Source organism: Pseudidiomarina fusca (genome assembly GCF_032227045.1).
GTDB classification, from domain to species: domain Bacteria; phylum Pseudomonadota; class Gammaproteobacteria; order Enterobacterales; family Alteromonadaceae; genus Pseudidiomarina; species Pseudidiomarina fusca.
The window spans coordinates 1-57,671 of the sequence record NZ_JANFPJ010000016.1 but is presented as its reverse complement, the minus strand read 5'-3'; the positions used below and the strand labels follow the sequence as shown (position 1 = coordinate 57,671).

Here is a 57,671-nt window from a genome sequence, read left to right as displayed (position 1 = left end):
CGAATTAGCCATGCAAGTAGCTGAAGCAGTAGCTGAGTTCGGCCAACAAATTCGTGGCCTTGAAGTTGCTACTGTTTACGGTGGTTCAGCATTCGGTCCGCAAATTAAAGCCCTTCGTGGTGGTGCCCAAGTCGTTGTGGGTACTCCAGGTCGCTTATTAGACTTGCTGAAAAAAGGCGTCTTAAATTTATCAGCTCTGCGTTTGGCAGTGCTAGATGAAGCCGATGAAATGTTAAACATGGGCTTTATTGAAGATATCGAAACTATTATGGCTGCAGTACCAAACACGTCACAACGTGCCTTGTTCTCTGCAACTATGCCACCTGCGATTCGTAAATTGGCTAAAACCTTCTTAGTTAACGAAGCAGGTGAGCAGCCGCTAAACATTCAAATTGCTGCGCAAGAAAAAGCTAAAGCAACCATTCGCCAACGTGCTTGGCAAGTGCGTGGCTTGAGCAAGATGCAAGCATTAACTCGCCTGTTAGAAACCTTAGAGTATCAACGTGTGCTGATCTTTGTGCGGACTCGTTCAGATACCATGGAAGTAACCGAGCAACTGCAAGCTTCAGGCTTTAAAGCATCACCTTTAAGTGGTGACTTGAACCAAGCTCAACGTGAGCAGACCGTAAGCCAATTACGCAGTGGCCGGATTGAAATCTTAGTAGCAACCGATGTTGTTGCACGTGGTCTTGATGTACCAGAAATCACCCACGTGGTGAACTACGATCTACCGGGTGACACTGAGTCTTATGTGCACCGGATTGGTCGTACTGGCCGAGCGGGTCGTAGTGGTGAGGCGATTTTGTTCTATCGTGCAAAAGAGCGTCACTTGTTACGCCATTACGAGCGTTTAACTAACGGTACAATCGAGTATTTTGAAGTACCAAATGCACAAGAATTAAGCTTGCACCGTCAAACTAAGTTGCAAGAGCAAATCATGCACACAGTAGCCCAAGGTAAGCTCGACGAAATGACAGCTATTGTAGAAAAAATGCAAGCTGACACTGAGTTAACAGCACTGCAGATTGCTACCGCGTTACTGGCACAGCATAACCAGCAACGTCCGCTACTTGTTGCTGAAGACCCAGCACCACGTAAATTTGCGGAACGTGCGGAGCGAGCTGATCGTAACCCGCGTGAGCGTCGTGACCGTAACGAGCGTAGCGAGCGTCCAGAACGCGGTCCACGTGACCGTCGTGATGCAAACATTGAGTTTGATACCTACCGCATTCAAGTAGGTCGAGACCATGGTGCTCGTCCACAAGATATCGTTGGTGCTATCGCTAACGAAGGTGAAATTGACAGCCGCTACATTGGTCAAATTCAATTGTTTGAAGGCCACAGCTTGGTTGAATTACCAAAAGGCTTGCCAACTGCGGTCGTTCGCATTCTGCAACGTGCCCGTGTACGTCAGCAGCAAATGGCCATTGAACTAGCACCAGGTGAGATTATTACTCGTAGTAAGCCACCGCGTGGTGATCGTCCGCGTGGCGAACGCCCACCATTCAAAGGCGCTCCGCGCGCTCGCGGTGCTCGTACAGAGCGTGGTGGTGAGCGTGGCTCAGAACAGCGTCGTAGCCGTCGCCCACAATAAACGTTAGAGATTTATATTAATCAGCCGGGTGGTCTACCAAGATCATCCGGCTTTTTTTATAGCCCCAACTTTCAGCTTGCTCAAGAACCTCGTCTATCAGGTTATCAGGTACTTGGGGTTGGCGCGATAGCAACCAAAAATAGTCATGGCTATCACTGGTGATGACAGCGTGTAAATAATTGCCATCGGCATCGGTATCTAACCTGCTGATGTAATATCCCCCGGCAAAAGGCCAGAAGAATGTGACTTTATACATCGCTGGAGCAACGGGTTCAGCATGGCCAATGGCTGTTTGCCATTCACCATCTGCAGTATGATAGCCGCGATTGGTTACCTCTAAGCTGCCATCAGCGTTTTGTCGGTATTCAGCGCTCACTTGCTCTAAACCTTCCTCGAAACTATGGGGTAAGCGAATAATTTCATACCAAGTACCCAGATATCCTTGCGGGTCAAAATCTTCAATGACTGGAGCCACCGGGGATGGAGTACTACTGCAGCCGGTTAAACCGAAGCCAGTTAAGGCAACGCCTAACAGTAACGTACGAAACCAAATCTTCATCGTGTAACTCCTATAGTGAATTTAGTTGCTCGAGGTAGCGTTGTGCTGTTGCTAAGATGTCATTGCGCTCGCTAGGACTGCGCTGTTGCCATTGTTTGATAACGAGACTCATGCGCGGATTGTTCGCAAAAAGCTCTTGTTTTTGTTCAATGAAATGCCAGTACAAGCTGTTCAGTGGACAAGATTTTTCGCCAGATTTTAACTTAACTTGATAATGACAGTTGCTACAGTAGCTGGACATTTTATTCACGTAATTACCGCTGGCTACATAAGGTTTGCTTGCCACAATGCCACCATCTGCAAATTGGCTCATCCCCCGAGTATTAGGTAGTTCAACCCATTCGATAGCGTCAATATAGACCCCCAAATACCATTGGTCTACGGCATCGGGGTCAAGCTCAGTTAACAACGAAAAATTACCAATCACCATCAACCGTTGAATGTGATGCGCGTAGGCATAGTCTAGGGATTGCGATAGGCTGTGCTGTAAACATCGCATTTTTGTATCGCCGGTCCAAAAGTAGTCGGGTAGTGGGCGGTGATGCTTAAAATAGTTTAACGCTTTGTAGTTCGGCATAAACTGCCAATAAATGGCACGGACAAACTCTCGCCAACCAAGGATTTGCCGCACAAAGCCTTCAATTTGAGCCAGACTAATACGCTCTTGATGCTGTTGCCAATAATCAATGGCGCGCTCAATCACCAATTTAGGTGACAACATTTTGGTATTAAGAGAAAAAGATAAACGGGCGTGATAGACGGCCCAAGAGGATTCCGTCATAGCATCTTGATAGAGCCCAAAGTTAGGTAGTAAATATTCAAGGAAGTAATCAAGTAACTGCAATGATTGCTGTCGGTTTACCGGCCAGAGTAGCTTGTCAGGTTGGGCGCTCCCCATGGTCTTAATCCCCATGCGTTGCAACATATCAGCGAGCTCGCTGGTGTCATTGGCGAACAATAAGGGCGCGGGAACCTTATGTTTAGCTGGTAATTTGTTGCGGTTACTTTTGTCATAATTCCATTGCCCGCCAAAAGGCTGCTGGTGTTCATCTACTAAATAGCCGGTCTGTTTGCGCAAGCGACGATAAAAGGCTTCCATCAGATAACTAGGTTTATCACCAAACCACTGCTGCAGCACGTCTCGAGCACAGATAAAATGCTCGGTATCGCACCATGTAACCGATACGCTGGGCTGAACGGTGGCCCATTGCTGTAATTGTTGGTCTAGACGGTACTCGTCGGGTTGTTGCAGATGAACTGTAGTTATACCTAACTGTGTGATTAATTGGTCTAAGTTGGCGGTAAGATTGCCACTATTAACAGCAGCATCTAGGCTAAGATAAAGGACCTGATGATCCGCTTGGTGCAGGGCCATGGCAAAGCTGCGCATAGCAGCAAAAAAAGCTAAGATTTTTTGCTGGTGGTGGGTCACATAATTAGCTTCTTGAGCCAATTCCATAAAAACGAACAATCGCTGCGACTGCACTTGCTGAAACCAACTATGCTTGGCATTTAACTGGTCACCTAAAATGAGACAAAGGTCAGTTATCTGGCTGTTTTTATAAGGATGCCAGTCGGTGAGTTGCGGCGGTAAATTGAAATTTGAGGTGCTCATAGGTAAAACATAGGTTAAGTTGGCTATCATTGCACTCATTACGATATTTAACGTAGTCAGATCACCCAAAATTTGGCATTATGGTCACCATAGTCATTCTATTGATTGGATAACATTCTTATGCAACCGGTAAACATTATTTGTATTAAATGGGGCACCAAATACGGCTCTGATTATGTCAACACACTTTATTCTATGGTTAGCCGTAATATTAGCCTGCCGTTTCGATTTGTTTGTTTGACCGATGACAACGAAGGTATTCGCGAAGAAGTAGAAGTGAAGCCTATTCCAGCTATAGGCTTTGAGGATTTTGATCAGCGTAAGCCATGGACTTTTGGACACGGTTGGTTAAAGCTGACTTGTTTTGCGCAGCCTCTTTATGATTTAGAAGGTCCTACGTTGTTCTTGGATCTTGATATTGTGATTGTAGGTAGTCTGGATGAGTTCTTTGAACCGGAAGGTGACTTCTTGGTGATTAAAGAATGGGATAAATCCGATGCAACCGGCAACACCTCAGTATTTCGTTTTAATATCGGCGCTCATGTTGATGCTCTAGAGCATTTAAAGAATGACCCAATTGGTTCGCGCAAAGATGTCCGTAATGAGCAAGAGTTTATTACTCAGTTTGTGGCGCGTCAGGGCAAGCTAAAGTATTGGCCAGCAACCTGGTGCCGTAGTTTCAAACGTCATTGTTTGCGTCCATTCCCGTTAAGCTTTTTTCAAGAGCCGCGTATTCCTGAAGGTGCGAAGGTTATTATTTTCCATGGTCGGCCGCATCCAGATGATGCTATCGCAGGACGTAGTGGTAAGTGGTACCGTAAAGTTCTGCCAACCTCATGGATTAAAGAGTACTGGCGTTAATAGCAATGACGCTGTGGTATCGGGTACTGATTTGTATTGCAGTACCGTTCGTGTTTATTTATTTATGGCTACGTGGGCGCAAAGCGCCTGCGTATCGTCAGCATTGGCGCCAACGTTTAGCGTTACAATCTTTCCCCATGCAAGCTCGCGACGGCATCCTAATTCACTGTGTATCAGTCGGTGAAACCATTGCAGCGCGCGGCTTTATCGAACGTATCTTGCAGCAGTATCCACAACTCCCCGTTACCTTAACATCGATGACTCCAACCGCGCGATCGCTGGCGCAGCAACTCTTTGGGGAGCGGGTTTTTCACGCCTATCTACCGCTTGATACGGCTGGTGCGATGCGGCGTTTTTTTAATAAGCTAGTACCACGTCTCGTGATTATTTTAGAAACTGAGTTGTGGCCTAATTTACTCCGAACCGCTGACCATCAGCAAATACCTGTCTTAGTAGTCAATGCTCGCTTATCTGAGCGTTCGGCAAAATCCTATCAAAAGTATGCTTGGCTGATTGGTCCTATTTGGCAGCATATTAGTTGGATAGCAGCGCAAACAGAGCCTTCGCAGCAACGTTTTATCAATCTGGGAATGCCCGCCGATAAGGTGGCTGTTCGTGGAAATTTAAAATTTGATTTCCAAATAAGTGAGGCGCTGCAGCAGCAAGCGCAGCAATGGCGAACACAGTTGCAGCGACCTGTAGTAGTAGCTGCGAGTACCCATGAGGGTGAAGATGAGCAAATTTTAGACGCTTTTGCCCAATTATTAACGCAACAACCCGATTGCTTGCTGATATTGGTGCCACGGCATCCGGAACGGTTTCAAACAGTAACTCAGTTAGCGCAGCGTCAATTCAAGGTGGTTACCCGTAGTAGTCAGCAACAAGTCACCGCTCAACATCAAGTGTTAGTGGGTGATACTATGGGCGAGCTCCTGTTATGGTATCAAGTTGCTGATGTGGCTTTCGTTGGTGGAAGTTTGATAGAACGTGGTGGTCATAATCCGCTGGAGCCCGTGGCCACCTCGACCGCAGTGGTGTCTGGTCCGCATGTATTTAACTTTGCTGAAATTTTTAGCCGGCTAGAAGCCGTAGGCGCAGTCAAGCTGGTGACACATGCCGAGGCTTTAGCGCAAGCTTGGCAACAACTTATAGCTCAACCCCAATTACGAGAGCAGATGGTAGCAGCAGCGAGTGCTGAATTTGCTCGTGATCAAGGCGCGACAGCAGTGATGTTGACTGATGTAGAGGCTCATCTGCCGCCCTCCACAAGCTTAGTAAGGACCCTAACAATGATGCAACGTCTATCTCCCAAACCTGGCCTTGAGTATTGGTACGATGCGCAGGCGCTACCTGATTTTAACTCTGAATTTTTTAGCGCAGATTACTGGGCGCAGCAAAACAAGGTGAAGGGTTCAGCCACTGGTCGAGCTACTGCTTGGTTTATAGAGCATGGTGAGCAGGGGATGCTGCTGCGACATTATTATCGTGGTGGTTTGGTTGGCAAGTTAAATAAAGATCGCTTTAAACGGGAGCCAATCGAAACCAGTCGTGCGATGGCAGAATTCTCGCTGTTACTAAAATTACGCGAACTTGGTTTACCGGTGCCACAACCGCTCGCAGCAAAATTTGAACGGGCGCCTGGATGGGGCTACCGTGCTGATATTCTAGTGGCAATAATTCCTGGCGCCAAAGATGTTTTTCAACGCTTACAGCAAGCGTCATTGACAGCACCAGAATGGTATCGGTTGGGGGCAGCAATCAAGCAGTTGCATCAACAGCAGGTTTATCATTCGGATCTAAATTGCCATAACTTGATGCTCGATAATGCCGGTAAAGCTTGGATTGTTGACTTTGACAAGTGTGAATTTCGTCAACCGGGTGAATGGCAGCAAGCTAATTTAGAACGCTTGTTACGCTCCTTCAACAAGGAGATAAAAAAGGCAGAAGCGGCAGGTTCAGTTTTTCATTGGCAACAAGCTCGTGACTGGCCATTGTTGCTGGCTGGATACCAGCAAGATCAGGAAGATCCAGCGGTGACTGAAACGAGCGCTTAGGCTAAGCAGCCAGCATAAAAAAACCGGCCACCAAGGGCCGGTTTTTTGTTCACACAGCCTAAGCTGGTGCTCATTTATTCGCGAATTTGACCGGTGCCGGTCACGACAAATTTCTCGGTCGTAAGCGATTGCAGGCCCATAGGGCCATAAGCGTGCAATTTACTGGTTGAAATACCAATTTCTGCGCCTAAGCCAAGCTGACCACCATCACTGAAACGAGATGAAGTATTATGCATGGTTACGGCCGAATCGACTGTGCGGATAAACTGTTCAGCAGTGTCTTGGTTCTCTGTCACAATCACTTCAGTGTGACCACTGCCAAATTGCTGAATGTGCTCAATAGCGGCAGCAAAATCAGGCACCGTTCGCACGGCTAGCTCTAGTGCCAAATATTCTTGTCCAAAGGCATCATCAGCAATCACATCGGCATCAGCAAAATAATTTGCAGAGGCTTGATCGCTGTGAATCACCACTTGTTTTTCAGCTAAAGCTGCGGCTGCCATAGGTAAGAACTTAGCGGCTACCGCTTGGTGAACGAGTAAGCCTTCTAAGGCATTACACACGCCGGTGCGTTGTGTTTTGCCGTTAAGTAATAGTGCTAGGGCCTTGTCTAGATCCGCATCTTTATCGACGTAAAGATGACAAACTCCTTTGTAATGCTGAATGACTGGAATCTTGCTGTTGTCACTCACAAAATGAATCAGCCCTTCGCCACCACGTGGAATAACTAAATCGATGTTTTGATCCTGCTGTAACAGTTCTAACAGCAAATCGCGATCGGGGGTTGGCACCACGGTAATCACATCTTCGGGTAAGTTGCTCTCACGCAAGGCCTGATGTAAGGCAGCAGCGATGGCTTTGCTGGTTTCGATAGCTTCGCGACCACAACGCAAGATCACCGCATTGCCTGACTTGAAGCACAAAGCGCCGGCATCTGCGGTCACATTAGGGCGTGCTTCATAAATCATGCAGATTACCCCAAGCGGAATACGCATTTTCTCTACCACCATACCATTGGGCCGGGTGGTAAAGGGCAGGCGCTCACCTACCGGATCTGGCAATGCAATAATTTCTTCGATAGCAGCGGCAATGCCTTCAAGACGTTCGGGGTCCAGCTGTAATCGGTCTAACATAGCGTCAGATAGACCTTTATCGCGGCCCGCACTCATGTCTCGCTCATTTACTTCTAAAATAGTTGCTTGATTGGCTCGAATAGCATCTGCCATGCGTTGTAATACGGTGTTTTTATCGGCTTCGCTCAAAGTAGCGATAGCTCGGGCAGCAACTGCCGCACGTTGTGAAATTTGTTCTGCTAGTGGGGTACTCATGCGTCCTCCAAAATCATTAAATCGTTCGCTTCGATAACTTCAGTGATTGGGCTGTAACCATAGGTTTCAGCGATATCGCTAATCTCTTGCCCTTTTAAATGCAGTAGTTCGTGCGAACTGTACTGACAAATACCTTTAGCAACAGCTTCCGCGTTACCGCCATTACGGATAACTACCGCGTCACCGCGATTAAAATCACCTTGAATATCGATAATGCCCATCGTGGTTAGGGCTGCACCATTGGTTAAAGCGTTGGCCGTTGCTTCATCAACTACCAATTCTCCTTGAGCAATCAGAGTATGGCGTAACCAATGCTTTTTATTGCTCATAGGGTCTTGCTGGCGCTTAAATAGCGTGCCGGGATTGTCACCCCGAAGCATGTGCTCAAAGGTAGCGCCTTTACGGCCATTCACAATATAGGTATCAATGCCATGTGAGGTTGCTTTTTCCGCCGCCTCAATTTTAGTGCGCATGCCGCCGGTGGCAATTTTATTGGTCGTGCCTCCTGCGAGAGCGAAGATCTCTTCAGTGATCTCGTTCACGACATCGATTTTTTTAGCGTCTGGCTTTACCCGTGGATCGGCATCAAATAAGCCGTCAATGTCTGAACAGATAAAGAGGGCATCAGCATCAACGAGAGTTGCAACCATGGCGGCTAGATTATCGTTATCACCCACTTTCATTTCGTCGGTGGCAAGCGCATCGTTCTCATTGACTACAGGTAATACATCGTGTTCTAACAATGTTTTTAAAGTATTTCGTACACTAACGTATCTGGCACGGTCGCGTAGGTCACCATGAGTCATTAAGACTTGTGCACAAGGAAAGTCAAAAAAGCGAGACCAGTTTGCCATCATGTCACTTTGACCAACGGCCGCCATCGCTTTTTTAATAGTTACGGGAATGCTGTCGCCATCGTAACTAATGTGTTTACGACCAGCTGCTGCGCTACCTGAAGAAACTAAAACAATTTCTTGGCCGCGTTCACGGCACTCAATAATAAAGCGCGCAATAGCTAACAAATATTTACTGCTCGTTCCTGTATCGTCTGGGGCTATCAACGCACTGCCTACTTTTAGTACAGCGCGTTGCCAGGAAGGCATCTTCATAGTTACTCCCTCTTTGAAAAATTCGTATGTAGTCTAACAGATTTGATGAGGTTTCTCTAGGTTTAGCTAATAAATGAGCGATATGCCCGGAATTAAGAAGGCTGCGTAAGCTAAAAGAAGCTAAGGTGGGCATCAGAGATTGTAAAAAGCAGGAAAAGAAAAGCCCCTAGTGGAGGGGCTTGTCGTAGGAGTTATTTGCTAGGAGGAGTGTAGCCTTCAATATCAACTTCTTTGCCTTCAAATAAGAAAGCTTGCATTTGTGTCTCGAGAAACTCTCTAGCCTTTGGATCCATCAGATTAAGACGTTTTTCGTTAATAAGCATGGTTTGCTTTTTTTGCCACTCTGCCCACGCTTGCTTTGAAATGCTGTTGAAAATCTTCTCACCAAGCTCGCCCGGATATAGCTGAAAATCGAGGCCCTCAGCTTCTTGCTTTAAATATTCACAGTAAATAGTACGGCTCATACATTACCTCGCTTGATTTTAAGTGGTCTAAATTTTACGTGCCCTGCTACCAATACGCAAACCCTATCCAGGGTTCTGTTGATGTTTGTCTAGATAGCGTTTGATCGGCGTAGGTAGCGCAATATTCTTTAGTTGCTGCCAGCTGATCAGTTCAAGTCCAGTGGATAGGGTTTCAGCCAGTTGATTCGGGTGAGCTAACTGCCAAACCTGGGCTGCTAATTTGTAGTGAGAAAAAGTATGCTTAAAGTGGCCGTGCAGTGCGGCGTTCGGAGGCGGCTCAGTTACTTCTGGGAAACTCCATAAGCGAGGCCAGATGACATCACCACTACGCTGAGTCAGGAAGATACCCTTGGCATTGCTTATCCAAATAAAATGTCCGGGTTTGGTCGGCGTGGTTTTACGTGGCGGTTTAGTTGGCAAATCATCTACGCGTTGCTGTTGATAAGCATAACAGCTCGCTCGCAAAGGGCAGCTGATACAGTTTGGCTTACGCGGTGTACAAATTGTTGCACCAAGATCTAATAGGCCTTGTGCATAACTGCGGTTGTCCTGCTCGGGATAATAGCTTTCTGCTAATTGCCAGATGAGTTTATCAGCTGCAGTTGAGGTAGGTACTTGTTCGATTCCAAAATAGCGACAGAATACCCGCTTAACGTTGCCATCCACCAGCGCCGCAGGTTGGTTAAAAGCAAAGGCAGTAATGGCGCCGGCAGTGTAGGGTCCGATCCCAGGTACTTCTTGAAGCAGCTGTGGCTGAGCCGGTATTTGCCCTTGATAAGTATCCTGTAAATACTGTGCTGCCTTATGTAAGTTACGAGCTCGGCGATAAAAACCTAAGCCTTGCCATTGCGTCAAGACTTCATCCTCACTGGCACTAGCTAATGTAGCGAGCGTTGGGAAATGATGAAGCCATCGACTAAAATAAGGGATCACGGTTGCGACTTGGGTTTGTTGTAGCATGAACTCGCTGACCAGCACATGGTAGGGGTCTTGTTCAAGCTGCCAAGGGAGCTCATTGCGGCCGTGTTCAGATTGCCAGCGAATCACTGTTTGATTGAACTCTGACGGGGGTAATGCCGTAGTGGAAAGGCTTTTACTAGCTTTATTCATTGATTGTGTCTATATATTCGCTAAAAACATCTGCAAATATACCGTAAAGGACTGGCAGTGTAGGAAGTTTTTTCTAATTTAGTGTATACTTAGCGTCATTGGTTAGTTTGACCCTATGAGAAATATATAAGGAGCATCTCATGAAACGGTTAACATTACTATCAGTAGCTGTTGCATCAGCACTATTGTCAGCACCTGTGTTTGCTCAAGCGAGTAATGAGACAGGACGTTTTTATGTTGGTCCACGCATTGGTATGTTTGGGACTGACTCAGACCGTGTTGCGCTAGAACGCAACCAACTACACACCTTCGGTGGTGGTTTTGACTCTGTCTTCGGCGGTTTAGAAGCAGGTTTCCAGTTCACTCCTGAGTGGGGTTATCGAGTTTACTACGATTATTTGCGTGGTGACTTAGAAACAACAGATTCATTCGATTCTAGCGGTAACGTGCTAGGTATTGATGTCGTTTATAACTTTACCGAGAAATTCTACGGTGCCGCTGGTATCAACGCGACCGAGCTTGGCAACGTTAGCAACCAATTCTTACGGTTATCGGCCGGTTATCGTGAATACCTTACGGACGACCTAGCTTTAACCGTTGAAGGTGCCTTGCAGCAAAGCGACGGCGATTTAACCGAATTTATGTTCTTAACTAGCTTGCGTTGGTACTTCGGCGGTAACTCAGGTTACAGCAGCACGTCTTCAACTGCTGCTAGCGAACCAGCTCAAGCAGCACCGGTAGCGCCAGTGGTTGTTGCTGATTCTGACAACGATGGTGTGAATGATAACTTAGATAAGTGTCCTAACACCCAAGCCGGTTATGTGGTAGATGCTGATGGTTGTGTGAAGTATGAGAACGAGGTGGTTAAGCGTGACTTGATCGTGAACTTCGCCATCAACTCAGCAACAATTGCAGCAGATCAGAAAGCTGATATTAAAGCAGCAGCTGATTTCTTGAAACAGTATCCACAGTTGGATATCACCGTTGAAGGCTATACTGATAGTTCTGGTCCTGCTACATTCAACCAGCAGTTATCAGAGCGTCGCGCCAAAGCTGTTGGTGATGCTTTGATTAACGATTATGGTATTGCTGCTGAACGTGTAACCACTGTCGGTTACGGCGAAAGCAAGCCACGCTACCCGAACGACACTCGCGAGAATCGCATCAAAAACCGTCGTATCGAAGCGCACATGAAAGTGACTAAGAAAGTTCCTGTAACTGAATAAGTTAGAGTGATCTTAAAAAAGGCGTCTCAAACCTTGCGTTTGAGGCGCCTTTTTGCATAATTGAGCGCTGCAAAAAAGCAGCTTAATGAGTACCTTTGGTTTTTACGTGTTCGTAGTAACAGATATTTGATAAAGAGGCAGCATGAGCGATAGTAATTTGGAACAAGCCCAAGCAGATGGTAAATACATTCGCACTGTGCGTAGCTTTGTTAAGCGCGAAGGGCGTTTAACCAGAGGGCAAGCTGCTGCGTTAGAGCGAAGCTGGCCAACCATGGGGCTAACTCATCAGCAGGGTCTCTTAGATTTAACCCAAGTGTTTGGCCGCGAAGCACCTACAGTCTTAGAAATCGGCTTTGGTATGGGTAAATCATTAGTGGCTATGGCTGCAGCTGCACCAGAAAAGAACTTTATCGGAATCGAAGTGCATCGTCCTGGCGTGGGCGCTTGCTTGATGGAAGCCGAAACTGCAGGCCTCACTAATTTACGTGTTTACGAACACGATGCGGTTGAAGTTCTACGAGATTGTATTGCCGATGGTGCATTAGACACGGTTCAAGTTTTTTTTCCCGACCCTTGGCATAAAAAGCGTCATCATAAACGGCGTCTTATTCAGCCTGCTTTTGTTGAAGCCTTACGACCTAAATTAGCGCTGGGTGGTGTTTTGCACTTAGCCACGGATTGGGAAAACTACGCCGAGCATATGCTAGAAGTCATGTCTGGCGCTGCTAATTGGCGTAACCTAGCGGAAGACCAAGGATACATTCCGCGTCCTAGCGAACGCCCCCTTACCAAGTTTGAGCAACGAGGCGAGCGACTAGGTCATGGCGTTTGGGATTTGAAGTTTAGCCGGATAGGTTAAACTAACTGATCTAGTAAGGAATTTAAGTAACGCCGACCAAGCGCTGTAGCTTCCCAGCTATCACCTAGGTCAGTTAACAGTGCTTGCTCTGCCGGCTTAGCTAATGCCGGCGCAAGCACGGCTTCAGCTGCAGTCAAAGCTAATCCTGTGCGCTCGCAGAATAATTGTTTAGGGACTGCTTCGAATAAACGCAGATAATTCATGAAAAATTCAAACGGACGGTCTTCGTCCGATACCTGCCATTCTTTATAGCGTAGCGGCTTGGTTAAATCCAAATAGCCCTGCGGATGTTTGATTTTTTCGCATCGAAGCAGCTGATTTTGCTCTGGTAGTGAAATCTTACTATGCGCACCGCAGCCAATACCCAAGTAGTCACCAAAGGTCCAGTAGTTACGATTATGTCGGCTTTGATGACCCGGTTTCGCATAGGCACTCACTTCGTACTGCAGATAGCCAGCTGCTAATAAACGTTGATGCCCTAACTCCTGAATTTCCCAGAGAGTATCGTCATCAGGTAACTGGGGCGGCCTGCTGGCAAAGACCGTATTTGGTTCTATGGTTAATTGGTACCATGAGATGTGCGGTGGTTGCAGTGCAATAACTTGGTCTAAGTCGGCCATGGCTGCGGCGGTTGATTGGCCGGGTAGTCCATGCATTAAATCTAGATTAAAACTGCGTAGCGGCAAACTAGCAGCATGCTTAGCAGCTACTATAGCTTGCTGTGGATTATGAACCCTTCCTAGGGCGGTTAATTGTTCAGCTTGCAAACTTTGAACACCGATAGATAGGCGGTTTACCCCAGCATCCGCAAAACCGGCGAATCGCTCTGTCTCAAAGGTGCCAGGGTTGGCCTCTAGAGTGACTTCACAATCAGGTGCTAGCGGGATAAGCTTAGCAATGCCGTCCAGTAATTGCTTAATAGCTGCAGCCGAGAGCAAGCTTGGTGTTCCGCCACCAATAAAAATGCTTTGCAGTGACCGCTGTTGAACCCAGTCTAAGTCTGCTCGCAAATCATCTAATAAACGTGCAATGTAGGCCTGTTCAGGGATCTCTTGCTTTAAACCATGGGAGTTAAAGTCGCAGTAAGGGCATTTTTGTATACACCAAGGCACATGCACATACAAACTCAGTGGTGGCAGTTGCATCAGGCTCATTGGCTTGCCAAACTTAATTGCTGTAGCAACTGACGTAACGCTTGGCCGCGATGACTACGGGCCTGCTTTTCGGTTTTACTTAATTGTGCTGCTGAGCACTTTAATTCATCAATCCCAAAGATCGGGTCATAGCCGAAGCCTTCGCTACCTGTTGCTGCGGATAAAATATGACCATGCCAAATGCCATGGCAAATGATAGGAGTGGGGTCCTCAGCATGCGTTAGATAGACTAAGACACAGTGAAAGCTCGCCGTGCGCTGGGCCGGAGGAACCTCAGCTAATTGCTGTAATAATTTCTCGATATTCTGTTGGTCGGATGCTTTGCCACCATGGAGGTCAGCTGCGTATCTGGCAGAATAAATACCAGGAGCTCCGTGTAGGGCATCAACAGCTAGGCCAGAGTCATCAGCGAGAGCAGGTAATCCCGTATGTAAAGCTGCGTGACGTGCTTTTATGATGGCGTTTTCGACAAAGGTTAGCCCAGTTTCTTCGGCATCACTAAGTTGCCATTCTGATTGCGGACGAACCTGCCATGCTAACGGCGCTAATAACTCTTGCAGTTCTTTAACTTTGCCAGGGTTACCCGTAGCTAAAACAATTTCTCGCATCATACTTTACCCATATGTTAATTTGCTTGGTATTATAGAGCCATACGAGTCAGCCATAAAGAGGAATGCTAATTGATTGAAATCACCGGATTGATGTTATTAATGGGGTCACTATTGCTGGTCAGTATTTTAGCCGCAGTGGTATCTAATCGGTTGGGCGCTCCATTATTATTAACCTTTCTCGTGGTTGGCATGCTTGCTGGCGAAGAGGGCGTGTTAGGTATCGAGTTTGATAATCCTGCACTAGCATTCTTTATTGGCTCATTGGCATTGGTTATTATTCTTTTTGATGGTGGTATGCGTACCCACAAGGAACGCTTTCGAGTAGCCTTATGGCCGGCTATCAGCTTAGCCACCGTTGGTGTTGCCCTAACCTGTGCTATTACTGCGGCTGGGGTGGTGTGGTTATTTGATTTACCATGGCCAACAGCCTTATTAATAGGCGCCATTCTAAGTTCAACAGATGCCGCTGCCGTATTTGGCATCTTCCAATCGCAAAACCTACGAATTAAGCAACGGGTAGCTTCCACGCTAGAGATAGAGTCGGGTACCAACGACCCGATGGCGATTATTTTAACCATGACCCTCACCACTATGATTGCAACTGCAGCCGAGTTCTCTTGGCTAGCGATGAGCTTTGATGTGGTCAAACAATTAGTGATTGGCTTTGCTGCAGGGTGGTTAGGTGGACGCACCTTTATTTGGATGTCGCGTAAAATCTCCGTTCAGTTCACGTTTTTCCCATTATTTGCCGCAGCCTCAGCGGTGGTAGTGTTTGCGATTACCAGTGGTTTACAAGGCAGTGGTTACTTGGCGGTTTACCTCATGGGTTACCAAATTGGTAATTCACGGTTGCCGCAGTTGGTTCATATTTTGCAAGTGCAAGACGGTTTAGCTTGGCTGAGCCAGATTATGATGTTCTTAATTTTAGGCATGTTAGTGACGCCTTCGCATCTAATCGAATATTGGCCACTATCCCTATCTGTAGCAGCGTTAATGATATTTATTGCGCGCCCCATTGCAGTGGTTATTAGTTTACTACCCTTCGTCTTCCCTTGGCGTGAGCAAGTGTTCATGAGTTGGGTTGGATTGCGCGGTGCCGTACCTATCATCTTGGCATTGTATCCATGGTTGTCTGGAGTGCCAGACCAAGAACTGTTCTTCGATATCGCGTTTATGGTGGTGATGGTGTCATTGATAGTGCAGGGTTGGTCGTTGGCGCCTTTGGCGCGTTGGTTGGGGTTAGAGGTACCGGCTGTTGCTGAGCCTGACCAGCGCATGCCGTTAGACCGCATAGGTAGTAAGGACCCTCTAGAAGTGCTAGCTTACAGTGTAAGTGAACGTTCACCTGCATGTGATCATTACTGGTCTGATTTAACCATTCATGCTCCGGCAGAATTCGTCGGTTTGGTTCGGCAAGGGGAGTGGATTCAGAGTGTTGACCAGCCTCGCTTTGAAGAAGGCGATACGGTGATAGTGATGGCAAAAGTTCAGCACATTGATGAAATTAGTAAAGTGTTAGCTGCCGGCGGTAAACCGAAAGAAATTCAAACCAGTGAATTCTTTGGTGACTTTAGTTTACGTGGCAGTCTTAGTTTGGCTGAGGTAGCTAGCTTTTATCCGTTGGGAGAGCTCTCTGACGATTTGGCTGCGCTCACATTAAATGATTATTTTGACCGGAAATTCCACCGTCGTGTGGTGGTAGGTGACGACCTGAAGATTGGCCAAGTGCAATTAACGGTGCGCGAGTTAAATGAACATGGTGAGATCAGCCAAGTAGGGGTGAAGCTACTTGGCTAACTTGAGTTAATTAGCCCAAAACTCTTTGCTAAAACGTAGCTCTTGCTGTTGGTTACCCTGCTTAATAGTAATATAAAAGCGCAGTGTTTCTAGATGTGTGAACTCAACTTGAGTTAGATAATAGACAGCATCACCCTCTATGACCTCTTGAAATTCAAGAGTTTGCTGCATGCTCAACGGGTTCATCACATAACCACTAATAGCAACTTGTTGAGCCGGCTTACCTGCGATATCAGCAGCTAAAACTGCAATGTTCACGGTACCTAAGTACTTACTGCGTTGTAAATTATACTCTTTAGCCATTTCGGGACGCAGTAAGGTGGAGTTAAAGGCATTATAGTGGACTTCCCACGGTCCCAGTCGTTTACTTTGCTCAGCTTGGGCTGTTGCGCTTAACAGGGCCAGTAGCCCCAACACCGCAATGCTCAGCAAACGCACCCAGGTACAAGAGCTCAAACCACGGCTGGAACGATGGTAATTCATAATGCAAACCTCTCGATGATTTTTGTACAGCTAGTAATAAGCTTAAATCAGCATGTTACCCAGCAAAATGCGAACAAATTGAATACCTACGATGAGCACTAAAACCGATAAATCAAGCCCGCCAATAGGTGGGATGATACGTCGAATCGGCGCTAAAAAAGGCTCAGTTAACTGCGCGAGCATGGCTGTCATTGGATGATAACCTTGGCTAAACCAGCTCATTAAGGCACGGATCAGCGTGACCCAGAGTAAGATCGACAGAAATTGAAACACCACTAAGAACAAACTGTTGATTAATGCTGTGACCACCATAGGTAAAGGCGCATTAATCAGTATTTGTACTAGATAAATCTTAGCTACGGCCACCAGTAACGCCAAGACCACAGCGGCTAAGTCCCACCGACCTAAAGTCGGTAATACTGAGCGCAAGGGTAATACCAGCGGATTACTCACTTTGACCACAAACTGGCTCAGCGGATTGTAAAAATCGGCTCTTACCGCTTGCATCCATACGCGAAGAATCACCACCATCAAAAATAAGTCGAAAACAAAATCAACTAAAAAGGTTACGGCATTCATACTCTCAGTTTACCTTGTATTGGTGAGCCGCAACGTCATCGAGCTGCGGCTTTAGGGTCCGATTAAAACAGTTTAGCCATTTCTTGGTTACGTTGCACTGCTGCTTTGACTGCTTGCGCTGAAATCTTGTCAATCTCAGCGGCTTGATAAACCTCGATACCTTTTGCTGTAGAGCCGCCCTTACTGGTCACTTGCTTGCGTAAATCTTCCAACGAAAGCTCGCTAGCAATGGCCATTTCAGCTGCTCCTAGTGCCGTTTGTTGCACCATCGCTCGTGCTTTGTCAGCATCAAAACCTAATGCTGCTGCTGCTTTCTGTAAGCTTGCCATAAATTCAAAGAAGTATGCAGGACCACTGCCAGCTACAGCACCTAGAATGTCTAGTTGATCTTCATCGGCAACCCATAAAGTTGCACCTACGCCATTAAAGGCTGCAGTGATAAAGTCTTGGTCGGTTTGATCAACGCGGTCGTCAGCGACCAAGCCCGACATGCCTTGCCCTACGAGTGAAGGTGTATTAGGCATGACGCGAATCATACGAATCGAGTCACCTAAATACTGTCGATATTTTTCAATACGAATACCGGCGGCGATAGTAACAATCAGTTTGTCGCTAAGGTTAGGTACTTGCTCACGCAGCTGTTGGCAGACTTGCGCCATCAACTGCGGTTTTACCGCAAGCACAATAACATCGGCTTGCGTAGCAACCTGGATGTTATCTTGACTGGTATGAACCTTGAGTTTGTCTTGTAACAGCTGCAGCTTACCAGCGCTTGGGTTGCTAACGTAAATAAGCTCGTTGGAATACCCACTTCGGACCATCCCGCCAACGATGCTTTGGGTCATATTGCCGGCCCCAATAAAGGCGATTTTGCGTGGCGTGGTTGTCATCTGTGTCTCCTTGATTATTTGATTGAGTTGGTTCTGGCACCAAAAATAGCGGTGCCAACACGCACCATGGTTGAGCCATGAGCGATAGCAGCCGCAAGATCATTACTCATCCCCATGGATAGTGTATCTATCTGATCATATTGGGTCTGTAACTGTAAAAACAACCGCTGCATGGCGGCAAAGCTATGGGCTTGTTGGTCAGTACTAGCATCGGCTTGGGGAATCGTCATCAAACCGCGCAGCTGCAACTGCGGCAAACTAGCAATCAGCTGAGCCATTTGTTCTAGTTGCGCCGGTGCGATACCCGCTTTACTGGATTCGTCGTCAATATTTATCTGAATCAACACTTGTAACGGTGGGAGATGCGCTGGACGCTGTTGGCTTAAACGGCGTGCTATTTTTTCGCGATCAAGGCTATGTACCCAAGCAAAATGTTCAGCAATGTCTTTGGTTTTATTCGATTGAATGGGGCCGATAAAATGCCACGTAAGCGGTAAATGCTGCAACTGCGTAATCTTCTGTACGCCTTCTTGCACATAGTTTTCACCAAAGTCTACTTGGCCGGCGGCATGGGCAGCAGCAACATCAGCGGCTGGCTTAGTTTTGCTAACGGCCAGCAGTTGTACGCTATGCGGCTGGCGCTGGGCAGCTTGAGTTGCTTGCTTTATTTGGTTGCGGACTTCTTTTATCCGTTCAGCTATGTTATTTATCACTTGCTAACACTCACTATAAAGAGGCCGTTCAATGGATATCACTGAGTTACTCAGCTTTGCTGTTAAACATAAATCGTCAGACTTACATTTGTCAGCAGAGTCACCTCCTATGATACGGGTAGATGGTGACGTTCGTAAAATAAATATCCCGGCCTTATCGCACAAGCAAGTGCAAGAGCTGGTGTATGACATTATGAACGACCGCCAGCGTAAAGAGTACGAACAGAATCTAGAATGTGATTTCTCGTTTGAGGTACCGAATCTGGCGCGCTTTCGGGTTAACGCATTTGTACAAAACCGTGGTGCTGGCGCCGTCTTTCGTACTATTCCTAGCGAGGTTCTCACACTGGAACAACTGGGTGCTCCAGAGATCTTTAAAACGATCTCCGATAACCCTCGTGGACTCGTGTTAGTGACTGGGCCCACCGGTTCGGGTAAGTCTACGACCTTGGCGGCTATGGTGGATTACATTAATGAAAATAAATTTCATCACATTTTGACCATCGAAGATCCCATCGAGTTTGTTCATAAGAACAAACGTAGCTTGGTTAACCAACGTGAAGTGCATCGCGACACCCACAGTTTTAACAACGCATTACGCTCGGCCCTGCGTGAAGACCCTGATGTGATTTTAGTGGGTGAGATGCGTGATTTAGAAACCATTCGGTTAGCCATGACAGCAGCTGAAACTGGACACTTAGTGTTTGGTACCTTGCACACAACCTCGGCCCCAAAAACCATTGACCGGATTGTCGATGTGTTTCCGGGCGATGAGAAACCTATGATTCGCTCCATGTTATCTGAATCACTGCGCGCCGTGATTTCGCAAACCTTGCTGAAAAAGGTGGGGGGGGGGCGAGTTGCCGCTCATGAGATCATGATTGCGACATCTGCCATCAAGAACTTAATTCGCGAAGATAAAATTGCACAGATGTATTCGTCCATTCAAACGGGGGCTGCCCATGGCATGCAAACGCTTGACCAGTCGCTGCAAAACTTACTCAACCAAGGCACTGTAACCCGTGCTGACGCTAAAGCTAAAGCGAATCACAAGGATGCCTTCTAATGTCGGTGTTGGATAAGCTCTTAAAACTCATGGTGGAACGACAAAGTTCAGATTTGTTTATTTCGGCGGGGTTAGCTCCTAGTGCCAAAATTAATGGTGAGCTGCAGTCGTTAGCAGAACAGAAGTTGAGTGATAATGCGGCCTTAGCCATCGTCAAAGAAGCTCTTGGGGAGGATCATTTAGAGCAATTTATTACCCATAAAGAAGCCAATTTCGCGATTTTCCGCGAAGGCATTGGCCGGTTTCGGGTGAGTGCATTCTGGCAACGCCAAAAAGCCGGCATGGTAGTACGCCGTATTGTTACCGAGATACCTACAGTAGAGCAGCTTAAACTTCCTAGTATTCTAACCCAACTCATTATGAGTAAGCGCGGTTTGTTGCTAGTGGTAGGGGGCACAGGTACCGGTAAGTCAACCAGTTTGGCGGCTTTGATTGGCTACCGCAACCAGCATTCAAAGGGGCATATTCTGACCATTGAAGACCCCGTCGAATTTGTGCATGACCACGCTCAATGCATGGTCACACAGCGTGAGGTGGGGCAGGATACAGAATCCTTTGAGGCAGCATTAAAAAGCTCGTTACGGCAAGCTCCCGATGTGATTCTAGTCGGGGAGATACGTTCTCAAGAGACTATGGAATACGCTTTAACCTTTGCTGAAACAGGTCATTTGTGTGTGGCTACGTTGCACGCTAACAATGCCAACCAAGCGATTGAGCGGATCATGCAACTGGTGCCGAAAGAGAAGATTCACAAGCTCATGTTTGATTTATCGCTGAACCTACGTGGTATTGTGGCGCAACAGTTAGTTCCCACTACCGATGGGGGGCGTACTGCAGCCATTGAAATTCTACTCAATAGTCCGATCATTGCGGAGAAGATAGCCACCGGTGACATGGGCGAGTTAAAGGAAATCATGGCGCGTTCGCGTGAATTAGGCATGCAAACTTTTGACCAAGCTCTTTATGATCTCTACAAGGCGGGCCGTATTACATACGATAATGCGATGCGTCATGCAGATGCACCAAATGACTTACGCTTGCGGATCAAACTCAGTGGTGAAAATCACGGTGATGATGACAGTTCATTGAAGGGTGTTACCGTTGATCTAGACTGACATCAGTTAGGCTTTAGGCTAAACTAGGCGCCTTTGGTTTGTAGTTAAAAAGGATAAGATTAGATGCGCGTGCTAGGTATTGAAACCTCATGTGACGAAACCGGAATCGCCATATACGACACTGAACAAGGTCTGCTGGCTCATCAACTCTACTCGCAAGTAAAGTTGCATGCTGATTACGGTGGCGTGGTACCAGAACTAGCTTCGCGTGACCATGTAAGAAAAACCCTACCACTTGTTCAAGCCGCATTGGCACAAGCAAATTTAACCGCAGCTGATATCGATGGGGTTGCTTATACCGCCGGACCTGGACTCGTGGGTGCATTATTAGTAGGTTCTTGTATTGGTCGCAGTTTGGCCTATGGTTGGCAGGTACCAGCGGTAGCGGTACATCACATGGAAGGCCATTTACTGGCGCCAATGTTAGAAGATGATGTACCCGAGTTTCCATTTGTTGCTTTATTAGTATCGGGCGGACACACCCAATTAGTTCGGGTTAATGGTATTGGTGACTACCAGCTATTAGGTGAATCCATTGATGATGCGGCGGGTGAAGCTTTTGACAAAACAGCCAAATTGATGGGCTTGGACTATCCCGGCGGGCCACGATTAGCAAAACTGGCAACCCAAGGCCGACCACAGCAGTATCAATTTCCGCGGCCGATGACAGATCGACCTGGGTTAGATTTTTCATTCAGTGGTTTGAAAACCTTCGCTGCCAATACTATCGCGGCGTCCGATGGCTCCGAGCAAGCCTTAGCAGATATTGCTCGAGCCTTTCAAGATGCAGTGGTTGACACTCTATTGATCAAATGTCGGCGGGCGTTAGAACAAACCCAGCTTAAGCGTTTAGTGGTTGCTGGCGGGGTTAGCGCAAACCAACATTTACGTGAGCAACTGCAGCAATTTGCGCAGCGCATTGGTGGCAAAGTCTATTTTCCGCGCGGTGAATTCTGTACTGACAATGGTGCCATGATAGCTTTTGCCGGGGCACAGCGCCTGATGGCTGGTGAGCACGCAGATATTGCCATCAAGACCTTTCCACGCTGGCCATTAGAGCAACTTACGGCCATCACTCGCTAATTAAGATCGGTCGTTGTTGACCTCAGCGTTGTCATCAGGTGGCTGTTGTGGCCGCCTAATGCGACGCTCTTCGCCACTTCTAATACGCATAATATTGGATTGATGCCGCCATAGTATCAACAGCGAAATCATAATGACCGGTACTGTGTATTGTGGCTTGATAAAATAAGCAAAGAACGGCGCTAGGCTCACGGTGACGAGTGCCGCCACAGATGATACCCGGCTAATTCGAAACACCAAAATCCAGGTGGCAATCAGCAAGAGAGCCATTTCCCAAGCAACTGGAAACATCGCACCAAGAGCGGTAGCGACGGCTTTACCGCCGCGAAAGTGAAAGTACAACGGAAAGATATGGCCCAAACAAGCGGCTACTGCAATAAGCCCCAGAAAAAAGGGCTCAATGCCGAGAAAATAAGAACCCCAAACCGGAATCATGCCTTTGAGCACATCAAACCACAGTGTTAATACTGCGGGTAATTTGCCCCCGATTCGATAAACATTAGTGGCACCGGGATTATGCGAGCCGGCAGTGCGAGGGTCTGGTAAGCCGAACACGCGACATACCAAGACGGCACTACTGATAGAGCCGAATAAGTAAGCTGATAATATCGCCAGTACAATTAATGCACCCATGGTGATTTTTTTCCGGTCCGCTTTCCGTTACTATGCAAAGCCCATAGCATAAGCGCTTTACGCTTAAATTTCTATCAGTTACTGGTATGACAAATCATGGATAAAGTATTCGTAGAAGGGTTGGTGGTTGATGCCTACATAGGAGTGTACGATTGGGAGCATGAAAGCACCCAGCCGTTGGTCTTAGATTTAACTATGGCATGGGATAATGCCAAGGCCGCACGCTCTGAAGATTTGGCCGATGCACTTGATTACGACAGCTTGAGTAAAGCTGTTACTGCGCTCATTCAGCAGCGCCCCAGAGCTCTGATTGAAACCGTTGCAGAAGAGGTGGCTGAGCTTATTTTAACGCATTTCAAGGTGCCGCAAGTGACAGTAAAAGTAGGCAAGCCTCAAGCGGTTAAAGCTGCTCGCCAAACTGCCGTAGAGATCACTCGGAAGGCTTCGTGAGTAGAGTTTTATTAGGTATAGGTAGTAACAAGCAACGGCATCAGCATATTCAGGCTGGGGTGCTGGCGCTGTATCAACATTTTGCATCAGCAACGACGCCGATGCGAATCTCACGAGTATTTGAAAGTGCTGCAGTGGGTTTTGTGGGGCAGCCTTTTTTTAACTTAGTTGCAGAAGTTCAGACCCAGTTATCAGTAGCTGAGGTAAATCAAATCTGCAAAGAGATTGAACAGCAGTTTGGCCACAGCGCGGCAGCACCTAAATACAGTCCACGAACCTTAGATATTGATATGCTGTTGTTTGATGACCTGATAAGTCGAGAGCCAGTGCAACTGCCACGCGATGAGATTTTACATAATGCTTTTGTACTCTGGCCTTTAGCTGAATTGGTAGGCTCCTTGCCACATCCATGTACTGGTTTAACTTTTACTCAACATTGGCAACAATACAGTAGCTCTCAACAGTTACAACCTATATCATTTGACTTTGAGCAACTGCCTCATTTGTATCAGGTGACGCCATCAACCCTGATCACCAATAATTAAGCTATTAGCAAGGAACTAATCCCAGTGGATATTATTGAAGCTATTATTCTGGCCCTGGTTCAGGGGCTAACTGAATTTCTTCCGATTTCTAGTTCAGCGCACCTGATTTTGCCTTCGCAAGTTTTCGGTTGGCAAGATCAAGGTTTAGCCTTTGACGTTGCCGTGCATGTGGGAACCTTGCTGGCGGTCATCTTGTATTTTCGTCAAGAAGTAGGTCAGCTCCTGGTGGGCTGGGTAAATAGCATGCGTGGTCAACACAACGAACACAGCAGATTGGCGTGGTTAATGATTTGGGCCACTATTCCAGCTGGGTTGGCTGGCTTACTGGGGGGCGATTTAATTGAGAACTTTGCCCGTTCAGCGCTCGTGATTGCCACCACCACTATCCTGTTTGGTTTACTGTTATGGTACGCCGATGTGAAAGCTAGCGAGCGCCAAGGGTTAGCCGGATTGACCTTGAAACAAGCTGTTTTAGTTGGTTTGGCTCAAGCATTAGCACTTATTCCGGGTACCTCACGCTCAGGCATAACCATGACCGCAGGTATGCTGATTGGCCTAACCAAAACCGATGCTGCGCGTTTTTCGTTTTTGTTATCCATTCCTGTCATTATTATGGCGGGCGGCTACCAAGGCTTGAAATTAGTGCAACAACCCGCAGCGGTTGATTGGTTAGCCGTATTGACCGGGGTCGGGGTATCGTTTGTCGCGGCTTATTTCTGTATCCATTTCTTTTTACAGATCATTAGCCGTATGGGGATGCTGCCCTTTGTGCTCTACCGCCTAGCTTTGGGTATTATTTTGCTGCTATTTTTTATTTAACTGTAGATAACGTTATCCGCTGGCTAGCTGCCATTCGTTGATCACCTTCGCGTGGCGAGCTGATTGTAGCGCTGCTCCAATTTGAGGGCCTTGTAAAGCTTGGCCCTCAGCTTTGGCCGCCTCAATCACAGCAGCTGCGGATAACTTTTGAGCAGCCTCGAAACTGCGCTGAAAAGCTGCCAAGACGGGTTCCTTAATTCCGACACACTGCCACACCTTGAGCAGGTTAGTAAGCTGTTCGGGTTGCCGCCATAAATCAAACTGTCCCATGTAAGCGAAAGCCGCGTCGGCATTCCAAGTCGAGCTAGCACTGAGTTGCGCGCGACACAACTTGAGCGCCAGTTGACGATAGCTATTGGGAACCTTCAAGCGTTCACACAACTGCTGCGCTCGTTCAGGGTTCAGCGGATACAGGCTTAGGCAAAAGGCGATGAGAGGATCTGGGGTATCCAACTGACTCAAATAATGACGAGTTAACTTGATAATTGAAGCTGGTTGCAACTCGCTGAACCAAGGAGTTAAGGCGTGGGCATCGCTTAAGACCTGCCAGAATACCGCGGGGGTTGCACTGCTGAGTGCTTTTTCAGTTTCGCGCCAAACTCGCTCAGCACTTAAAGTTGCAAGTTCACCTTGGTCGGCTATGGTTCGCATTAACGCCATAGTTTCAGGAGCAACGGTAAAGCCATCAGCAGCAAAGCGAGCGGCAAAGCGCGCCACCCGTAATACCCGTAACGGATCTTCGACAAAGGCTGGAGAGACATGACGCAGTACCCGTTGCTGTAAATCTGCACGACCATGATAGGGATCAATCAACTTCCCGGAGTCACTTTGCGCTATGGCATTAATGGTCAGATCGCGGCGCATAAGATCTTGCTCCAAAGTCACCGACGGATCAGCTGCGATAGCGAAGCCTGTGTAGCCTTGGCCAGTTTTGCGTTCGGTTCTTGCAAGGGCATATTCGGCCTGCGTTTGCGGATGCAAAAATACTGGAAAGTCTTTGCCTACTTGGCGATAGCCTAAAGCCAGCATTTGTTGAGGAGTAGCACCAACTACCACATAATCACGTTCATGCACGGGCTTACCGAGTAACCTATCGCGCACGGCACCACCTACCAAATATATGTTCATGCCATACTCCCTTAATATTCTCGGTGCATCATCGCTAATCACTGGCAGTGATGCAAGTGAGTGGTTACACTGTAGCCATGCTCGACGCAAAACCTTACTTACAACCATCTAATTATAACAATAAGCGCAGCCGGTACGCCTTGGCTACCTTGATTTAATATAGTGATACAGACAGCATGTATTTGAATTATTTTGGTTTACACACAGAGCCCTTTTCGATCGCTCCAGATCCACAGTTTCTCTATTTGAGTGAGCGTCACCAAGAGGCGCTAGCGCATTTAAGTTATGGATTATCAGGTAGCGGTGGATTTATCTTACTCACAGGTGAAGTTGGTACCGGCAAGACGACGGTGTCACGTGCCCTGTTAGAACAATTACCAGAGCACACACAAACGGCATTTATTCTGAATCCGATGCTGAATTCACACGAGTTACTAGCTACGTTATGTGATGAGTTTGGGTTGCAATCAGCTGCTCAGCCAAAAAGCCGCAAAGACTCAGCATCCGGCCCATTAACGGACAAACAACTGACAGACTTGTTGAGTAAGTTTCTCCTGAGTGCACATCAAGCGGGTCAGCAATGTGTGGTGCTGATTGATGAAGCCCAACACTTACAACCCCAAGTATTAGAGCAATTGCGTTTATTAACCAATCTTGAAACCAACCAGCAGAAGCTATTGCGAGTTATTTTAATTGGTCAGCCTGAATTGCAAGATCTGCTGCGCCGTCGCGAGTTACGCCAGCTAGCACAGCGGATAACGGCTCGTTATCACTTATTACCATTACAATTGGCTGATACCGAACGCTATATTAATTACCGCTTGCAAGTTGCCGGAGCACAGCGCGGATTGTTTGAGCGCGCAGCGATACAGCGGGTACACCAAGCAAGCGAAGGGATCCCTCGACGGCTGAATCTACTTTGTGATAGGGCGTTACTCGCTGCCTATAACGATCAAACGCAAACGGTGACGGTAAAACATATTAAGCAGGCCGTGCTGGAATTGGATGGGGCGCCTGCAGCCACAACCAATTCTCGTAAGTGGTGGATATTGCCGGCAGCAGCAATTCTTGGTGGCGTTAGTGCTTGGCTGGCGTTGTATTTAATGAACCAAGTGAGCAGCCAAGTGAGCACAGATGGCTTAGCAGCGACTCCCATGGATACCACCATGGAAGTATCAGCGCCAAGTGTGTCGACACCCGCTGATTCTGCCGCTGTTCCAGCGATTGTGGCATTAACTCAGGTCTGGCAATTACCAGCACCACCAACAGAAGCAGCCGTGTGTAACTGGGTGGAGCAGTTCCAACTCATGTGTGTTACTGGTACCGCACGTATGGACCAACTGAAACAATTAAGTTGGCCATTATTGCTGCAGTTAGATGCTGGTCAGCACCAGTTTGTTGGCAGTATGGCAACCCAACCAGAAGCCGGCTGGAATGGTCGTTTTGTTGCCTTTATTCCGCAGCCACCGGGCTATGCTGATGAAGATTCGAGCCTGTACCAGCAATGGTTAGCGCAACAACTAAAAGAGTCTGGTAGTGCTGGTGAACAACCGCTGGTGCACCAGTTACGCCAGGTTCAAATGGCAGCAGGCTTGCCGGTTACGGGCGCGTTGGATGGTATCACTCTGGCTTGGTTAGCGGCGAACAGTCGGCTAGGCGGCCCGCGTTTGCAAGAGGAGCAATAAATGTCTTCAGTATTAAAAGCATTGCAGCGGCAGTCATCGCCACTGGTGCCTCAACCGAATCCCATTTGGTTAGCTAGTGCTACTCAGCCTCGAGGGCCTTATACAGGCCTAGTTGCAGTAGTCTTGGCGCTGCTGCTGTTTGTATTAAGTGCAGCTGCAGTTTGGTGGTGGTTACAGGATAATCAGGCACCTACGCAAGAAACATCAGCGCTGACGCCAATCCCCAGCTTAAACCAAGCAGCAACGCCGCCAGCAACGCCAGCGTATCGATTAGGTGAACCTTCGGCTATACGCGTTCCGGTTTGGCCAGAGCCAGTTGCAGTCACAACAGCCGAGCCAGCAACAGTAGCTGAAACCGCTGAAGCAACTGCGCCGGTAACAGCTAACGAGGCTAACGATAAGGTGATTTCACAAGGGCAAGGGTTGGATTTAAACGCGGTATCTCCCGAATTGCTGGCGGCCTTTGAAGATGCCTTAGCAAGTGGAGAGAATTCGGCGCAACAAAGTGTCGTTCCTACCATTTACGATTTAAACCTGAGTATGCAACGGCAAATTGGCAGTTTTAGTTACGATAGTCATCAATATTCATCTGATGCCACCGCACGCTGGATTGTTCTCGATGGGCGACGGCTCTTTGAAGGAGATAGCTTTGGTGCGGTGACGATTCTAAAAATTTCGCCGGCTCATGTGGTGATGTCAATGAACCAACAGGCTTTTCAGTTACCAGCCTTAGAAGACTGGACAAGACCCTAGTAGATCTGATATTAAAACACCTGTTTAAATTCGTTGTTTGATTTTTTCTGCCAACTGATTGAGAGAGGTGTGGTCATGGCTGATTATCGTGTACCCCGTGAAGATATGCAGTTTGTACTGCAGGATGTATTTAAAGTTCATGAAGACTGGGCCAAAATTGAGGCCTTTGCTGACGTCGATATTGACACTGCAGTTGCCATTATTGATGAAGGCGCGAAATTGGCAGAAAGCTTGATTGCTCCTAATGCTCGGGCTGCTGATGAAGAAGGCGTGAGTTTCGATAACGGCGTGGTAACCACCCCGCAAGGCTACAAAGAAAACTTCAAGCAACTGGCTGAAGGTGGTTGGGTAGGGGTGACTGCCAATCCTGACTTTGGTGGTATGGGCCTACCAAAATCCGTATCAGCGCAATATGAAGAAATGCTCTGTGCAGCGGATATCTCTTTCTCATTATATTCAGGCTTGACTGCTGGCGCTATCATGACCATCGATCAGCATGGCAGTGACGAGCTAAAAGCCACTTATTTAGAAAATATGATCAGTGGTAACTGGGCAGGTTCGATGTGTCTTACCGAACCTCATGCCGGTACCGATCTCGGTATTATTCGTACCAAAGCCATTCCTAATGAAGACGGTAGTTTTGCTATCAGCGGGACCAAGATTTTTATCACCGGTGGCGAACATGACCTCACTGACAACATCATACATTTGGTGTTAGCTAAGTTGCCCGACGCACCCGCAGGTAGTAAAGGCATCAGCTTATTCTTAGTGCCGAAGTTTCTGGTAAATGCTGATGGTTCTATTGGTGAGCGCAATGGCGTGCATTGTGGTTCAACGGAACACAAAATGGGTATTCATGCCTCTGCTACTTGTGTGATGAATTTTGATGGTGCCAAGGGTTGGCTGGTAGGTGAGCCGCACAAAGGTTTACCAGCGATGTTCACCATGATGAACTATGAGCGGTTAGGTGTAGGTATCCAAGGCCTTGGTGCTGCAGCTCGCTCTTATCAAAATGCGCTAGAGTATGCCCAAGACCGCATTCAAGGTCGTGGCGCTAAAGCTACGCAGCAGCCCGAGAAAGAAGCCGACCCTATTATTGTGCATGGCGATGTGCGGCGCATGCTGCTTACCATGAAAGCTTTCGTTGAAGGTGGCCGAGCGTTCTCAACTTATGTGGGGCAACAACTCGATTTAGCAAAATACGCAGCTGATGCAGAGACTCGCCAACGGGCCGAAGCGTTGGTGCAGTTGTTAACTCCAGTTGCCAAAGCCTTTTTAACGGACACTGGGTTTGAAGCCACTGTACTTGGTCAGCAAGTATTTGGCGGTCATGGCTTTATTCGCGAATGGGGACAAGAGCAGTTAGTTCGTGATTGTCGGATAGCGCAAATCTATGAAGGCACTAACGGCATTCAAGCTTTAGATTTATTAGGGCGCAAAGTTGCCGGTAGTCGAGGTGAACTCCTGAAACCACTCCTTGCGGATATCCAAGCGTTATTAGCTGAACCGTTAGCAGGATTTGAAGCAGAATATCAACAGCTTGCTGATGCTACGCAATTGGTACACCAAGTTACCGTGCAAGTATTAAGCAAGGTGATGGATGATGAAAATATCATTAACAGTGTCGCGGTAGAGTACCTGAACTTAATTGGTTACGTTGCTTTTGGTTACGTGTGGTTGCGTATGGCTGCGGCTGCTGCGCCGCAAGTTGCAGAAAAGCCACATCTAGCAAGTAAACTAAAAACAGCTAAGTTCTATATGGCGCGTATTTTACCGCGTATTGAAAGCCTAGCTACCACCATCAAAGATGGTAGCCAGAGCTTGTATCTACATGACTTGGGCGATTTTTAATCGCCCAACGATAGTAGGGTTGCATTGCCACCAACAGCAGTAATGTTGTTGGTGCGCGTTTTTTCAGTAACAAAACGGGTTAAGTAGTGTGGGCCACCAGCTTTTGGACCTGTACCTGACATACCACGGCCACCAAATGGCTGTACCCCTACCACCGCACCAATTTGGTTACGATTAATATAAACGTTACCGACATCAATCCGGCGGGCAATGTCCGCAGCAAAGGTTTCATTGCGGCTGTGAATACCAAAGGTCAAACCAAAACCAGTACCATTAATACTATCGATAACTTGATCTAAGCTGTCAGTGCTATAGCGAATAACGTGCAAGATCGGACCGAAGTTTTCTTTCACTAACTGATTAATAGAGTCAATTTCGATAGCCGTTGGTGCGACAAAAGTACCGCCTTGAGTGTATTCAGGCATCGGAGCACGCGCAATTAAGCGACCCGCTTGGCTAATATCGTTGATGTGCTGCTCAAGATTGTGTTTAGCTACGCCATCAATAACCGGACCTACGTCGGTTTCATGTAGCATAGGGTTGCCAACTTTTAGCTCGGCCATTGCACCTTTCAGAAGATCAATCACGCGATCGGCGATATCGTCCTGTACAAATAAGACGCGTAGGGCAGAACAACGCTGACCGGCGCTCTTGAAGGCACTAGCAACGATATCGGTAACTGCTTGCTCAGGCAATGCGGTGGAATCAATAAGCATCGCGTTTTGACCACCGGTTTCGGCAACCAATGGCACTATCGCACCTGTTCGGGCGGCCAAGGCGCGGTTAATTGCTTGGGCGGTGTAGGTTGAACCGGTAAAGCAGACGCCACCGATATCTTCTTGGGAAACTAGGAACGAACCAACCTCGGCACCGCTGCCTGGCATAAAGTGCAAGACATCACCAGGGATACCAGCCTCAAGCGCCAACTGCACGGCACGGAATGCAATAAAACCAGTTTGCTCAGCTGGTTTAGCGATAACACAGTTACCTGTAACCAGTGCTGCAGCCACCTGCCCTAAGAAAATAGCTAGTGGGAAGTTCCACGGGCTAATACAAATAAAGGTGCCGCGGCCTTGTAAGAATAGCTCGTTCGTTTCGCCCGTCGGGCCTGGTAGCGTGGTCCCTTGACCCATGAGTTCACGCGCTTGGACAGCGTAGTAGCGGCAGAAATCGACAGCTTCGCGTACTTCATCAATACCATCTTGTAAACTCTTGCCAGCCTCTAGCGTACACAGAGCAATCAACTCGTTACGATTCGCTTCCATCAGATCAGCGAGCTTCTCTAATGCTTTGGCTCGTACTTCAACATCGGTATCGCGCCAACGTCGATAAGCAGCATTGGCACTGGTTAGTGCTTGTTCCGCGAGGGCTTTGTCGCCCCAGCAAATGGTGCCAATGAGGCGATCGGTTTGTTGCGGGCTATGGATAGCAACCTGATGATGCGCATCAATCACATCGCCGTTAACAATCGGTCCTGCTTGCCATTGTTTGTCTTGGTATTGTTGTACTGCTGCAATAAAGTCATCTGCTTGTGAATGAATGTTCATATTCAATCCTAACGAGTTTTTCCGATCTGCAAAGATCTGCGTCGGCAAAGGAATTTTGGCATTAGCGAAATGGTCATGCTGATGCATGGTCGTTAAAGGGTGCTCAATCAAGTCGGCTACTGGAGTTTCCGGGTCCACTAACTTGTGCACAAAAGATGTATTAGCACCATTTTCAAGGAGGCGGCGCACCAAGTAGGGTAACAAGTCTTTGTGCGCACCAACCGGAGCGTAAATTCGCACGGTGGTATTCTCATCCTGCTCTAAGATGGTGTCATAGAGATCGTCACCCATACCGTGCAAGCGCTGAAATTCTATCCGTCGCTGATACTGCTTATTGAGTTCCCGAATAGCGACAACGGTGTGTGCATTGTGGGTAGCAAACTGCGGGTAAATAGCCCCATCGGTCGCGGCACTCAATAAGTAGTGAGCACAGGCTAAGTAAGACACGTCAGTATTGGCTTTGCGGGTAAACACTGGATAACCAGTTAGACCATTCACTTGGCAAAGTTTGATTTCTGTGTCCCAATACGCACCCTTTACCAAACGCACCGGAATCTCGTCGCCACATTCGCGCGCCAGCGCGGTCACCCAACATAATGTAGGTAATGCACGTTTTGAATAGGCTTGCACCACCAAACCAAAACGTGGCCAGCCTTTACAGACGCCGCTTCGATACACTTTCTCAAATAATTCTAGCGAAAGTTCAAGCCGGTCTGCTTCTTCTGCATCAATGCTGACTCCAACATCGGCCTCTTTGGCTAGTTTAACGAGCTCAGTTAAGCTTTGTGCCAGCTCAGTCATAACGCGCTCGTGATTAGCCACCTCATAGCGCGGGTGTAGGGCTGATAATTTTATTGAAATAGTTGGGCGTGGAGCCTTCGGGTTATTGAAGTTTTCTTTGCCAACTATCTTAATCGAATTGACATAATCGGCGTGATAGCGCTGCGCATCACGCATGGTTAATGCCGCCTCGCCAAGCATATCGTAAGAGTGCGTGTAGCCTTTATCGCGATTAGCACGACTGTTTTTCAGCGCTTCTTCAATAGTACGGCCTAAGACGAACTGGGTGCCCATAATTCGCATCGCTTGATACGTTGCTTTACGAACTACCGGTGTACTTAAACGACGAGTCAGGCGCTTAAATACACCACGAGGCGTTTCCATCGGCTGGCCGGTAGGGTTTATCCGATTGTTAGCAAAGGCGATGCCCCAAGTGCCGGTATTCACTAACCAAGAGGTACTTTGGCCCATATGTTTTTGCCAATCACCACCGGAAAGCCGATCTTGGATTAACGCATCAGCTGTTGTTGCGTCAGGAATACGTAATAAGGCTTCCGCGAGGCACATCAAAATGATGCCTTCTTTGGTATCTAAACTGTATTCTTGCAGGAACGCATCAATACCGCTGTTGTCAGCACGCTCACGAACTTTACCCACCAGTGCCGCAGCAGCTTGGGTAACAGCGTCAATTTGTTCAGGTTGATTCGGTACCAGTGTCATCAACTCACGCAAATAGGCATCTTCATCAACTAAATAGTTGGCGGTAATGGCCTGTTGGAGTCGACCGAGGTCGGCGCCGGAATACTGAGCCGCAAGCACTTCACTCGCTTTAAACATAGATTCTCCTGTAAGACTCAGCCGATGGCTGGCGGGGACATATTTTCGGCGCAAGTATAGGGCTTTTTGAGCGCCAGTAAAGCCCACCCGATCAGAATTTTTGTCGCTTTCTTGCGGGCGTATCAGCGCTACATTTTCGAGCACCGCCGATGGCGCCCACGTTGCATTTTTTAACCGCCAGTGTCAAGCCCTGATCAGTTGACCTGTAAGGAGTCTGCGAGTACCGTATGAGGCCTAACTAATGATGCATAGATGGAACCATTCGTGAGTCACCAACACAGCCAAGAAATAGAACTCAAACTTATCCTTGAGCCGCAGCAACGAGCAGCTGTCTTGCAACTTTGTGAGCAATTGGCCAAAGGTGCTGAGCATGACATTTTTGAACTTAACAATGCCTACTTTGATACCGATGATTTGCGTTTGCGTGAATACGATATGGGATTACGCATAAGGCAGCGTGGTGAGCACTTAGAACAAACAATTAAACTTGCCGGGCAGGTGTTAGGTGGCATGCATCAGCGGCCTGAATACAACAGGGTGATTGCCCAGCCAGTGCCTGATTTGACGTTGTTCGAAGAAGATATATGGCCGGATGACTTTCCGTTGTTTGATATTCAGCGCGAGCTAAAGGAAATTTTTCGTACCGATTTCACCCGCCATCGTTGGCGAATTCCCCAGGGCGATGGAATGATAGAACTGGTGTTCGATGAGGGTGAAATCATTGCCGCTGAGCACCGCCAACCCATCTGTGAAATTGAATTAGAAGTACAAGGTGCAGATACGGCCGCAGCGTATAAATTAGCACGCCGTTTTATTACCCGCGTGAACGCGAGAGTAGGAACCTTAAGCAAGGCAGCTCGGGGCTACTTGTTAGCTGGCAAGTCGGTATTAGAACCCTACACCCATGCTGACTTTGTCAGTCAACAAGGCCAAGACGATGTTGGTCAAGGGTTATATCGAGCATTAACTTACGCCTTGCAATACTGGCAACACAATGATGCCTGTTTAACCCAGCAGCCGTGTGTGCAGGCAGTGGCTGGTATTACTGATGGAATTCGTTTAAGTAAAGTGGTGTTGCAACAATTGGCCTTATTCGAAATTGATGTGAGTGACCATATTTTACGGTTAGAACAGATGCTGGGGCACTTGGGTTGGCTCAGTAGGTTTGATGGTCTCAATGAGCTGATAGCTGAAGATGGAGCTTATCATCGCGCGTTAAAGCAAAATACCAAGCTGTATGAACACATTTTGGAGCAACAGCAACATGCTGTGCAACTTGAGCTGGTGGTAAATTTGAGTAAACGTGATGATTATCAACTGACCTTATTTGAGCTAGGTGAGTTGTGTGCCCAACAACCTCGCCATGAACAACTTATGCAGACCCCGTTAAAGCAATGGGCCGTGCAGCGCTTACGAGATGACTGGCAATGGGTTGCTGAACCTTTCACGCGCGCTGAAGAAATGCGTCCAGAGCAATATCTCAAACAGTTACCGCAGCTGCAAAGTTCATTGCAGCTGGGCTATTGTGTAGGAGCGCTATTTGATCAACAAGATCGTGAGCAATTCCGGGCCCCCTGGTTAGATATGCTGCGCGGCATCCGAGAAATATTGGCGCTAAAACTACTACGAGAAGCCATTAAAGATACGGATGATATTAACACCGAGCGTCTACTTAGTTGGCAAGAGGTACAGTTAGAGTCGTTGCTATATGCCCTGGAACGCTCTCGCCGCTCGGCTATCAAACAAGAACCTTATTGGATTTTATAATGATAGATGCATCGGCCTTTGTCGCCTCAATCAGCCCCTTTATTGCGCGTACACTAGAGCAACAACCGCAAGCTATCGAGTGGCGACAACAGCCGGGATACCCACATCAGGTGGTGCTTCCAGCGCCAGAGAACTATTTGACCCTGGTGCAGCAAGAGTTACAGCAATGTACCGATGAGGCTAGCGCACAGCGTCAACTGCGGCAATTAAGACAACGTTGGTATGCAAGTTTGGCTGCGGCAGACCTGCTGCAGCAAATTAGCTTGGCGGACATGTTGCGACATTTAAGCGCAACTGCCGATGCTTTTATCATCGCCGCCGTTCAATGGCTGCGACCGCGTTTAACTGAGCGCTATGGTGAATTACTGGATAGTCAGGGAGTACCGCAACAGCTGTATGTGATTGGCATGGGTAAACTAGGCGGGGGAGAATTAAACTTTTCGTCAGATATCGACCTTATTTTTTGCTATCCAGAGCAAGCCGAGACACAACATCCGCGACGTCCGCTTGAAGCCAGTGTGTTTTTTACCAAGTACGCCCAAGCTCTTTTAGCCTTGCTAGACACTCCGACTGCTGATGGTCGAGTGTTTAGGATCGATTTACGCCTGCGTCCTTTTGGCCAATCTGGCCCACTGGTAGCCAGCATGGCCGCATTAGAATATTACTACCAAGAACAAGGCCGTGATTGGGAGCGCTATGCTATGGTTAAAGCGCGTTTAATTGGTGCGAGCGAGGTTGCTCAACAGCAATTTAGTGCGCTGCTAAGGCCATTTGTTTACCGCCGTTATATTGATTTTTCAGCGATTGATGCGCTGCGTAAAATGAAGGCGTTGATCACCCAAGAAACCCGCCGTCAGGGCGTTCGGAACAACATCAAGCTTGGTGCTGGGGGTATTCGTGAAATCGAGTTTATTGCGCAAGTCTTTCAGTTGATTCGAGGTGGACAGCAACGTCAACTACAAACCCAATCTTTGTATCAAGCTTATGCCGTGATCAAACAACAACAGTTGCTGGAACCGGCAGTGGTGGATGAGCTGCTACAAAGCTATGAGTTTTTGCGTAAGGTTGAGCATGTCTTGCAGGAACTGAATGACGAGCAAACACAGACATTGCCGGACCAAAATGATCAGCAACAGGCTATGGCGCAGGTATTTAAAGTCAGTTGGCCGGCATTGGTTGATCGAATTGATCAAGCGATGCAAAAGGTTCACCAACATTTTAGAGCCGTTATTGGCGCAACGGATGAAGACGACGAAGAAGCTGGTGAGTTACAACTGTTGTGGCAGGATATGATCGAAGACGACGCTGCCGTTGCTATTCTCATTGATGCTGGTTTGAACGCTGCCAGTGCCCAACAAATGTGGGCGCACATCAGTCAACTTCGTCAAGAGGTTCGGCGCCGTGGGAGCGGCCCTCGAGGACGCCAAGCAATGGCTCGATTAGTCCCCATCTTGATTGAGCAACTACTGGCTTATGAAGACGCTGAAGCAGTCTTAGAGCGCGTATTGCTAGTACTTCGAAAAATTATGAGCCGCACAGCTTACGTGGAGCTACTGGTTGAGAACAAAGGTGCTCGCGAGCAACTGCTGAAGCTATGTCGTGCCAGTTCATGGCTAGCGACACAGTTAGCACAGTACCCACTTTTATTAGATGAATTGATCGACCCTCAGCATCTGTATCAGTTGCCGCAACTGGCCGATTATGGCCGTCTGGTCGATGAATACTTGTTGCGGATCCCCGAGCAGGAGGCTGATTTAGAGGCGCAAATGGATGCACTGCGTCAGGCGCGTCAGGTCTTACAATTACGTATTGCCGCGGCAGATATCAGTGGCGCTCTGCCACTGATGAAAGTCAGTGACCACTTAACTTATTTAGCTGAAGCTATCATTGCCAAAGTTGTTCGTTTAGCTTGGTATCAGATGGCTGAAAAATACGGTAACCCAGCTGGTCAAGACAGTGACAATATGGGGTTTGCAGTACTCGCCTACGGCAAGTTGGGTGGTTTAGAGTTGGGTTATGGCTCAGATTTGGATTTGGTATTTATCGCTGATGCAGACTACGGCGGGGTGACGCAAGGCCCAAGAGAAATCGAGAATCAGCAATTCTATTTACGCCTAGCGCAACGTATTTTGCATCTGTTAACTACCCGAACTATGGTTGGGGTGTTGTATGATACGGATATGCGTTTGCGTCCATCTGGTAAGGCTGGACTACTGGTTACTCGACTAGACACTTACGCTAAATATTTAGCTGAGGATGCGTGGACTTGGGAGTTGCAGGCCTTAGTTCGGGCGCGGCCTGTATTTGGTCGTGAGGAGATACGTCAGCAATTGATTCAGTTGCGCCTACAGCGCTTATGCCAACAGCGCTCAGAAGATGAATTACGCGAACAAGTGGTGAGTATGCGTGAAAAAATGCGTGAGCACACCAAGCTAGCGGTAAACGAACAAGAGTTTGATTTAAAACAGGGCTATGGCGGTATTACAGATATTGAATTTTTAGTGCAGTACCTTACCTTAAGGTATGCTCATGACTACCCAGAACTTGCAACTTACACTGATAATATTCGAATTTTAGAAACTGCAGGCCAATTAAACTTGATGCCGACCGAGCAAGCACAACAATTAATCGAGACTTATATTAGATTACGAGAGCTGTCGCATCAATTGGCATTAGCAGAGCAAAGCAGCAAGACCCATCAAGATGTATCTGCCGCCCGAGCTGTGGTTGAAACAGCTTGGCAGCAATGGTTAGCTGCCAAGCAAGGTTAGATGTTGAACACGCAGAATCGCGTTAGCGGTAGAGGTCAGGATCCGATGAATCTGGGCGTGTCTTGAAGCGTCGATGAATCCACATGTATTGCTCAGGTTTTTGCAAAATAGCATATTCAATCATACGATTAACACGCGTCACATCTGCAACTTGGTCTCCGGTTGGAAACTGCTCAAACTGCGGATAAAACGTCATATCATAACCACTACCATCGTCGCGCCGAAAGCAGGTTACAGGCAGCACCACACAGTTAGCATTTTCGGCAAACAACAAGGTGCCGGTGGTAGTACTTGCTTGCTCTACAGCAAACAACGGGGCAAATACGGTACGCTTGCGGCCGTAATCTTGGTCCGGCAAGTAGCCAGCAATCTCACCTTGGTCTAATGCTTGGAGCATGCTACGTACGTCAGTACGTGGGATCATGTACTTGTTGGAGCGTCCTCTACCACGGGTTTGTAAAAACTCCATAACGGCATTGTTATGAGGTCGATACAAGCCTACGGCGGGTTGCACGAACCCATGCAAGCGGGCATGAACTTCAAGACTAAGAAAGTGAAACAGCAGCAAGAGCACGCCTTTACCCTCGGCGAGCGGGGCTTGAATATGCTCAATGCCATGCAGATGAAGTTTGCGTTTTATACGCCAATCAGGCCACCACCATGCCATACCAGTCTCAAAAAAAGCGATACCAGTATTTTCTAGGTTGCGTTTTACCAACTGCTCGATATCTTCTGCACTTTTATTCGGAAAACAAAGCTCCAGATTACGGCGGGCAGTGTGTGCCCGTTTAGGTACAAAGCGGTAAAACAGGCGGCCTAGGCCGCGACCCATGGCAAGCTGCCATTTGTATGGCAGCCATGAAATACCATATAAAAAGCCGGCGCTGAGCCACGTTAACCAATACTTAGGTGATAGAAAACGTAGCTCAAACTTAGGTTTCTCAATTATTTTCATTCACAAGACTTGCGTTAATGGCGACTAAATCTTGTTCACTGATCAAACCTGATGCCTGTTTAAGAGCAAGATACTGACGGATATAACCATAGCGCGCACTCGATAAATTACGGCGAGCATTAAAGAGGTTACGCGTGCTGTTTAGCACGTCCACAATCGTACGGGTACCCACTTCAAAACCTGTTTGAGTAGCTTTCAAGGCACTTTCAGCAGAGATAACTGCTTGCTCAAAAGCTGTGATAGTAGAAATGGCTGCTACCACGTCATAGTACGCGCTGCGAACTTCGCGTTCGACATTACGGCGGACAAACTCTAATTGCTGACTTGAGGCTACGTAGTTTTCGCGTGCTTGCTCTGCTTGTGAGCTAGTACGGAACCCAGAAAAAATAGGTACGCGCACGTTTAGGCCAATTGAGTTGGTATCCATTCGTGGCAAATTGACAGTAATACCGCGAGTCGTTGATTCGGTATCGTTGGTGCTGTATTCACCAGACAAAGACACGGTTGGCAAATGACCGTTTTGGGCAACGTCAATTTGCTGCTCGGCAATTTCAACAGCGACTCGTTGTACCATCAACATTAAATTTTTGTCTTCGGCCGTTTTCACCCAGTTACTGGCATCTTGTGGATTAGGTGACTCGGGGCTAAATGATTGAGTATTTAACTGGGCAAGGTCGCTGTGATAACGGCCGGTTATTTCCCGTAAACTTTCTTGTGCAACTGATACAGCATTGCGCGCTTGGATTTCCGCTGCAACGGCAGTATCAAATTGAGCTTGTGCTTCGTGCACGTCGGTAATTGCGGTTAAACCAACAGAGAAACGCTGCTTGGTTTGTTCTAGCTGGCGCTCAATTGCTTTCTTTTCTGATTCTGCGAAAGCTAAATCATCTTGCCGTTCAAGTACGGTAAAGTAAGCATTAACTACGCGCATCATCAGCTGTTGACGCTCGCTCAAATAATTTACTTCGGCTTGATAAGCTTGTTTCTCGGAGATCTTTGCTTGATCCCAAACATTCATATCGAATAAGGTTTGGGTGAGTGATAGCCCAGCATTCCAGCCTTTGCTTTCTTGATCAAAAATAACCAAGTCGCCGCTGGTGGTGTCAAATTGTACGCGCTCGGCATCAGAACGGCTGTAGCCTGCGCTAAAGTTAAGCTGTGGCCAAAAGCTGGCTTTGGTGATATCAACACCTTTTTGGGCCGCGCGACGCTCGGCGTCAACACGTTGCAAGGTTGGATCATTTTGCAAAGCTAGTTGAAATACTTGTGCAAGGTCGTCGGCATAGGTGACACTAGAGCTTGCAGCAAAGGTTAAACCTAATAGAGCTGATAATACGTGCTTTTTCATGTTCTGGGGTGTCCTGAATTATTTGAAAGCATCATCATGCAAGTGATAACTGGCAATCATTTTACATACACTGGTGAATGATTACCAGTTTACTTTGTCTTTAACTAAATTTCATCGCAACAGTTGCAACGTTGTTGTTTCAAGTGTAACCAATTATGTGCAAAACGCTCATCTATTTACAATCAAAACTAAGCTAAATAGCGGTTAATTGAGTACAAAGAACGGTGAATCACAAATTATTCAAAAAAGCAGGTAACACGTGCAAAAGTTCTCACTTAAAGATGTCAAAATTATCGCAAAAGAAGTCGTTAGAGAAGGATTTTTAAGTATTTATCAGTACCAGTTGCAGCACCGTCTGTTTGCTGGAGGTTGGTCGCCTACCTTTACTCGCGAGATCATGGACCGTGGCCATGCGGTGGTGGTGTTGCCTTATGATCCCAAACTCGACGCCTTGGTCGTGCTTGAGCAGTTCCGCATAGGAGCGTTAGAGGATCCCCATAGTCCATGGCTGATAGAGTTTGTAGCTGGAATGATGGACCAAGAGGATGAGCAACCCGAAGAAGTTGCCCATCGCGAACTCATGGAAGAAGCAGGTTTAACTACCGATGTGTTGCATCATGCCATCACTTATTGGTCGACTCCTGGCGGCTGCACCGAGCAAATCACCGTCTATGTGGCTGAAGTGGATAGCAGTCAGGCGAGTCGGCACGGTGGCCTAGCTAGTGAACACGAAGATATTCGTGTGCATGTGCTGCCGTTTACTGATGTGGTAAGCTTATTGGAGCAAGGTAAGATCAATAATGCAGCCAGTGTGATTGGTCTGCAGTGGATGCAGTTGCATAAACGTAAGTTTGAGCAAATCTAATGGCTTAAATAGCGACAAGACATTTGGATAAGATAAAGAAAGACGATGATTAGTGATGTAAAGCGAACTCGGTATCAGTTTGATTTAGCTGCGCTACAACGCTTAGCTGCGGTTAACTATGCCTGTTTGCAGCCGTTAGTAAAAACCGCCCATAGGGTCGGGGCTTGGGTCGTGAAGATCAGCCCGCAACTCAGTTTTGTGCTCAGCGTCTTAGAGCAGGCGCCTTACACCACGGAAATTCGGATTCAACAGCAAGCTACCGCTGCTACGGCGCGTTTACCGCGTTGGTCTGAAGTTCAGTTAGATGTGCGTTTGTATCACGATGCACAACTGGCAGAAGTGATCCGTAGCCAAGGAGTAGAGCGGATACAAGCCCGGTATGAACAACCAAACGCAGCGATGCATCAGCGCAATGAAAAACATCAGATCAACCAGTTTTTGCAAGAGTGGTTACAGCTATTGCGACAGCAGGCGGTGGTACCACAGCCGTTACCAGGAGCGCGTTAGTGTTACTTTACATTCATGGTTTTGAAAGTTCACCAGCTTCGTTAAAAGCGCAACAATTGCAACAGTTTTTAGCCCAACACCAAGTTCCAGCAGCGTTATTGCCACAGATGCCTGCAACTATGGCAGCAGCTAAATCGATGCTGGATGAGTTTATTGAACAACAACCTATAACTGCGGTTATGGGCAGCTCTTTGGGAGGTTTCTGGAGCCATTACGTGGCATCACGTCTAGCTCAGCAGCAACGACCTGCTCGCGCTGTATTGATAAACCCAGCAGTGGCACCGCAGCATTGGATGCCCGAGCATCCGATTCAGCGCATACATCCCTGTACCCACGAGTCTTATCAACTAGACGCTGGTGATAAACAAGTGTTACAGCAAGTGGAGCAACAACTTGATAGCGCGCTCGAACTTTTAATTTTACTACAGCGCGGTGATGAGCAACTCGACTATCGTCAGGCACAGAACTTTTATCAATCGCAGCGCATGATTGTAGAGAGTGGAGGAGACCATAGTTTTGTAGATTTTCCGCGTTATCTTCCAGCAGCGCTTGAGTTTCTTAGCGTCCTGTAACAGTATAAGAAAATTGCATAATAATAAGAACGAACCAAGTCCTCATCCTTATCCATGGCGTTCATGAAAAGCGAGATAGAACCACGCATGTCAGATTATAAAGCCGATGCCATAGAGGTCTTAAATGGCCTAGAACCGGTCCGGCGCAGGCCCGGAATGTATACCGACACCACTCGTCCTAACCACCTTGGTCAAGAGGTGATAGATAATAGTGTGGATGAAGCCTTAGCTGGCCACGCTAGAGAATTGACGGTGATATTGCACCCTGATCAATCGCTTGAGGTACAAGATGACGGGCGCGGTATGCCAGTTGATGTGCATCCGGAAGAGGGGGTGCCCGGGGTTGAGCTGATCATGACGAAGCTGCATGCCGGAGGCAAGTTCTCAAACAAGAGCTATAAGTTTTCAGGCGGTCTGCACGGGGTTGGTATCTCGGTTGTAAATGCGTTATCAACGCGAGTTAACGTTACCGTAAAGCGTGATGGTCAGGTCTATCAAATGGCTTTTGAGCATGGCGATAAAGTATCAGACCTAGAAGTTACCGGTACTGTTGGGAAACGTAACACAGGGACCAATATTCATTTTTGGCCGGACCCCAAATATTTTGATTCGGCTAAGTTTTCGGTCTTAAAGTTAACGCATTTATTGCGAGCCAAAGCAGTTCTTTGTCCGGGTTTAAAAATCAACTTTCGCAACCTTGTGGATCAAACTGAACAAACTTGGTTATACGAAGATGGCTTGCGCGATTATTTAGTAGAAGCGGTACAAGAATTACCAACGTTACCAGAAGAGCCTTTTATTGGCGCTTTTGCAGGTAACGAAGAAGCGGTTGATTGGGCCGTTACATGGTTGCCTGAGGGGGGCGAAGGTGTTACTGAAAGTTATGTAAACCTTATCCCTACGCCGCTGGGTGGTACTCACGCAAATGGCCTCCGGCAGGGCTTGCTCGAAGCTATGCGTGATTTTTGTGAGTTCCGTAATCTATTACCGCGCGGCGTACGCTTAACTCCGGAAGATATATGGGACCGCTGTGCTTATATTTTATCGGTGAAAATGCAAGATCCGCAGTTTGCTGGACAAACCAAAGAGCGTTTGAGTTCGCGCCAATGTGCGGCGTTTGTCTCTGGCGTCGTGAAGGATGCCTTTAGTCTCTGGCTCAATGAACACACCGAGCAAGCGGAACAACTTGCTGAGCTTTGTATTAATAATGCCCAGCGCCGCATGCGCGCTAGTAAGAAAGTGGTGCGTAAAAAAGTGACTCAGGGTCCTGCATTACCGGGTAAGTTAACCGATTGCGCAACACAGGATCCAGCTCGTGGCGAGTTATTCTTAGTGGAAGGTGACTCTGCTGGTGGCTCTGCTAAACAAGCTCGCGATCGTGACTTTCAAGCGGTCATGCCATTGCGCGGTAAAATTTTAAACACCTGGGAAGTTGAATCGGATCAAATTCTTGGGTCACAAGAAATTCATGATATTTCGGTCGCGCTAGGGGTTGATCCTAACTCAGAAGATCTGGAGCAACTTCGCTACGGCAAAATCTGTATTCTGGCGGATGCAGATTCGGATGGCTTGCACATAGCAACCCTACTTTGTGCTCTCTTCGTTAGGCACTTCCGTCCGTTAGTAGAGCAGGGGCATATCTACGTCGCCATGCCACCACTTTACCGTATTGATGTTGGTAAGGAAGTTTTTTACGCCTTAGATGAAGGTGAAAAAAAGGGTATTTTAGACCGCATTGAAGCAGAGAAAAAGAAAGGCAAGGTAAACGTTCAACGCTTCAAAGGTTTGGGTGAAATGAATCCACTTCAGCTACGGGAAACAACCATGGATCCCAATACCCGACGTTTGGTTCAGCTTACGGTTGACGATAGCCAAGCGACAGATGAATTAATGGATATGCTGTTAGCAAAAAAACGTTCAGGCGATCGACGTGAATGGCTGGAAAGTAAAGGTAATTTAGTTGATTTAGCAGAGGTGGGCTAAGCCCATCTAGAAGCCTTAATCAGCCCACGCATGTAGGAGAATAAATGCAATGTCGATGGATACTGCAGAACAAATACCGCTAAGAAAATTTACCGAGGATGCGTACCTTAACTATTCAATGTACGTCATCATGGACCGAGCCTTACCGCACATCGGCGATGGTTTGAAACCGGTGCAGCGGCGCATCATTTATGCCATGTCAGAGCTGGGCTTATCAGCATTGGCAAAATATAAAAAATCAGCTCGTACAGTGGGCGATGTTTTAGGTAAATTTCACCCGCACGGTGACATTGCTTGTTATGAAGCCATGGTGTTGATGGCCCAGCCATTTTCTTATCGTTATCCACTGGTTGATGGACAAGGTAACTGGGGTTCTCCGGATGACCCTAAATCGTTTGCGGCTATGCGTTATACCGAGGCACGTTTGTCGCGCTTCAGTGAGGTGTTGCTGAGTGAGCTCGGACAGGGAACAACCGATTGGACGCCAAACTTTGACGGGACGATGAAAGAGCCGTTGATGCTGCCGGCTCGATTGCCGCACATTTTGCTAAATGGCGTGACAGGTATAGCGGTGGGCATGGCAACGGATATTCCTCCGCACAATGCTCGTGAAGTAGCCCACGCTTGCGCGTTATTGTTAGAAAAGCCTAGTGCTAGCTTAGCTGATGTTATGGAACACATGCGTGGTCCAGATTATCCCACAGATGCTGAAGTGATCACCCCCCATGACGACATCGTAAAGATGTATGAATCGGGTCGCGGTACCATCCGGATGCGTGCTAAATTCCATCTGGAAGACGGTGAAGTGGTGGTAACCGCATTACCTCACCAAGCCTCTGGTGCAAAAATACTAGAACAAATTGCTGGCCAGATGCAGGCAAAAAAATTGCCGATGGTTAGTGATCTGAGAGATGAGTCGGATCATGAAAATCCTACACGATTAGTGATAGTGCCGCGCTCTAATCGGATTGACATCGAACAGATGATGCAGCACTTGTTTGCGACCACCGACTTAGAAAAAAATTACCGGGTTAACTTGAACATGCTTGGGCTAGATGGACGTCCACAAGTTAAGCCAATCTTAAGTGTGCTGAAAGAGTGGTTAGAGTTTCGTCAGATCACTGTTACCAGACGGCTTAATTATCGACTAGATAAAGTATTAGCACGGTTGCATATCCTTGAAGGTTTACTGATTGCTTACCTGAACATAGATGAAGTGATTGCTATTATTCGCTACGAAGATGAGCCCAAAGCAGAATTGATGCGGCGATTTGCACTCTCGGATACCCAAGCTGAAGCCATCTTAGAGCTTAAATTACGGCATTTGGCCAAGTTAGAAGAAACCAAACTTACCGCTGAACAAAACGAATTGGAACAAGAGCGCGACCATCTGCAATTACTGTTGAGTTCAGACCGCCGTCTTAAGACGTTAATTCGTAAAGAAATATTAGCTGATGCTGAAAAGTATGGTGATGATCGACGTTCACCTTTAGTAGAGCGTCAAGAAGCGAAAGCCCTTAGTGAAAAAGACTTAACACCGGCTGAAGCTGTTACTGTTGTACTATCCAAAAAAGGCTGGGTAAGAGCAGCCAAAGGACATGATGTCGATGGAGCTAGCTTGACCTATAAAGCAGGTGATGAGTTTTTAGCATCTGCTCAGGGTAAGAGTAATCAACAGGTGGTGTTTATCGATAGTTCGGGCCGCAGTTTTGCCTGTGAAGCCCATTTACTGCCATCCGCCCGAACTCAGGGTGAACCCTTAACTGGACGCTTTAGTCTGGTTGCAGGGGAAACGGTTGACCAAGTGTTAATGGCCGCTGATGAACAAAGATATTTGCTGGCCTCGGATGCGGGCTATGGCTTTGTCTGTAAATTTGGCGACTTAGTAGGACGCAACAAAAACGGTAAAGCGGTGTTGAACTTACCAACCGGAGCTAAAATCCTTAAGCCGGTATTGGTACAAGATGTTGCCAGCGACTTACTTGCGGTTGTTTCAAACGAAGGTCGCATGCTGTTATTCCCGATCAAAGATTTACCAGAGCTAGCGAAAGGCAAAGGGAATAAGATGATAAGCATCCCGGCTTTACGTGCGCAGTCGCGCGAAGAGTATGTGGTAGCAACCGCAGTCGTACCCGCTGATGCGGCAATTACGCTCACTGCAGGTAAACGCAAGTTAACGTTAAAGCCAGCAGATTTAGAGCATTATCGTGGTGAACGAGGGCGTCGTGGTAATAAATTACCCCGTGGTTTGCAGAGAGTTGATGCAATATCTGTCGAAAGTCAAAACTGATCGGACGTTTTTTAAATGATAACAAGGTATAATGGCGGGCATTGAAAAAAGGAGAGAGCATGCTCGCTGTTGTACGTATTTTGCTACTAGGTCTATTCGTTATTATTGGCAGCACTTTATTGCTGCTCATTTGTATTTTTCGTCCTTTTCATCCCAATAACACCCCCTTGGCAGCCCATTGGTATGGTCGTATGCATAAGCTGTTGGGAGTAAAGCTGGACATTCGAATCCCTGACGCTTTAAAAAATTCAGGCCCTTTTGTTTACATTGCTAATCACCAAAATAGCTATGATATCTTTACCTTAGCTCGAGCTATGCCGATGCGGTCTGTCAGTATTGGCAAAAAAAGTTTGAAATGGATTCCTTTTTTTGGCCAACTCTATTGGCTCGCCGGCAACATTTTGATTGATAGAAAGAATACTGGTCGTGCTCGCGGTACTATTGAGCAAGCAGCACTAGCTATTCGTGAAAAGCAAATAAGCGTACTATTATTTCCGGAAGGTACTCGCAGTTACGGCCGTGGCTTACTGCCATTCAAGACGGGTGCATTTAGAACGGCAATGCAAGCTGGGGTAGATATCGTGCCTATTTGTGTGTCAAATTTACATGGCAAAATAAAGCTAAACCGTTGGAACAATGGCACTGTTATTATTGAGATGCTCAATCCTGTTAGAGTTTCGAATTATACCGCAGATTCTGTGCGAGCATTGGTCGCCCATTGTCACGAATTGATGTTGAACAAAATGAGTGAGCTTGATAGCGAGCTGCAAGGACAATCCGCATGAGCAATGATTTGAATGAGTTATTAGTGCAAAGTGATGAAACGGTTCAAGCATTACTTGCAGACGGTGCGCCACAAGACCAAAACTTTGTGATTGAACATCACCTCGCAAGCGCTGATTTTACAAAGTTAGAGAAGGCCGCTGTAGAGCTCGTGAAGGCAGGCTATCATGTTGATGATGCCGACGAATTTGAGCTTGAGGATGATAGCCGTTGGTACGCTTTTGTGGCAGTCAGTGAAGTGGTTCTAGATGCAAAAATTCTAGCATTACAAACCAAAGAAGTAGCAACAATCGCTGATTTAGCAGGGGTAGATTATGATGGTTGGGGCACTTACTTCGGTGATGATGACGAAGAAGAGTAATCTAGTTTTATCATCAAGTAACTCCTATTTATAGAAAAGCCCCGCGTTCACCTTTGATTGGTAAGCGCGGGGCTTTTAGTTAGCCTTATTATAACGCTATTCTACATCTCATAGTGCCGCAATTTTGTCGCGTTGATGCTGCAATTGCTCAAGAGTTTCTTGGCTTTCTTTGAGCTTCGCCTGCTCTTTCTCAATGACTGCAGCTGGCGCCTTGTCTACAAAGTTGCTGTTGCTCAGTTTACCTGCAACGCGTTGATACTCAGCCTTAGCTTTATCTATGGCCTTATCTAAACGTGCGAGCTCTGCGGCGGTATCAATTAAACCAGCCATCGGGATATGAATCTCCATCCGCCCTACAAGCGCTGTTGCACTCGCTGGAATAGCCGCTGCATCATCAACAAACTCGATACTTGTGAGCTTGGCCAACGAACTCAACAAACTCTGGTTTTGCTGTAAACGTTGCATTGCTAAATCATCGGCTTGATAGATTATAATTGGCAATGAGGTGTTCGGAGATAAATTCATTTCACCACGAATATTCCGAATCGCCACAATAACTTGCTTTAACCATTCCATGTCATCACGAGCTCCGCTAAAACGCTCGCTCTGCACCGTTGGGTAGGCCTGTAACATGATACTGCTACCACTTACGCCAGCGAGTGGAGCAACGCGCTGCCAAATCGCTTCAGTAATAAATGGTAGTAATGGATGCAACATGCGTAATAGCTGCTCAAGTACAGTAATGAGGGTATGTCGCGTGCCTCGCAATTGTGCCGCATTACCGTTTGAAAGAACGGGCTTAGTCAGCTCTAGATACCAATCACAGAACTGGTTCCAGGTAAATTCATAGGCAATACTTGCAGCATGGTCGAAACGATAGTTATCCAGCGCTTGGCGGAATTGCGCCAGGGTATCGTTAAAGCGCTCGATGATCCAGCGATCAGCCAGCGATAACTCAAGCTCAGAACCATCAGTACCACAGTCTTCGTTCTCAGTATTCATGATCACGTAGCGGCTTGCATTCCAGAGTTTGTTACAGAAATTACGGTAACCTTCTAGGCGCTTCATGTCCCAATTAATATCGCGTCCGGTTGAAGCTAATGCTGCAAGGGTGAAGCGGAGAGCATCAGTTCCATGTGCACTGATACCTTCAGGAAACTGTTTTTCAGTACGCTTAGCGATTTTAGCTTCTAATTGGGGTTGCATCATATTGGCGGTGCGTTTTCCCACCAGTTCAGACAACGAAATACCATCAATCATGTCTAGGGGATCAAGGACGTTACCCTTTGACTTAGACATTTTTTGGCCTTCTTCATCACGAATTAGACCAGTAACGTAAACCGTTTTAAAGGGTACCTGTGGCTTACCGTTTTCATCTTTGAGGAAGTGCATGGTCATCATGATCATGCGCGCTACCCAAAAGAAGATAATATCAAACCCAGTAACTAGCACGTCAGTTGGATGAAATGTTTTAAGGTCATCCGTTTGCTCTGGCCAGCCAAGAGTCGAAAAAGTCCACAGAGCTGAGCTAAACCAGGTATCTAACACATCTTCATCTTGTCTTAATTCACGGTCACCCAGATTGTGTTGTGCACGAACTTCAGCTTCATCCCGTCCTACGAAGACGTTACCATCATTATCATACCAAGCTGGAATACGATGTCCCCACCACAATTGACGAGAAATACACCAGTCTTGGATATCACGCATCCACGCGAAATACATATTTTCGTATTGCTTCGGCACGAACTGAATGTCACCGTTGGTAACAGCTTGTGTTGCAACCTCGGCTAATGGAGCGACCCGCACGTACCATTGATCGGTTAAGTGTGGCTCAATAGGAACACCACCACGGTCGCCATAGGGTACTTTATTGGTGTGAGGCTCGGTTTTGTCGAGTAAACCCAATTGCTCAAATTCAGCAATTAGCTGCTTGCGTGCCGCAAAGCGCTCTAATCCTTGATACCCCTCCGGTAAGGTACCATCAAACTCTCCAATGGCAGGCAGTGCTTCACCGGTAGGCGTATAGAGCCCTGCCACTTGGCGCACGTGGGCGAGGTCATCAAAAATAGCGATCATAGGTAATTGGTTACGTTTACCTACTTCGTAGTCGTTAAAGTCGTGCGCTGGAGTAATTTTGACACAGCCAGTACCAAATTCTTTATCAACATAAGTATCGGCAATGATTGGAATTCTACGACCCACAATAGGGAGCAGAACCTCTTTGCCAATCAAGTTTGTGTAGCGTTCATCGTCTGGATGAACCGCAACACAAACGTCGCCCAACATAGTTTCTGGGCGAGTTGTTGCTACGACCAAATAAGATAGTCCAGCAGCAGTAGTAACACCGTCAGCAAGAGGATAGCGTAAATGCCAAATGTGCCCTTGTTGCTCTTTGTTTTCTACTTCTAAGTCAGAAATTGCGGTTTGAAGTTTCGGATCCCAGTTAACCAGGCGTTTCCCACGATAGATAAGATTTTCTTGATGCAGGCGCACAAAAACTTCTTTGACAGCATTGGATAACCCATCATCCATCGTGAAACGCTCGCGCTCCCAATCCACTGAGTCACCTAAACGACGCATTTGCTGAGTGATGGTGCCACCTGATTGCTCTTTCCATTGCCAAATTTTATCGATGAAATCTTCACGCCCGATTTCTTGTCGAGTGATACCTTGAGCTGCTAATTGACGCTCCACGACCATCTGTGTAGCTATCCCGGCATGGTCGGTACCGACTTGCCAAAGGGTATTGTAGCCATCCATCCGCTTGTAGCGAGTGAGGGTATCCATAATCGTGTGCTGGAAAGCATGCCCCATATGCAGACTACCAGTCACGTTGGGTGGCGGTATCATGATGCAATAGGACTCACCTTGTCCCGAGGGCTTAAAATAACCTTGTTGCTCCCATTGCTGATAAAGAGCTTGTTCGATAGCGTTTGGGGAATACGTTTTGTCCATAGAAACCTTCATATCGTTCTATTTTCACGAAGAAAACTGCACATCTTTGGCTTGTATTGTAGATAAATTCAAACCTAGACTGCGATATTGTTTAAAGCGTTCACGAGCTAATTGACGACCTTCATCATCACTGGGAACACGCTCAATAATCCTATTTGCACCGTTTAGCGGTGGCATCTCACTCATTAAATTGACGATGACAGCGGTACGCCTATTGGATGCGTTGACACCTTGCCAGCAAATTTCAACGGGGGCCCCCTGAGTGGGGCCCTCGCCAACTAGGTTATGCGGCACAAAGGCATCAGCAGGATGCTGCCATAAGGCTTGATCGAGCTGTTCGGCCAATTGCTGCGTTTGGCACCACACCCTTACGCTGCGATAGTCGCGCCAATGGCTAGCAATATGCTCACAAAAAAATGTAAGTTGCTGCTGTTCGTCTAGACCATCAAGAACGTAAAAGATGCACTGGCTCATATTAATCCTGAGTTAAAGCTTGCGTACGATTGATTATAAACTGAGTAAGCAAAGGTACCGGCCGGCCGGTCGAACCTTTTTTAGCTCCGCCACGCCAAGCTGTTCCGGCGATATCTAAATGAGCCCAGTTATATTTTTTAGTAAAGCGCGATAAGAAACAGGCCGCAGTAATGGTGCCAGCTTCGCGTCCACCTAAATTAGCCATATCGGCAAAGGGGCTATCTAACGATTCTTGGTATTCTTCCCATAGTGGTAAACGCCAAGCTCGATCTCCAGTTTGCTCTGATGCAGATAGCAATTCATGAGCAAGTGGATTATGGCTACTCATCAAGCCACTAGCGTGTGCACCAAGAGCTATCACACAAGCACCTGTGAGTGTTGCTACATCAATTACTGCATCGGGTTCAAATCGTTCAACATAGGTAAGGGTATCACATAATACCAAGCGACCTTCAGCGTCCGTGTTCAATACTTCAACCGTTTGACCACTCATGGTGGTTAGAATATCACCTGGCCGATAAGCTTTACCATCAGGCATGTTCTCGCAACCGGCCAAGGCACCAATTACATTAATAGGTAATTGCAGCTCAGCAATCGCATGCATGGCGCCAAGTACCGCAGCAGCTCCGCCCATGTCGTACTTCATTTCATCCATAGCCGCGGAAGGTTTAATCGAAATCCCACCAGAGTCAAAGGTTAAACCTTTACCAACAAGCACAATAGGGGCTTGGTCTGGTGCGCCACCTTGATAATGCATCAGGCTGAGAATTGATTCATGCTCTGAGCCACGGCCTACAGCCAGATAAGCGTTCATCCCAAGCTCAGCCATTTCTTGTTCGGTGACTGCCGAGAATGTAACATTGTCATACTTATCAGCTAATGCGGCGGCTTGCTCGGCCAAATACTGCGGCGTACAGATATTGGGTGGCATATTGGCGACATCCCGACAAACATGCATGCCTCTGGCTACAGCTAGGCCATGCTGAATAGCTTTTTCGCTTAGTGGTAGTTCACGACGCGTTGGCACGTTGAAGACTAACTTGCGTAACGGTCGACGTGGTTCTTCTTTGCGTGTTTTGAGTTGGTTAAAAGTATATAGGCTTGATTGTGCTGCCTCGACTGCTTGACGGACCTTCCAATAGGTGTCGCGTCCCTTAACATGTAATTCACTCAAAAAACAAACGGCTTCCATTGAGCCAGTTTCATTTAAAGTATGGATGGTTTTTTCAATAATTTGTTTATACTGACGTTCATCGAGTTCACGTTCTTTACCACAACCAACGAGCAGTACTCGCTCGCTGAAAATATTGGGAACGTTGTGCAATAGTAACATTTGTCCCGGCTTGCCTTCTAAATCGCCACGCCGTAGCAGGTTACTTAAGTAACCGTCACTTACTTTATCGAGTTGTTCAGCAACTCCAGATAGGCGGCGTGGTTCATAGACACCGACGACAATGCAGGCAGATCGTTGCTTCTCCGGACTGCCACTTTTTACGTTGAACTCCATAAGTGCTCCCGTTTGCTGCGGTTGACAGCAGATCGCTGCCGTAGAATAATTCTTGTGAAAATGACAAGTTTACTTAAAAATCGCAGTATTTCCAGCAAAAAGCTATGTTAAGAGTGGTCTCTAGTGCGCATATTTCGCTATTTAATCGGTGAAACATTTAAGTCTCAAATCGCTGTGTTGGTGGTTTTGATGACTATTTTCGTCAGCCAGAAGTTCGTTCGGGTGCTGGCTGATGCATCGGCGGGCGAAATTCCAAGCAACATAGTTATTCAGTTACTTGGGTTAAACTTGCCCGCATTGGCTGCGCTAATTCTGCCCTTAAGCCTATTTCTAGGAATCTTGCTAGCACACGGTCGGATCTATGCTGAGAATGAAATGAGCGTGCTGCATGCCTGTGGGGTGAGCGAGTGGTATGTTACTCGTGTCACCTTAGTTGTGGCTGTTTTATTAGCCCTTCTAACCGCTAGCTTGACCTTGTGGTTGGTGCCTTGGTCGCTAGAACAAGAACGTGTCGTGGAAGAAAAAGCACGCAGCGAAACAGGGTTAAGCGTTATCATGCCAGGCCGTTTTCAACAGGCAAGCAACCAGAAAGCAGTGATTTACGTGCAAGGGCTAACCGAAGACGGCAGTTTAGATGAAGTGTTTGTGGCGCAGTCACTGCGAGATGAAAAGGATCAAGTGGTTGGTACTAGTGTCGTTATGGCCGACAGTGGTAGTGTTTTAGCGGCCGCTTCGGGAGCACAAACCTTAGTGTTGAACAATGGTATGCGCTACGCCCAGAGTCATCTAGAAAAAGAGTATCAAGTGATGCAGTTTGACGACTATCAACTGCAAATAAAGGAACAAGAAGGCTCAGAGTATATCCGTAAACTAGAAGCATATAGTACCGCCGAATTGCTGGCAGAAGATAATCCTGAAGCCCATGCTGAATTACAGTGGCGGATTGCTATTCCACTAGCAATGCCGCTGCTTACTCTGATTGCGGTGCCATTGAGTAGGGTAAATCCTCGTCAGGGCAAATTTGCCCGAATGGCACCAGCTTTGTTGATATATCTGGGATACTTTTTGATTTTAATGGCTGCCCGCTCGGCGGTAGCTGATGGTGTTATTCCACCGGTCGTTGGACTGTGGTGGATTCATATCTTATTGCTCTTGTTCGGTGTGATCTTGATTGGTAAAGGTCGGTCGTTAGGGCTCAAGCTCCTCGCTAGCTTACGAGGAGAACGTTAATGTTTTCTATCTTAGACAAATACATCGCTCGCTCCGTGTTAGTTACGTCATTGTTGAGTTTGGCGGTATTGAGTGGGCTATCTAGTCTGATTCGGTTTGTTGAGCAACTCAAATCAGTCGGCAAAGGCACCTACAGTGTGGCAGATGCGGGCCTTTTTGTGCTTTACAGTCTGCCGCGAGATATTGAGGTGTTCTTCCCTATGGCTGCTTTACTTGGTGGCCTGATTGGAATGGGAATGTTGGCGAGCAATTCAGAGTTAGTGGTGATGTTAGCTGCCGGGCGTTCTCGTTTAAATATCGTTGCTTCAGTGATGAAAGCCGCGGTGATTATGATGCTAGCAGTTATGGCTATGGGCGAGTGGATTGCACCGCAATTAGAATCTCATGGTCGAGAACTAAGGGCCCGTGCGATATCAGGCGGCAGCCTAATTTCTGCTCAACAAGGTATTTGGGCTCGCGATGGTCAGCGCTTCGTTAATATTGGAGAAGTTGAAGATACAGGACGGTTACGCAACATCACTGTGTATGAGTTTGACCAGCAACAAGAATTGCAGGCCGTGATGCAAAGTGATTCAGCTATGTATCAGATTGATCGTTGGCGTTTACAAGGGGTTACCACCACCCGTTACGGATTAGAGCAGATTACTACTGAGCGCCGTGGTGAATTGTTATGGCAATCTAGCTTAACTCCGGACAAGTTAGGGGTGGTTACGGTAAAACCTGAGTCACTTTCTATTCGTGGACTGCTAGACTACTTAGACTATCTCACCAGTAATAGGCAAGCATCTGAGCGTTACGAATTGGCGTTATGGCGAAAAGTGCTGGCGCCTGTTACCGTAGCAGTGATGCTGCTGGTGGCGTTATCATTTATCTTTGGGCCGCTACGTTCTACGTCTATGGGCGCCCGGATTTTACTTGGTGTGATAACTGGTTTTGGTTTTCATGTCAGTAATGAGATATTTGGTCCTATGGCGCAGGTTTATCAAATGCCGCCAGTACTGGGGGCTCTATTACCAAGCTTAATATTTGCAATTTGGGCAATTTGGATGATGCAGCGCCGAGGAGCCTAGCATGGCGCTTCACTATCAAAACTAGAGTTCCTTCCAATAATACAACTGGTTAGCTTCTTTGGATAAGGTTACAAGTTCTGTCCCAGCAGCGTAATCATGCCAAGCTCGGCGATGTTTGAAATCTACGAGTACCCAAAGGTTACCTAGGCCAAAGCAACAAGTTAATACTCTAATCAAAGCTTGTTTTTTGGTAATCCGGTGGCCGTTGCGTTGTTGTACTTTTAGACGCCAAGCACGCATCCCAATAGTTTGTCCACTACGCCACCAGAACCAGCCAAAAAAGCCACCAAGCACTAGTAGTAGATAAATTTGATAAAACATGGATTGGTTCAACCAAGCGGCATGGTCCATCCCCGCTGGTAATTCTAACCAACCTAAGCTAGTGAGCAGTGCTGCGCAACCTAATGCTAGTGCAGACGCTAACATGATAATCGCAACCGCGACTAGCACATCATAAATCATGGCTGCAAGACGTCGTAAGAAACCAGCACTGGCAAACTCAGCATGAATTTGAGCAGTCGAGCGCGGTGCATCAGTAGGATTAGCATTAGCGGTATCGGTCATAGCAGTCTCTATTGGTAAATAAACGCTAATCATATTAACTAATATTCATCTCGCTGCCGAGTAAAACTGGTTGATTGGCTAGGATTTAGCCGATTGATTCAAGTTATGAATAAATCACTTGATTGGTTGCGAAGCATCAGTATAATGCGCTGCATACTTCAGTTAGCAACGCTAGCGCAAAACCCAGTGCCTGGGTGGCGAAATTGGTAGACGCAGCGGATTCAAAATCCGCCGTTGGCGACAACGTGTCGGTTCGAGTCCGACCCTAGGCACCATCTATTCAAAGATTACTCCGCGTATAATTTCTCGCTCCATGATGGGCTCGTCCTGCAAGGCTTCCGCCTTTAATTAGTGAAAGAAACTTTCGACACAGACATTATCCCAACAATTTCCTTTTCGGCTCATACTCTGAGTAAGCCCATTTTTTTAGCGCTTGGCAAGAGCTATACCTACGACGGCCACAACCGCCGTGTTAAGGTGGCAGGCAACGGTGATACCCGCTACTATCTCTACAGCCAGTCGGGGCAGCTGTTATTGAGCGAAGATAACGGCGTTCAAACGAACTACAATTACCTTGGCAATAGGCTTATCGCTGAAGACCGCCAGGCAACATCCACCTTTATCAATACAGTTAGGTTGGGCAGCCCTGTGGCAAGAATCACCAGCGCAGGAAGGGTAGAGAGTCGCCGGCAGTACCAACCTTTTGGTGACACTTACGAAGCGCCAAGCGACGACATCGGATACACTGGCCATAAGTACGATAATGACTTAGGCCTGAGTTATATGCAGGCACGATACTATGATCCAGTGGTTGGGCGGTTTTATTCGAATGATCCGGTTGGATTCAAAGATATACATAGCTTTAATAGGTATGCGTATGCGAATAACAATCCATATAAATATGTAGATCCAGATGGAAGGGAAGTATCAGTTGCTGCAAATTTACAAAAGGACTATAACGCAGCTAAAACTTATTTAACTTCAAAATCCAGCATAGCTAAGTCTTACTTCAATAGAATCGAAAGTAGTAGACAAACGGTTAGAATTGAAAGGACAAATGGCGGCTCTGAATCAACTGTTGGTGATCCTGTTATGGGCGACAAAATTGATTGGAACCCTCAAGAGGGATTAATTACAAGTGATGGTTCTCAATCACCAGCTACGGGACTTATTCACGAAATAATACACGTGTTAGTGAACGAAGCTGGAGTTCCGAATGAACAACAGGATCAGACTACAATTTTGAAAGAAAATGCAGTTAATTCACAAACTGGCGAAGGGACAAGGCGAGATCACAATGACGGTACTGTAGAAACTGTAAGTGGCCCGACTTGCAGGTCAACAGAAGATGGAGGCGAGGTTTGTGGTTAGGTTAAAGTATATTATTTTAACAATTATAGTTTTGCTTCAAGGATGTGGCGAATCTGGTCTGGTTGATATTTATTATGACGGATTTTGGACAAAGCATAGGGTTTATCAAAGTGAAGCTCAACTTGAAGAAAGCGCCAAAATAAAAATCACAAAACTAGATATAAAATTACTTTCTGATGAGGCATCAACATATCTTTTTGATAACTTTGGTGTAAACAACAAAGCCAAGATACCGGAAGACATAGTATTTATGGCTCTAATTCGCTCTCTAGATGGAAAATTAGAAAGAAAAATTATTGGAGACAGTATTTATCTTTATGACGTTACTAATAACTTGTTTAAAGTTTTGGACGATGATCAAAAAGATTACTTAAGGTGCTTTTTCACTAAACATGCGAGTGAACCAGTAATTGACGAAAAATTAGAAAGTCATTGTGCAAAGTATAAAATTTGACCTCACAGCCCCTTCGCGGGGCTTTTTTGTGGCCAATCGGAAATTGTTAACAACGCAGAAAGGACTGGCTGGTGTTGTATTCGATGATGGGTGGACGAACCTTTTTAAAGATCCAAATGACAACCGCCTTTGGGAATTGACATATAGCAGCTCCGACTCTCATGGTGGAGGAGCGCCAGTATTGAGTTTAGTATCTTTGGACGAGGCTCGATCCAAGTACACTAATTTCTCTGGTTAATGAGTGTTACTCTGATTTTGAATCCAAAGCCCCGCACTCGCGGGGCTTTGTTTTTTCTGGGGTAGCTGGCTTGGGGTTTTGTTTTCAAGACTGGCTAATCAGCTTAATGAAAAAATCCGTTTGGTGCCAAATTCAATTGGGTGATCTGCTCAGGACTGAAGCCTTGGCGAAGGAGTTCGAAGTCAATTATTTGCACTTGAGCCTTTTGTCCTTCGCCAATCAATTTATAGCAACTGCCACTCGCTGTAATGATAAATTGAGAGAGCAGCGTCAAATTGAGCGAGACGAGGCGATTAAGCAGGCAT

At 47.1% G+C, this 57,671-nt stretch carries 50 protein-coding genes, 1 tRNA gene and 2 pseudogenes (1 of these 53 running past the window's edge); 30 read left to right on the top strand and 23 right to left on the bottom strand.

All coding sequences use genetic code 11. The annotated features are described in order from the left end of the window. Positions 1-1,594, top strand: partial view of a DEAD/DEAH box helicase gene (locus tag NOG12_RS09415; RefSeq protein ID WP_153827193.1) — the 3' portion only. The gene continues 257 nt to the left of window position 1, outside the view; only the last 1,594 of its 1,851 coding nucleotides appear in the window; its start codon lies beyond the left edge, outside the window; its stop codon occupies positions 1,592-1,594. A gap of 16 nt (positions 1,595-1,610) precedes the next feature. On the opposite strand, the gene NOG12_RS09410 is transcribed toward NOG12_RS09415, so the two are convergent. Further along, positions 1,611-2,153: a lipocalin family protein gene (locus NOG12_RS09410; RefSeq protein ID WP_313933085.1), complete on the bottom strand. Its 543-nt coding sequence runs from the start codon at positions 2,151-2,153 to the stop codon at positions 1,611-1,613. A 10-nt stretch (positions 2,154-2,163) separates the two neighbouring features. After that, the gene (locus NOG12_RS09405) at positions 2,164-3,807 is read right to left on the bottom strand and encodes a cryptochrome/photolyase family protein (protein ID WP_313933084.1); all 1,644 of its coding nucleotides are present in this window, start codon (positions 3,805-3,807) and stop codon (positions 2,164-2,166) included. A gap of 81 nt (positions 3,808-3,888) precedes the next feature. Here NOG12_RS09405 and NOG12_RS09400 point away from each other — a divergent pair, with 81 nt between their 5' ends. Continuing rightward, positions 3,889-4,629 (top strand): glycosyltransferase, encoded by a 741-nt coding sequence (locus NOG12_RS09400; protein WP_313933083.1) that lies wholly within the window; start codon positions 3,889-3,891, stop codon positions 4,627-4,629. Between the two features lie 5 nt (positions 4,630-4,634). Then, positions 4,635-6,683, top strand: coding sequence for a lipid IV(A) 3-deoxy-D-manno-octulosonic acid transferase (waaA, locus tag NOG12_RS09395; protein ID WP_313933082.1), 2,049 nt, complete (start codon positions 4,635-4,637; stop codon positions 6,681-6,683). Between the two features lie 74 nt (positions 6,684-6,757). Here waaA and NOG12_RS09390 read toward each other — a convergent pair whose 3' ends face one another. The 4 genes from NOG12_RS09390 to mutY form a co-directional block, all read right to left on the bottom strand. Then, a complete protein-coding gene (locus NOG12_RS09390; protein ID WP_153827196.1) occupies positions 6,758-8,011 on the bottom strand; it encodes a glutamate-5-semialdehyde dehydrogenase in 1,254 nt (417 codons plus the stop codon). Further along, on the bottom strand, positions 8,008-9,120 hold the full coding sequence (gene proB / locus NOG12_RS09385; protein ID WP_110076404.1) for a glutamate 5-kinase: 1,113 nt from the start codon (positions 9,118-9,120) through the stop codon (positions 8,008-8,010). The genes NOG12_RS09390 and proB overlap by 4 nt, the downstream gene beginning before the upstream one ends. 191 nt (positions 9,121-9,311) lie before the next feature. Continuing rightward, on the bottom strand, positions 9,312-9,584 hold the full coding sequence (locus tag NOG12_RS09380; RefSeq protein ID WP_313933081.1) for an oxidative damage protection protein: 273 nt from the start codon (positions 9,582-9,584) through the stop codon (positions 9,312-9,314). A 63-nt stretch (positions 9,585-9,647) separates the two neighbouring features. Beyond that, a complete protein-coding gene (mutY, locus tag NOG12_RS09375; protein ID WP_313933080.1) occupies positions 9,648-10,694 on the bottom strand; it encodes an A/G-specific adenine glycosylase in 1,047 nt (348 codons plus the stop codon). A 140-nt stretch (positions 10,695-10,834) separates the two neighbouring features. Here mutY and NOG12_RS09370 point away from each other — a divergent pair, with 140 nt between their 5' ends. Together NOG12_RS09370 and trmB are read left to right on the top strand one after the other, a co-directional pair. Continuing rightward, entirely contained in the window at positions 10,835-11,920 is a 1,086-nt protein-coding gene (locus NOG12_RS09370; protein ID WP_313933079.1) for an OmpA family protein, read from the top strand. Positions 11,921-12,062: 142 nt separating this feature from the next. Then, the gene (trmB, locus tag NOG12_RS09365) at positions 12,063-12,779 is read left to right on the top strand and encodes a tRNA (guanosine(46)-N7)-methyltransferase TrmB (protein WP_153827201.1); all 717 of its coding nucleotides are present in this window, start codon (positions 12,063-12,065) and stop codon (positions 12,777-12,779) included. On the opposite strand, the gene hemW is transcribed toward trmB, so the two are convergent. Both hemW and rdgB read right to left on the bottom strand, forming a co-directional pair. After that, complete coding sequence (gene hemW, locus NOG12_RS09360) at positions 12,776-13,924, bottom strand: radical SAM family heme chaperone HemW (protein WP_202912519.1); 1,149 nt, start codon at positions 13,922-13,924, stop codon at positions 12,776-12,778. The two genes, trmB and hemW, sit on opposite strands and share 4 nt — an antisense overlap. A gap of 5 nt (positions 13,925-13,929) precedes the next feature. Further along, positions 13,930-14,544 (bottom strand): RdgB/HAM1 family non-canonical purine NTP pyrophosphatase, encoded by a 615-nt coding sequence (gene rdgB / locus NOG12_RS09355; protein ID WP_313933078.1) that lies wholly within the window; start codon positions 14,542-14,544, stop codon positions 13,930-13,932. 69 nt (positions 14,545-14,613) lie between these two features. Here rdgB and NOG12_RS09350 point away from each other — a divergent pair, with 69 nt between their 5' ends. Continuing rightward, on the top strand, positions 14,614-16,341 hold the full coding sequence (locus NOG12_RS09350) for a potassium/proton antiporter (RefSeq protein ID WP_267463283.1): 1,728 nt from the start codon (positions 14,614-14,616) through the stop codon (positions 16,339-16,341). A gap of 6 nt (positions 16,342-16,347) precedes the next feature. Here NOG12_RS09350 and NOG12_RS09345 read toward each other — a convergent pair whose 3' ends face one another. The 4 genes from NOG12_RS09345 to NOG12_RS09330 all read right to left on the bottom strand — a co-directional run bounded on the left by NOG12_RS09345 (position 16,348) and on the right by NOG12_RS09330 (position 19,003). Further along, a complete protein-coding gene (locus tag NOG12_RS09345) occupies positions 16,348-16,824 on the bottom strand; it encodes a DUF4426 domain-containing protein (RefSeq protein ID WP_313933077.1) in 477 nt (158 codons plus the stop codon). Between the two features lie 42 nt (positions 16,825-16,866). Further along, positions 16,867-17,403, bottom strand: coding sequence for a YggT family protein (locus NOG12_RS09340; protein WP_313933076.1), 537 nt, complete (start codon positions 17,401-17,403; stop codon positions 16,867-16,869). 62 nt (positions 17,404-17,465) lie between these two features. Beyond that, a complete protein-coding gene (gene proC / locus NOG12_RS09335) occupies positions 17,466-18,293 on the bottom strand; it encodes a pyrroline-5-carboxylate reductase (RefSeq protein ID WP_153827205.1) in 828 nt (275 codons plus the stop codon). A gap of 14 nt (positions 18,294-18,307) precedes the next feature. Then, the gene (locus NOG12_RS09330; RefSeq protein ID WP_313933093.1) at positions 18,308-19,003 is read right to left on the bottom strand and encodes a YggS family pyridoxal phosphate-dependent enzyme; all 696 of its coding nucleotides are present in this window, start codon (positions 19,001-19,003) and stop codon (positions 18,308-18,310) included. A 34-nt stretch (positions 19,004-19,037) separates the two neighbouring features. Between NOG12_RS09330 and NOG12_RS09325 the strand changes: the two genes are divergently transcribed. The 3 genes from NOG12_RS09325 to tsaD all read left to right on the top strand — a co-directional run bounded on the left by NOG12_RS09325 (position 19,038) and on the right by tsaD (position 22,270). Further along, positions 19,038-20,072, top strand: coding sequence for a type IV pilus twitching motility protein PilT (locus tag NOG12_RS09325; RefSeq protein WP_110076395.1), 1,035 nt, complete (start codon positions 19,038-19,040; stop codon positions 20,070-20,072). Next, positions 20,072-21,187: a PilT/PilU family type 4a pilus ATPase gene (locus NOG12_RS09320; protein WP_110076394.1), complete on the top strand. Its 1,116-nt coding sequence runs from the start codon at positions 20,072-20,074 to the stop codon at positions 21,185-21,187. The genes NOG12_RS09325 and NOG12_RS09320 overlap by 1 nt, the downstream gene beginning before the upstream one ends. Positions 21,188-21,250: 63 nt before the next feature. Continuing rightward, positions 21,251-22,270 (top strand): tRNA (adenosine(37)-N6)-threonylcarbamoyltransferase complex transferase subunit TsaD, encoded by a 1,020-nt coding sequence (gene tsaD, locus NOG12_RS09315; protein WP_313933075.1) that lies wholly within the window; start codon positions 21,251-21,253, stop codon positions 22,268-22,270. On the opposite strand, the gene plsY is transcribed toward tsaD, so the two are convergent. Beyond that, positions 22,271-22,903, bottom strand: a complete 633-nt coding sequence (gene plsY / locus NOG12_RS09310) for a glycerol-3-phosphate 1-O-acyltransferase PlsY (RefSeq protein WP_110076392.1) — start codon at positions 22,901-22,903, stop codon at positions 22,271-22,273. 96 nt (positions 22,904-22,999) lie between these two features. On the opposite strand from plsY, the gene folB reads away from it, so the two are divergent. The 3 genes from folB to NOG12_RS09295 are packed head-to-tail and all read left to right on the top strand — an operon-like array spanning position 23,000 to position 24,717. Then, entirely contained in the window at positions 23,000-23,353 is a 354-nt protein-coding gene (gene folB / locus NOG12_RS09305; protein WP_110076391.1) for a dihydroneopterin aldolase, read from the top strand. Beyond that, entirely contained in the window at positions 23,350-23,898 is a 549-nt protein-coding gene (gene folK / locus NOG12_RS09300; RefSeq protein WP_162014593.1) for a 2-amino-4-hydroxy-6-hydroxymethyldihydropteridine diphosphokinase, read from the top strand. Before folB ends, folK begins: the two co-directional genes overlap by 4 nt. Positions 23,899-23,922: 24 nt before the next feature. After that, positions 23,923-24,717 (top strand): undecaprenyl-diphosphate phosphatase, encoded by a 795-nt coding sequence (locus NOG12_RS09295; protein ID WP_313933074.1) that lies wholly within the window; start codon positions 23,923-23,925, stop codon positions 24,715-24,717. A gap of 12 nt (positions 24,718-24,729) precedes the next feature. Here the strand turns inward: NOG12_RS09295 and NOG12_RS09290 are convergent, their stop codons facing one another. Beyond that, the gene (locus NOG12_RS09290) at positions 24,730-25,845 is read right to left on the bottom strand and encodes a tRNA nucleotidyltransferase/poly(A) polymerase-related protein (RefSeq protein WP_313933073.1); all 1,116 of its coding nucleotides are present in this window, start codon (positions 25,843-25,845) and stop codon (positions 24,730-24,732) included. Positions 25,846-26,021: 176 nt separating this feature from the next. Here NOG12_RS09290 and NOG12_RS09285 point away from each other — a divergent pair, with 176 nt between their 5' ends. The 3 genes from NOG12_RS09285 (at position 26,022) to NOG12_RS09275 (ending at position 30,134) form a co-directional block, all read left to right on the top strand. Further along, complete coding sequence (locus tag NOG12_RS09285) at positions 26,022-27,530, top strand: AAA family ATPase (RefSeq protein WP_313933072.1); 1,509 nt, start codon at positions 26,022-26,024, stop codon at positions 27,528-27,530. Then, on the top strand, positions 27,531-28,283 hold the full coding sequence (locus NOG12_RS09280) for a general secretion pathway protein GspB (protein WP_313933071.1): 753 nt from the start codon (positions 27,531-27,533) through the stop codon (positions 28,281-28,283). It abuts the gene before it with no gap. Between the two features lie 75 nt (positions 28,284-28,358). Continuing rightward, positions 28,359-30,134, top strand: coding sequence for an acyl-CoA dehydrogenase C-terminal domain-containing protein (locus NOG12_RS09275; protein ID WP_153827211.1), 1,776 nt, complete (start codon positions 28,359-28,361; stop codon positions 30,132-30,134). On the opposite strand, the gene putA is transcribed toward NOG12_RS09275, so the two are convergent. Next, a complete protein-coding gene (gene putA, locus NOG12_RS09270) occupies positions 30,131-33,298 on the bottom strand; it encodes a bifunctional proline dehydrogenase/L-glutamate gamma-semialdehyde dehydrogenase PutA (RefSeq protein WP_153827212.1) in 3,168 nt (1,055 codons plus the stop codon). The genes NOG12_RS09275 and putA overlap by 4 nt on opposite strands. A gap of 264 nt (positions 33,299-33,562) precedes the next feature. Here putA and NOG12_RS09265 point away from each other — a divergent pair, with 264 nt between their 5' ends. Together NOG12_RS09265 and glnE are read left to right on the top strand one after the other, a co-directional pair. Continuing rightward, positions 33,563-35,065, top strand: coding sequence for a CYTH domain-containing protein (locus NOG12_RS09265; protein WP_257119948.1), 1,503 nt, complete (start codon positions 33,563-33,565; stop codon positions 35,063-35,065). Further along, complete coding sequence (gene glnE, locus NOG12_RS09260; protein WP_153827214.1) at positions 35,065-37,836, top strand: bifunctional [glutamate--ammonia ligase]-adenylyl-L-tyrosine phosphorylase/[glutamate--ammonia-ligase] adenylyltransferase; 2,772 nt, start codon at positions 35,065-35,067, stop codon at positions 37,834-37,836. Before NOG12_RS09265 ends, glnE begins: the two co-directional genes overlap by 1 nt. Positions 37,837-37,858: 22 nt before the next feature. Here glnE and lpxL read toward each other — a convergent pair whose 3' ends face one another. Further along, complete coding sequence (gene lpxL / locus NOG12_RS09255; protein ID WP_162014597.1) at positions 37,859-38,785, bottom strand: LpxL/LpxP family Kdo(2)-lipid IV(A) lauroyl/palmitoleoyl acyltransferase; 927 nt, start codon at positions 38,783-38,785, stop codon at positions 37,859-37,861. Then, positions 38,778-40,139: an outer membrane channel protein TolC gene (gene tolC / locus NOG12_RS09250; protein ID WP_153827216.1), complete on the bottom strand. Its 1,362-nt coding sequence runs from the start codon at positions 40,137-40,139 to the stop codon at positions 38,778-38,780. Before tolC ends, lpxL begins: the two co-directional genes overlap by 8 nt. Positions 40,140-40,398: 259 nt before the next feature. Here tolC and NOG12_RS09245 point away from each other — a divergent pair, with 259 nt between their 5' ends. The 7 genes from NOG12_RS09245 (at position 40,399) to rraB (ending at position 47,500) form a co-directional block, all read left to right on the top strand. Next, positions 40,399-41,004 carry an NUDIX domain-containing protein gene (locus NOG12_RS09245; protein ID WP_162014595.1) on the top strand — a complete coding sequence of 202 codons (606 nt, stop codon included), beginning with the start codon at positions 40,399-40,401 and terminating at the stop codon, positions 41,002-41,004. A 45-nt stretch (positions 41,005-41,049) separates the two neighbouring features. Then, the gene (locus tag NOG12_RS09240) at positions 41,050-41,511 is read left to right on the top strand and encodes a DUF1249 domain-containing protein (protein ID WP_153827217.1); all 462 of its coding nucleotides are present in this window, start codon (positions 41,050-41,052) and stop codon (positions 41,509-41,511) included. After that, positions 41,511-42,083: a YqiA/YcfP family alpha/beta fold hydrolase gene (locus NOG12_RS09235; RefSeq protein WP_153827218.1), complete on the top strand. Its 573-nt coding sequence runs from the start codon at positions 41,511-41,513 to the stop codon at positions 42,081-42,083. Before NOG12_RS09240 ends, NOG12_RS09235 begins: the two co-directional genes overlap by 1 nt. Positions 42,084-42,170: 87 nt before the next feature. Further along, on the top strand, positions 42,171-44,066 hold the full coding sequence (gene parE / locus NOG12_RS09230; RefSeq protein WP_110076419.1) for a DNA topoisomerase IV subunit B: 1,896 nt from the start codon (positions 42,171-42,173) through the stop codon (positions 44,064-44,066). Positions 44,067-44,115: 49 nt separating this feature from the next. Beyond that, positions 44,116-46,356: a DNA topoisomerase IV subunit A gene (gene parC / locus NOG12_RS09225; RefSeq protein ID WP_313933070.1), complete on the top strand. Its 2,241-nt coding sequence runs from the start codon at positions 44,116-44,118 to the stop codon at positions 46,354-46,356. A gap of 59 nt (positions 46,357-46,415) precedes the next feature. Continuing rightward, a complete protein-coding gene (locus NOG12_RS09220) occupies positions 46,416-47,141 on the top strand; it encodes a 1-acylglycerol-3-phosphate O-acyltransferase (RefSeq protein WP_153827220.1) in 726 nt (241 codons plus the stop codon). Continuing rightward, positions 47,138-47,500, top strand: coding sequence for a ribonuclease E inhibitor RraB (gene rraB / locus NOG12_RS09215; protein WP_110076375.1), 363 nt, complete (start codon positions 47,138-47,140; stop codon positions 47,498-47,500). The genes NOG12_RS09220 and rraB overlap by 4 nt, the downstream gene beginning before the upstream one ends. Positions 47,501-47,608: 108 nt before the next feature. Here the strand turns inward: rraB and NOG12_RS09210 are convergent, their stop codons facing one another. Genes NOG12_RS09210 through pepA form a run of 3 tightly spaced genes read right to left on the bottom strand, consistent with a single transcriptional unit; the run spans position 47,609 to position 52,439 of the window. Then, positions 47,609-50,458 carry a valine--tRNA ligase gene (locus NOG12_RS09210; protein ID WP_153827221.1) on the bottom strand — a complete coding sequence of 950 codons (2,850 nt, stop codon included), beginning with the start codon at positions 50,456-50,458 and terminating at the stop codon, positions 47,609-47,611. 24 nt (positions 50,459-50,482) lie between these two features. Next, a complete protein-coding gene (locus tag NOG12_RS09205; RefSeq protein ID WP_153827222.1) occupies positions 50,483-50,932 on the bottom strand; it encodes a DNA polymerase III subunit chi in 450 nt (149 codons plus the stop codon). Between the two features lies 1 nt (position 50,933). Then, positions 50,934-52,439: a leucyl aminopeptidase gene (gene pepA / locus NOG12_RS09200; protein ID WP_110076372.1), complete on the bottom strand. Its 1,506-nt coding sequence runs from the start codon at positions 52,437-52,439 to the stop codon at positions 50,934-50,936. Between the two features lie 123 nt (positions 52,440-52,562). Here pepA and lptF point away from each other — a divergent pair, with 123 nt between their 5' ends. After that, positions 52,563-53,669 carry an LPS export ABC transporter permease LptF gene (gene lptF / locus NOG12_RS09195; RefSeq protein ID WP_110076371.1) on the top strand — a complete coding sequence of 369 codons (1,107 nt, stop codon included), beginning with the start codon at positions 52,563-52,565 and terminating at the stop codon, positions 53,667-53,669. Continuing rightward, on the top strand, positions 53,669-54,739 hold the full coding sequence (gene lptG / locus NOG12_RS09190; protein ID WP_110076370.1) for an LPS export ABC transporter permease LptG: 1,071 nt from the start codon (positions 53,669-53,671) through the stop codon (positions 54,737-54,739). The genes lptF and lptG overlap by 1 nt, the downstream gene beginning before the upstream one ends. A 21-nt stretch (positions 54,740-54,760) precedes the next feature. Here lptG and NOG12_RS09185 read toward each other — a convergent pair whose 3' ends face one another. Beyond that, positions 54,761-55,303: an RDD family protein gene (locus tag NOG12_RS09185; protein WP_153827223.1), complete on the bottom strand. Its 543-nt coding sequence runs from the start codon at positions 55,301-55,303 to the stop codon at positions 54,761-54,763. Between the two features lie 188 nt (positions 55,304-55,491). Here NOG12_RS09185 and NOG12_RS09180 point away from each other — a divergent pair. Next, positions 55,492-55,578 (top strand) — tRNA-Leu (locus NOG12_RS09180). Positions 55,579-55,582: 4 nt separating this feature from the next. Here NOG12_RS09180 and NOG12_RS09175 read toward each other — a convergent pair. Beyond that, a pseudogene (locus tag NOG12_RS09175) lies at positions 55,583-55,720 on the bottom strand (IS3 family transposase); the annotation flags it as partial. On the opposite strand from NOG12_RS09175, the gene NOG12_RS09170 reads away from it, so the two are divergent. The 3 genes from NOG12_RS09170 to NOG12_RS09160 are packed head-to-tail and all read left to right on the top strand — an operon-like array spanning position 55,655 to position 57,366. Continuing rightward, positions 55,655-56,674, top strand: coding sequence for an RHS repeat-associated core domain-containing protein (locus NOG12_RS09170; RefSeq protein ID WP_313933069.1), 1,020 nt, complete (start codon positions 55,655-55,657; stop codon positions 56,672-56,674). The pseudogene NOG12_RS09175 and the gene NOG12_RS09170 overlap by 66 nt on opposite strands. Continuing rightward, complete coding sequence (locus tag NOG12_RS09165) at positions 56,667-57,128, top strand: hypothetical protein (protein ID WP_153827224.1); 462 nt, start codon at positions 56,667-56,669, stop codon at positions 57,126-57,128. Before NOG12_RS09170 ends, NOG12_RS09165 begins: the two co-directional genes overlap by 8 nt. Next, on the top strand, positions 57,109-57,366 hold the full coding sequence (locus NOG12_RS09160) for an Imm27 family immunity protein (RefSeq protein WP_313933068.1): 258 nt from the start codon (positions 57,109-57,111) through the stop codon (positions 57,364-57,366). Before NOG12_RS09165 ends, NOG12_RS09160 begins: the two co-directional genes overlap by 20 nt. A gap of 103 nt (positions 57,367-57,469) precedes the next feature. On the opposite strand, the pseudogene NOG12_RS09155 reads toward NOG12_RS09160, so the two are convergent. Then, a pseudogene (locus tag NOG12_RS09155) lies at positions 57,470-57,671 on the bottom strand (hypothetical protein); the annotation flags it as partial.

Excerpts from the sequence above, each read along its gene's own strand:
- NOG12_RS09410 (WP_313933085.1), bottom strand. The coding sequence starts at position 2,153 with ATGAAGATTTGGTTTCGTACGTTACTGTTAGGCGTTGCCTTAACTGGC.
- NOG12_RS09405 (WP_313933084.1), bottom strand. The coding sequence starts at position 3,807 with ATGAGTGCAATGATAGCCAACTTAACCTATGTTTTACCTATGAGCACC.
- NOG12_RS09400 (WP_313933083.1), top strand. The coding sequence starts at position 3,889 with ATGCAACCGGTAAACATTATTTGTATTAAATGGGGCACCAAATACGGC.
- waaA (WP_313933082.1), top strand. The coding sequence starts at position 4,635 with ATGACGCTGTGGTATCGGGTACTGATTTGTATTGCAGTACCGTTCGTG.
- NOG12_RS09390 (WP_153827196.1), bottom strand. The coding sequence starts at position 8,011 with ATGAGTACCCCACTAGCAGAACAAATTTCACAACGTGCGGCAGTTGCT.
- proB (WP_110076404.1), bottom strand. The coding sequence starts at position 9,120 with ATGAAGATGCCTTCCTGGCAACGCGCTGTACTAAAAGTAGGCAGTGCG.
- NOG12_RS09380 (WP_313933081.1), bottom strand. The coding sequence starts at position 9,584 with ATGAGCCGTACTATTTACTGTGAATATTTAAAGCAAGAAGCTGAGGGC.
- mutY (WP_313933080.1), bottom strand. The coding sequence starts at position 10,694 with ATGAATAAAGCTAGTAAAAGCCTTTCCACTACGGCATTACCCCCGTCA.
- NOG12_RS09370 (WP_313933079.1), top strand. The coding sequence starts at position 10,835 with ATGAAACGGTTAACATTACTATCAGTAGCTGTTGCATCAGCACTATTG.
- trmB (WP_153827201.1), top strand. The coding sequence starts at position 12,063 with ATGAGCGATAGTAATTTGGAACAAGCCCAAGCAGATGGTAAATACATT.
- hemW (WP_202912519.1), bottom strand. The coding sequence starts at position 13,924 with ATGCAACTGCCACCACTGAGTTTGTATGTGCATGTGCCTTGGTGTATA.
- rdgB (WP_313933078.1), bottom strand. The coding sequence starts at position 14,544 with ATGATGCGAGAAATTGTTTTAGCTACGGGTAACCCTGGCAAAGTTAAA.
- NOG12_RS09345 (WP_313933077.1), bottom strand. The coding sequence starts at position 16,824 with ATGAATTACCATCGTTCCAGCCGTGGTTTGAGCTCTTGTACCTGGGTG.
- NOG12_RS09340 (WP_313933076.1), bottom strand. The coding sequence starts at position 17,403 with ATGAATGCCGTAACCTTTTTAGTTGATTTTGTTTTCGACTTATTTTTG.
- proC (WP_153827205.1), bottom strand. The coding sequence starts at position 18,293 with ATGACAACCACGCCACGCAAAATCGCCTTTATTGGGGCCGGCAATATG.
- NOG12_RS09325 (WP_110076395.1), top strand. The coding sequence starts at position 19,038 with ATGGATATCACTGAGTTACTCAGCTTTGCTGTTAAACATAAATCGTCA.
- NOG12_RS09320 (WP_110076394.1), top strand. The coding sequence starts at position 20,072 with ATGTCGGTGTTGGATAAGCTCTTAAAACTCATGGTGGAACGACAAAGT.
- tsaD (WP_313933075.1), top strand. The coding sequence starts at position 21,251 with ATGCGCGTGCTAGGTATTGAAACCTCATGTGACGAAACCGGAATCGCC.
- plsY (WP_110076392.1), bottom strand. The coding sequence starts at position 22,903 with ATGGGTGCATTAATTGTACTGGCGATATTATCAGCTTACTTATTCGGC.
- folB (WP_110076391.1), top strand. The coding sequence starts at position 23,000 with ATGGATAAAGTATTCGTAGAAGGGTTGGTGGTTGATGCCTACATAGGA.
- NOG12_RS09290 (WP_313933073.1), bottom strand. The coding sequence starts at position 25,845 with ATGAACATATATTTGGTAGGTGGTGCCGTGCGCGATAGGTTACTCGGT.
- NOG12_RS09285 (WP_313933072.1), top strand. The coding sequence starts at position 26,022 with ATGTATTTGAATTATTTTGGTTTACACACAGAGCCCTTTTCGATCGCT.
- NOG12_RS09280 (WP_313933071.1), top strand. The coding sequence starts at position 27,531 with ATGTCTTCAGTATTAAAAGCATTGCAGCGGCAGTCATCGCCACTGGTG.
- NOG12_RS09275 (WP_153827211.1), top strand. The coding sequence starts at position 28,359 with ATGGCTGATTATCGTGTACCCCGTGAAGATATGCAGTTTGTACTGCAG.
- putA (WP_153827212.1), bottom strand. The coding sequence starts at position 33,298 with ATGTTTAAAGCGAGTGAAGTGCTTGCGGCTCAGTATTCCGGCGCCGAC.
- glnE (WP_153827214.1), top strand. The coding sequence starts at position 35,065 with ATGATAGATGCATCGGCCTTTGTCGCCTCAATCAGCCCCTTTATTGCG.
- tolC (WP_153827216.1), bottom strand. The coding sequence starts at position 40,139 with ATGAAAAAGCACGTATTATCAGCTCTATTAGGTTTAACCTTTGCTGCA.
- NOG12_RS09240 (WP_153827217.1), top strand. The coding sequence starts at position 41,050 with ATGATTAGTGATGTAAAGCGAACTCGGTATCAGTTTGATTTAGCTGCG.
- parE (WP_110076419.1), top strand. The coding sequence starts at position 42,171 with ATGTCAGATTATAAAGCCGATGCCATAGAGGTCTTAAATGGCCTAGAA.
- parC (WP_313933070.1), top strand. The coding sequence starts at position 44,116 with ATGTCGATGGATACTGCAGAACAAATACCGCTAAGAAAATTTACCGAG.
- NOG12_RS09220 (WP_153827220.1), top strand. The coding sequence starts at position 46,416 with ATGCTCGCTGTTGTACGTATTTTGCTACTAGGTCTATTCGTTATTATT.
- rraB (WP_110076375.1), top strand. The coding sequence starts at position 47,138 with ATGAGCAATGATTTGAATGAGTTATTAGTGCAAAGTGATGAAACGGTT.
- NOG12_RS09210 (WP_153827221.1), bottom strand. The coding sequence starts at position 50,458 with ATGGACAAAACGTATTCCCCAAACGCTATCGAACAAGCTCTTTATCAG.
- NOG12_RS09205 (WP_153827222.1), bottom strand. The coding sequence starts at position 50,932 with ATGAGCCAGTGCATCTTTTACGTTCTTGATGGTCTAGACGAACAGCAG.
- pepA (WP_110076372.1), bottom strand. The coding sequence starts at position 52,439 with ATGGAGTTCAACGTAAAAAGTGGCAGTCCGGAGAAGCAACGATCTGCC.
- lptG (WP_110076370.1), top strand. The coding sequence starts at position 53,669 with ATGTTTTCTATCTTAGACAAATACATCGCTCGCTCCGTGTTAGTTACG.
- NOG12_RS09185 (WP_153827223.1), bottom strand. The coding sequence starts at position 55,303 with ATGACCGATACCGCTAATGCTAATCCTACTGATGCACCGCGCTCGACT.